At 69.5% G+C, this 56,322-nt stretch carries 51 protein-coding genes (2 of these 51 cut by a window edge); 26 read left to right on the top strand and 25 right to left on the bottom strand.

The window, feature by feature from the left end; translation table 11 throughout:
- From ACT53U_RS15985 to moaA, 8 genes are all read left to right on the top strand, one after another.
- Positions 1-1,158, top strand: the 3' portion of a protein-coding gene (locus ACT53U_RS15985; protein WP_476156744.1) for a hydrogenase 4 subunit F. 417 nt of this gene lie to the left of the window's left edge; 1,158 of the gene's 1,575 nt are visible here — the last part of the coding sequence; its start codon lies off the left edge, out of view; the stop codon is at positions 1,156-1,158.
- 25 nt (positions 1,159-1,183) lie between these two features.
- Positions 1,184-2,899 carry a hydrogenase large subunit gene (locus ACT53U_RS15980; RefSeq protein WP_476156742.1) on the top strand — a complete coding sequence of 572 codons (1,716 nt, stop codon included), beginning with the start codon at positions 1,184-1,186 and terminating at the stop codon, positions 2,897-2,899.
- 17 nt (positions 2,900-2,916) lie between these two features.
- Positions 2,917-3,468 carry a formate hydrogenlyase complex iron-sulfur subunit gene (locus tag ACT53U_RS15975; protein WP_476156740.1) on the top strand — a complete coding sequence of 184 codons (552 nt, stop codon included), beginning with the start codon at positions 2,917-2,919 and terminating at the stop codon, positions 3,466-3,468.
- A complete protein-coding gene (locus tag ACT53U_RS15970) occupies positions 3,465-4,262 on the top strand; it encodes an NADH-quinone oxidoreductase subunit B family protein (protein ID WP_476156738.1) in 798 nt (265 codons plus the stop codon). The genes ACT53U_RS15975 and ACT53U_RS15970 overlap by 4 nt, the downstream gene beginning before the upstream one ends.
- Positions 4,259-4,657: a formate hydrogenlyase maturation HycH family protein gene (locus ACT53U_RS15965; RefSeq protein WP_476156737.1), complete on the top strand. Its 399-nt coding sequence runs from the start codon at positions 4,259-4,261 to the stop codon at positions 4,655-4,657. The genes ACT53U_RS15970 and ACT53U_RS15965 overlap by 4 nt, the downstream gene beginning before the upstream one ends.
- A complete protein-coding gene (hycI, locus tag ACT53U_RS15960) occupies positions 4,654-5,112 on the top strand; it encodes a hydrogenase maturation peptidase HycI (RefSeq protein ID WP_476156735.1) in 459 nt (152 codons plus the stop codon). Before ACT53U_RS15965 ends, hycI begins: the two co-directional genes overlap by 4 nt.
- A 58-nt stretch (positions 5,113-5,170) precedes the next feature.
- Positions 5,171-6,070, top strand: a complete 900-nt coding sequence (locus ACT53U_RS15955; RefSeq protein ID WP_476156733.1) for a formate/nitrite transporter family protein — start codon at positions 5,171-5,173, stop codon at positions 6,068-6,070.
- A 65-nt stretch (positions 6,071-6,135) separates the two neighbouring features.
- Positions 6,136-7,158: a GTP 3',8-cyclase MoaA gene (gene moaA / locus ACT53U_RS15950; RefSeq protein ID WP_476156731.1), complete on the top strand. Its 1,023-nt coding sequence runs from the start codon at positions 6,136-6,138 to the stop codon at positions 7,156-7,158.
- Between the two features lie 79 nt (positions 7,159-7,237).
- Here moaA and fdhD read toward each other — a convergent pair whose 3' ends face one another.
- Positions 7,238-8,077, bottom strand: coding sequence for a formate dehydrogenase accessory sulfurtransferase FdhD (gene fdhD / locus ACT53U_RS15945; RefSeq protein ID WP_476156729.1), 840 nt, complete (start codon positions 8,075-8,077; stop codon positions 7,238-7,240).
- 541 nt (positions 8,078-8,618) lie between these two features.
- Here fdhD and ACT53U_RS15940 point away from each other — a divergent pair.
- Genes ACT53U_RS15940 through ACT53U_RS15930 form a run of 3 tightly spaced genes read left to right on the top strand, consistent with a single transcriptional unit; the run spans position 8,619 to position 13,260 of the window.
- Entirely contained in the window at positions 8,619-9,773 is a 1,155-nt protein-coding gene (locus tag ACT53U_RS15940) for a patatin-like phospholipase family protein (protein WP_476156728.1), read from the top strand.
- A gap of 33 nt (positions 9,774-9,806) precedes the next feature.
- Positions 9,807-11,678: a hypothetical protein gene (locus tag ACT53U_RS15935; RefSeq protein ID WP_476156727.1), complete on the top strand. Its 1,872-nt coding sequence runs from the start codon at positions 9,807-9,809 to the stop codon at positions 11,676-11,678.
- Between the two features lie 13 nt (positions 11,679-11,691).
- Positions 11,692-13,260, top strand: a complete 1,569-nt coding sequence (locus ACT53U_RS15930; RefSeq protein ID WP_476156725.1) for an MBL fold metallo-hydrolase — start codon at positions 11,692-11,694, stop codon at positions 13,258-13,260.
- 19 nt (positions 13,261-13,279) lie between these two features.
- Here ACT53U_RS15930 and ACT53U_RS15925 read toward each other — a convergent pair whose 3' ends face one another.
- The 5 genes from ACT53U_RS15925 to ACT53U_RS15905 all read right to left on the bottom strand — a co-directional run bounded on the left by ACT53U_RS15925 (position 13,280) and on the right by ACT53U_RS15905 (position 19,260).
- Positions 13,280-14,512, bottom strand: a complete 1,233-nt coding sequence (locus ACT53U_RS15925) for a hypothetical protein (protein ID WP_476156723.1) — start codon at positions 14,510-14,512, stop codon at positions 13,280-13,282.
- Positions 14,513-14,603: 91 nt separating this feature from the next.
- Complete coding sequence (locus ACT53U_RS15920; RefSeq protein ID WP_476156721.1) at positions 14,604-15,725, bottom strand: DegT/DnrJ/EryC1/StrS family aminotransferase; 1,122 nt, start codon at positions 15,723-15,725, stop codon at positions 14,604-14,606.
- Positions 15,726-15,788: 63 nt separating this feature from the next.
- Positions 15,789-16,928: an ATP-grasp domain-containing protein gene (locus ACT53U_RS15915; protein ID WP_476156719.1), complete on the bottom strand. Its 1,140-nt coding sequence runs from the start codon at positions 16,926-16,928 to the stop codon at positions 15,789-15,791.
- Positions 16,925-18,004: a Gfo/Idh/MocA family protein gene (locus ACT53U_RS15910; RefSeq protein WP_476156717.1), complete on the bottom strand. Its 1,080-nt coding sequence runs from the start codon at positions 18,002-18,004 to the stop codon at positions 16,925-16,927. Before ACT53U_RS15910 ends, ACT53U_RS15915 begins: the two co-directional genes overlap by 4 nt.
- A 155-nt stretch (positions 18,005-18,159) precedes the next feature.
- Complete coding sequence (locus tag ACT53U_RS15905) at positions 18,160-19,260, bottom strand: FkbM family methyltransferase (protein WP_476156715.1); 1,101 nt, start codon at positions 19,258-19,260, stop codon at positions 18,160-18,162.
- Between the two features lie 315 nt (positions 19,261-19,575).
- On the opposite strand from ACT53U_RS15905, the gene glpD reads away from it, so the two are divergent.
- From glpD to ACT53U_RS15860, 9 genes are all read left to right on the top strand, one after another.
- Positions 19,576-21,111, top strand: coding sequence for a glycerol-3-phosphate dehydrogenase (gene glpD, locus ACT53U_RS15900; RefSeq protein ID WP_476156713.1), 1,536 nt, complete (start codon positions 19,576-19,578; stop codon positions 21,109-21,111).
- A complete protein-coding gene (locus tag ACT53U_RS15895; RefSeq protein WP_476156712.1) occupies positions 21,108-22,208 on the top strand; it encodes an ABC transporter ATP-binding protein in 1,101 nt (366 codons plus the stop codon). Before glpD ends, ACT53U_RS15895 begins: the two co-directional genes overlap by 4 nt.
- Before the next feature lie 14 nt (positions 22,209-22,222).
- Positions 22,223-23,302 carry an ABC transporter ATP-binding protein gene (locus tag ACT53U_RS15890; RefSeq protein WP_476156710.1) on the top strand — a complete coding sequence of 360 codons (1,080 nt, stop codon included), beginning with the start codon at positions 22,223-22,225 and terminating at the stop codon, positions 23,300-23,302.
- A gap of 3 nt (positions 23,303-23,305) precedes the next feature.
- The gene (locus ACT53U_RS15885; protein ID WP_476156708.1) at positions 23,306-24,202 is read left to right on the top strand and encodes a carbohydrate ABC transporter permease; all 897 of its coding nucleotides are present in this window, start codon (positions 23,306-23,308) and stop codon (positions 24,200-24,202) included.
- A gap of 3 nt (positions 24,203-24,205) precedes the next feature.
- A complete protein-coding gene (locus ACT53U_RS15880; protein WP_476156706.1) occupies positions 24,206-25,000 on the top strand; it encodes a carbohydrate ABC transporter permease in 795 nt (264 codons plus the stop codon).
- Between the two features lie 10 nt (positions 25,001-25,010).
- Positions 25,011-25,337: a DUF2160 domain-containing protein gene (locus ACT53U_RS15875; RefSeq protein WP_476156704.1), complete on the top strand. Its 327-nt coding sequence runs from the start codon at positions 25,011-25,013 to the stop codon at positions 25,335-25,337.
- Positions 25,338-25,498: 161 nt separating this feature from the next.
- A complete protein-coding gene (locus ACT53U_RS15870; RefSeq protein ID WP_476156792.1) occupies positions 25,499-27,235 on the top strand; it encodes an ABC transporter substrate-binding protein in 1,737 nt (578 codons plus the stop codon).
- Positions 27,236-27,361: 126 nt separating this feature from the next.
- The gene (gene glpK, locus ACT53U_RS15865) at positions 27,362-28,855 is read left to right on the top strand and encodes a glycerol kinase GlpK (RefSeq protein ID WP_476156702.1); all 1,494 of its coding nucleotides are present in this window, start codon (positions 27,362-27,364) and stop codon (positions 28,853-28,855) included.
- Positions 28,856-28,946: 91 nt separating this feature from the next.
- Positions 28,947-29,753, top strand: a complete 807-nt coding sequence (locus ACT53U_RS15860) for a DeoR/GlpR family DNA-binding transcription regulator (protein WP_476134067.1) — start codon at positions 28,947-28,949, stop codon at positions 29,751-29,753.
- An 8-nt stretch (positions 29,754-29,761) separates the two neighbouring features.
- On the opposite strand, the gene ACT53U_RS15855 is transcribed toward ACT53U_RS15860, so the two are convergent.
- The 9 genes from ACT53U_RS15855 to ACT53U_RS15815 all read right to left on the bottom strand — a co-directional run bounded on the left by ACT53U_RS15855 (position 29,762) and on the right by ACT53U_RS15815 (position 40,806).
- On the bottom strand, positions 29,762-30,700 hold the full coding sequence (locus ACT53U_RS15855) for an AEC family transporter (protein ID WP_476156700.1): 939 nt from the start codon (positions 30,698-30,700) through the stop codon (positions 29,762-29,764).
- Positions 30,701-30,882: 182 nt separating this feature from the next.
- A complete protein-coding gene (locus ACT53U_RS15850) occupies positions 30,883-31,836 on the bottom strand; it encodes a D-2-hydroxyacid dehydrogenase (RefSeq protein WP_476156698.1) in 954 nt (317 codons plus the stop codon).
- 102 nt (positions 31,837-31,938) lie between these two features.
- Positions 31,939-33,948 (bottom strand): transketolase, encoded by a 2,010-nt coding sequence (gene tkt, locus ACT53U_RS15845; RefSeq protein ID WP_476156696.1) that lies wholly within the window; start codon positions 33,946-33,948, stop codon positions 31,939-31,941.
- Positions 33,949-34,056: 108 nt separating this feature from the next.
- The gene (locus tag ACT53U_RS15840) at positions 34,057-35,946 is read right to left on the bottom strand and encodes a TRAP transporter large permease (protein ID WP_476156694.1); all 1,890 of its coding nucleotides are present in this window, start codon (positions 35,944-35,946) and stop codon (positions 34,057-34,059) included.
- Positions 35,947-35,951: 5 nt separating this feature from the next.
- Positions 35,952-36,983, bottom strand: coding sequence for a TRAP transporter substrate-binding protein (locus ACT53U_RS15835; RefSeq protein WP_476156692.1), 1,032 nt, complete (start codon positions 36,981-36,983; stop codon positions 35,952-35,954).
- Positions 36,984-37,081: 98 nt separating this feature from the next.
- Positions 37,082-37,963, bottom strand: a complete 882-nt coding sequence (locus ACT53U_RS15830) for an NAD(P)-dependent oxidoreductase (protein ID WP_476156690.1) — start codon at positions 37,961-37,963, stop codon at positions 37,082-37,084.
- Positions 37,964-38,052: 89 nt separating this feature from the next.
- The gene (locus ACT53U_RS15825; RefSeq protein ID WP_476156688.1) at positions 38,053-39,054 is read right to left on the bottom strand and encodes a transketolase family protein; all 1,002 of its coding nucleotides are present in this window, start codon (positions 39,052-39,054) and stop codon (positions 38,053-38,055) included.
- Positions 39,051-39,899 (bottom strand): transketolase, encoded by an 849-nt coding sequence (locus tag ACT53U_RS15820; RefSeq protein WP_476156686.1) that lies wholly within the window; start codon positions 39,897-39,899, stop codon positions 39,051-39,053. Before ACT53U_RS15820 ends, ACT53U_RS15825 begins: the two co-directional genes overlap by 4 nt.
- Positions 39,900-40,056: 157 nt before the next feature.
- A complete protein-coding gene (locus ACT53U_RS15815; protein ID WP_476156684.1) occupies positions 40,057-40,806 on the bottom strand; it encodes an SDR family NAD(P)-dependent oxidoreductase in 750 nt (249 codons plus the stop codon).
- A 109-nt stretch (positions 40,807-40,915) separates the two neighbouring features.
- Between ACT53U_RS15815 and ACT53U_RS15810 the strand changes: the two genes are divergently transcribed.
- A complete protein-coding gene (locus ACT53U_RS15810) occupies positions 40,916-41,803 on the top strand; it encodes a LysR substrate-binding domain-containing protein (protein ID WP_476134054.1) in 888 nt (295 codons plus the stop codon).
- A 10-nt stretch (positions 41,804-41,813) separates the two neighbouring features.
- Here the strand turns inward: ACT53U_RS15810 and ACT53U_RS15805 are convergent, their stop codons facing one another.
- From ACT53U_RS15805 to ACT53U_RS15770, 8 genes are all read right to left on the bottom strand, one after another.
- Entirely contained in the window at positions 41,814-42,215 is a 402-nt protein-coding gene (locus tag ACT53U_RS15805) for a hypothetical protein (RefSeq protein ID WP_476156682.1), read from the bottom strand.
- A gap of 224 nt (positions 42,216-42,439) precedes the next feature.
- Positions 42,440-43,207, bottom strand: coding sequence for a hypothetical protein (locus ACT53U_RS15800; protein ID WP_476156680.1), 768 nt, complete (start codon positions 43,205-43,207; stop codon positions 42,440-42,442).
- Positions 43,204-43,977: a S1 family peptidase gene (locus ACT53U_RS15795; protein ID WP_476156679.1), complete on the bottom strand. Its 774-nt coding sequence runs from the start codon at positions 43,975-43,977 to the stop codon at positions 43,204-43,206. The genes ACT53U_RS15800 and ACT53U_RS15795 overlap by 4 nt, the downstream gene beginning before the upstream one ends.
- Positions 43,974-44,471 (bottom strand): glycine zipper domain-containing protein, encoded by a 498-nt coding sequence (locus tag ACT53U_RS15790; protein WP_476156678.1) that lies wholly within the window; start codon positions 44,469-44,471, stop codon positions 43,974-43,976. The genes ACT53U_RS15795 and ACT53U_RS15790 overlap by 4 nt, the downstream gene beginning before the upstream one ends.
- A gap of 28 nt (positions 44,472-44,499) precedes the next feature.
- A complete protein-coding gene (locus ACT53U_RS15785) occupies positions 44,500-48,135 on the bottom strand; it encodes a tubulin-like doman-containing protein (RefSeq protein WP_476156676.1) in 3,636 nt (1,211 codons plus the stop codon).
- A 34-nt stretch (positions 48,136-48,169) separates the two neighbouring features.
- The gene (locus ACT53U_RS15780) at positions 48,170-48,649 is read right to left on the bottom strand and encodes a hypothetical protein (RefSeq protein ID WP_476156674.1); all 480 of its coding nucleotides are present in this window, start codon (positions 48,647-48,649) and stop codon (positions 48,170-48,172) included.
- Positions 48,650-48,674: 25 nt separating this feature from the next.
- Positions 48,675-50,279, bottom strand: a complete 1,605-nt coding sequence (locus ACT53U_RS15775; protein ID WP_476156672.1) for a hypothetical protein — start codon at positions 50,277-50,279, stop codon at positions 48,675-48,677.
- The gene (locus ACT53U_RS15770) at positions 50,252-51,661 is read right to left on the bottom strand and encodes a hypothetical protein (protein ID WP_476156670.1); all 1,410 of its coding nucleotides are present in this window, start codon (positions 51,659-51,661) and stop codon (positions 50,252-50,254) included. Before ACT53U_RS15770 ends, ACT53U_RS15775 begins: the two co-directional genes overlap by 28 nt.
- 456 nt (positions 51,662-52,117) lie before the next feature.
- Between ACT53U_RS15770 and ACT53U_RS15765 the strand changes: the two genes are divergently transcribed.
- The 4 genes from ACT53U_RS15765 to ACT53U_RS15750 all read left to right on the top strand — a co-directional run bounded on the left by ACT53U_RS15765 (position 52,118) and on the right by ACT53U_RS15750 (position 55,452).
- Positions 52,118-52,675 carry a sigma-70 family RNA polymerase sigma factor gene (locus tag ACT53U_RS15765; RefSeq protein ID WP_476156668.1) on the top strand — a complete coding sequence of 186 codons (558 nt, stop codon included), beginning with the start codon at positions 52,118-52,120 and terminating at the stop codon, positions 52,673-52,675.
- Positions 52,672-53,361, top strand: a complete 690-nt coding sequence (locus ACT53U_RS15760; RefSeq protein WP_476156666.1) for a hypothetical protein — start codon at positions 52,672-52,674, stop codon at positions 53,359-53,361. The genes ACT53U_RS15765 and ACT53U_RS15760 overlap by 4 nt, the downstream gene beginning before the upstream one ends.
- A 36-nt stretch (positions 53,362-53,397) precedes the next feature.
- Entirely contained in the window at positions 53,398-54,954 is a 1,557-nt protein-coding gene (locus ACT53U_RS15755) for a S8 family serine peptidase (protein ID WP_476156664.1), read from the top strand.
- Positions 54,955-55,155: 201 nt separating this feature from the next.
- Complete coding sequence (locus ACT53U_RS15750) at positions 55,156-55,452, top strand: hypothetical protein (RefSeq protein WP_476156662.1); 297 nt, start codon at positions 55,156-55,158, stop codon at positions 55,450-55,452.
- 81 nt (positions 55,453-55,533) lie between these two features.
- Here ACT53U_RS15750 and ACT53U_RS15745 read toward each other — a convergent pair whose 3' ends face one another.
- Positions 55,534-55,851 (bottom strand): hypothetical protein, encoded by a 318-nt coding sequence (locus tag ACT53U_RS15745; RefSeq protein ID WP_476156660.1) that lies wholly within the window; start codon positions 55,849-55,851, stop codon positions 55,534-55,536.
- Between the two features lie 37 nt (positions 55,852-55,888).
- Between ACT53U_RS15745 and ACT53U_RS15740 the strand changes: the two genes are divergently transcribed.
- The gene (locus ACT53U_RS15740) at positions 55,889-56,257 is read left to right on the top strand and encodes a hypothetical protein (RefSeq protein WP_476156658.1); all 369 of its coding nucleotides are present in this window, start codon (positions 55,889-55,891) and stop codon (positions 56,255-56,257) included.
- Here ACT53U_RS15740 and ACT53U_RS15735 read toward each other — a convergent pair.
- A protein-coding gene (locus ACT53U_RS15735) for a hypothetical protein (protein ID WP_476156656.1) crosses the window boundary here: on the bottom strand, positions 56,180-56,322 show its final stretch. It continues 874 nt past the right edge of the window; only the last 143 of its 1,017 coding nucleotides appear in the window; its start codon lies off the right edge, out of view; its stop codon occupies positions 56,180-56,182. The two genes, ACT53U_RS15740 and ACT53U_RS15735, sit on opposite strands and share 78 nt — an antisense overlap.

The raw sequence follows: 56,322 nt of genomic DNA, 5'->3' as shown, positions 1-56,322 counted from the left end.
GCGGTGGAAGCGACGACGCTGGGCTCGGCCTTCCTCGTCGGTCTCTACGGCCGGCGCTCGAGCCTCGAGGCGGCGTGGAAATACGTCATCATCTGCACCGTCGGCGTGGCCTTCGGCCTCTACGGCACCGTGCTGACCTTCGCCGACGGCGCCGCCGCCTTCGGCGATCCCGAGAAGGCGGTGTTCTGGACCTCGCTCACGGCCGATGCCGCCCGGCTCGACCCGATGCTCGCCAAGATCGCCTTCGTCTTCGTGCTGATCGGTTTCGGCACCAAGGCCGGCCTCTTCCCGATGCACGGCTGGCTGCCGGACGCCCACTCGGAAGCCCCGAGCCCGGTCTCCGCGCTGCTCTCCGGCGTTCTCTTGAAGTGCGCGCTCTTCGTGGTGATCCGCTATCTCGCCGTCACCTCGCGCGCCGTCGGCCCCGAGTTCCCGCAGATGCTGCTGCTCGCCCTCGGCTTCCTGTCGGTCACCGTCGCCGTCTTCCTCTTCCTCGTCCAGAAGGACCTGAAGCGGAAGCTCGCCTACTCGAGCGTCGAGCACGTCGGCCTGATCGCCATCGGCCTCGGCTTCGGCGGCCCGCTCGGTGTCGGCGCGGCGCTGCTGCATGCGATCAACCACTCCTTCGCCAAGTCGCTGATCTTCTGCGCCTCGGGCAACGTGCTGATGAAGTACGGCACCCGCGACCTGACCCAGGTGAAGGGCCTGCTCCGCGTCGCCCCGGCGAGCGGTGTGATGATCCTCATCGCCGCCCTGGCGCTCGCCGGCTTCCCGCCCTTCGCGGTGTTCGTCTCCGAGTTCCTGGTGATCGGCGCGGGCTTCGCGGCGGGTCAGTGGCTGCCGGCGATCGTGCTCGGCCTGCTGCTCACCATCGCCGTCGCCGCCTTCGTCCAGATCATCTCCGGCTCGGTGCTCGGCAAGGCGCCGGAGACGGTTCCGGTCGGCGACGTCGGCTGGCGGGCGCTCGCCCCGATGTGGGCGCTGGTGGCGATCGTCGTGGCGCTCGGCGTCGCGGTGCCGCGGCCGGTCGGCCAGCTGGTGCGCGAAGCGACCGCCGTCGTCGTCGGTGGCGACCGCGGTGCCGTGATCGCGGCCCCCTGGCAGAAGTCCCTCGAACCGGTCGCTGCCCTCGCCCCCCGGGCCGAGCCGCGCATCTGACCCGCCGTCTTCAGGAGACGAGATCATGAACGTCATGCCCAAGCTCCCGGTCGGCGCCTCGCACATCGCCGCTCTCCGGGCCCAGTTGCCCCACGCCGTGCTCGACGAGAGCCGCCAGACCGCCGACCAGCTCACCGTCACGGTGAAGCTCGACAGCCTGCCGGAAGCCGTCGCCTATCTCTACTACGGCCGCGGTGGCTGGCTGTCGGTGGTCGTCGGCAACGACGAGCGCGCGCTCGACGGCACCTTCGGCCTCTACTACGTGCTGTCGATGGAGGAAGAGGACCCCTGCTACGTGGTGGTCCACGCCAAGGTGCCGGAAGGCAAGGAGGAGTTCCCCTCGGTCACGCCCAAGGTGCCCGCCTGTGTGTGGGGCGAGCGCGAGGTGCGCGACATGTACGGCCTGGTGCCGGTCGGTCTGCCCGACGCCCGCCGTCTGGTGCTGCCCGACGACTGGCCGGAGAACCTCCACCCGCTGCGCAAGGACGCGATGGACCATCGCTTCCGCCCGGCGCCGGTGAAGGACGACGAGACCTACTCCTTCGTCAACGACTCCGACCGCGAGACCACCGTCGTCCCGCTCGGACCGCTGCACATCACCTCCGACGAGCCGGGCCACTTCCGCCTCTTCGTCGACGGTGAGGACATCATCGATGCCGACTACCGGATGTTCTACGTCCACCGCGGCATGGAGAAGGTGGCCGAGACCCGCATGGGCTACGACGAGGTCACCTTCCTCGCCGATCGCGTCTGCGGCATCTGCGGCTATGCCCATTCGGTCGCCTACGCCAACTCGGTCGAGAACGCGCTCGGCATCGAGGTGCCGCTGCGCGGTCAGGCGATCCGCTCGATCCTGCTCGAGACCGAACGGCTGCACAGCCATCTGCTCAACCTCGGCCTCGCCTGCCACTTCGTCGGCTTCGACACCGGCTTCATGCAGTTCTTCCGCATCCGCGAGAAGTCGATGATGCTGGCCGAGATGCTGACCGGCAATCGCAAGACCTATGCGATCAACCTGATCGGCGGCGTCCGTCGCGACATCCTGGGCGAACAGAAGGCCCGCACCCTCGCCACGGTGCGCGAGCTGCGCGACGACGTCACCCGTCTCGTCGACATGCTGATCTCGACCGCCAACGTCGAAGGCCGCGTCAAGGGCGTCGGCATCCTCGACCCCAAGGTCGCCCGCGACTACTCGCCGGTCGGCCCGCTGGTCCGCGGTTCGGGTCACCGCCGCGACACCCGCGTGCTGCATCCCTTCCAGGGCTACAAGCTGACGGATCTCGGCATCAACACCGGCGACGGCTGCGACGTGCTCGCCCGCACGCTGGTGCGCGTGCAGGAGGTCTTCGACAGCATCGGCCTGATCGAGGCGCTGCTCACCGACACCCCGTCCGGCCCGATCCTCACCGAGGACTTCACCTACAAGCCGCACAAGTTCGCCCTCGGCTTCACCGAGGCGCCGCGCGGCGAGGACATCCACTGGTCGATGACCGGCGACAACCAGAAGCTCTGGCGCTGGCGCTGCCGTGCCTCGACCTACGCCAACTGGCCGGTGCTGCGCTACATGCTGCGCGGCAACACGGTGTCGGACGCACCGCTGATCGTCGCCTCGATCGACCCCTGCTACTCGTGCACCGACCGCGTCACCGTCGTCGACGTCAAGAAGGCCACCCAGAAGACCATCCCCTACAAGGAGATGGAACGCTACTGCCGTGACCGCACCGCATCGCCGCTGAAGTGAGATCGGGAGAGACGACCATGTTCAAGCTCATCAAGGAGATCTTCCGATCCGGCGAAGCGACGGTGAAGTACCCCTTCGCCCCGCTCGCCATGGAGAAGGACCTGCGCGGCAAGCCGGAGCACACGCCCGAGCAGTGCATCGCCTGCGCCGCCTGCACCATCGCCTGCCCGGCCAACGCCATCACGATGGCGACCGACGTCGAGGCGGCGACCCGCACCTGGTCGATCGACTACGGCCGCTGCGTCTTCTGCGGCCGTTGCGAGGAGGTCTGCCCGACCGACGCGATCCGGCTGACGCAGGAATTCGAACTGGCGGTGGCCAACCGCGCCGATCTCGTCATGAAGGCGGTGTTCAAACTCGCCCGCTGCGAGGTCTGCGACACGCCCTTCGCCGTCGCCAAGGAAGTCGCCTACGTCCAGGACATCGTCGCCCTCGGGGCGCCGACCGCCGACGAGGCGGCTCAGCGTCGCCGGTTGGCGGCCACGTGTCCCGCCTGCAAGCGCATCCACGACGTGACCCAGATCGCCGCCTTCGGCGTCGCCCGCCGCATCGAGGAGACCCGTCGATGACCCGCCTTCCCACCGTCGACCAGTTCACCCCCGCCTCCGGCATCGGCAGGATCGACACGCCGGCCGACATCGCCCGGATGAAGGGGGCGCTGCTGAAGGACATCCAGCGCTCGGCCTACGTCTACCGGGTCGATTGCGGCGGCTGCAACGGCTGCGAGATCGAGATTTTCGCCGCCATCACGCCGCTCTTCGATGCCGAACGCTTCGGCATCAAGGTGGTGTCCTCGCCGCGCCATGCCGACGTCCTGCTGTTCACCGGCGCGGTGACCCGCTCGATGCGGATGCCGGCGCTGCGCGCCTACGAGGCCGCCCCCGATCCGAAGATCGTCGTCTCGTATGGTGCCTGCGGCTGCTCGGGCGGCATCTTCCACGACCTCTACTCGGTCTGGGGCGGCACCGACAAGATCGTGCCGGTCGACGTCTACATCCCCGGCTGTCCGCCCTCGCCGGCGGCCACCATCTACGGCTTCGCCGTGGCGCTCGGTCTGCTCGGCCATAAGCTGAAGGCGAAGACCCACGTCGAGGGCGAGAACGAGCGCGTCGCGATCGCCCATCCGACCGTGCCCTACAATCTGCGCGTCCTGATCGAACGCGAGGCGCGCCGGATGGCGGGCTACCGCCAGGGCGGCGACCTCGCCGAGGTCTTCCTCGCCGCGATGGAGGCCCCGGAGGGTCGGCCCTTCGCCGACCGCCTCGACGGCCTGATGCGCACCACGTCCGATCCGCGCACGCGCGAGATCTTCGAAGCGCTCGGCGGCGTGATCACCGCCGCGATCGGGAGGCTGGCCAGATGAACGTCGTCTTCTACCGCCTCGGCGAGAAGTTCCTGGAGCGCCAGGAAGACGTTCCCGCCTCGTCGAAGAACGTCGTCTATCACGCACTGGCGATCGGCCATCACGTCGGCGTCTTCGACTGTTTCAAGCCGTTCCTGCGCTGCTCGGGCGATTTCTGGGAGCGCCTCCTGGCGCTCCTGCCGGAGGGCGAGGCGCGGCGCAAGCTCGAAGGCGTCGACCGCTTCGGCGAGATCATGGTCGACCGCACCCACACCGCCCTGATCGGCAAGGCCTTCGCCGAGGCGCGCCCGCGTCTCGACGAAGACATGGTCGAATGGTGCGACACGTTCCAGACTTCGCTCGCCGCCATCGAGATGGAACCGGCGATCTATCTGATGGGGAGGAAGGTGCCGTGACCGACATCGTGTTCACCGTCGGCAATTCGCTGATGGGCGACGACGGCGCCGGGCCGCTCCTGGCCGAACGGCTGGAGCGGGAACCGGCGTCCGGCTGGGAGGCGATCGACGGCGGCTCGGCCCCCGAGAACGTCATGCATGCGGTGCGGGCCGCAAATCCCGACCGGGTTCTGCTGGTCGACGCGGCCGAGATGGGGCTTCCGCCCGGTTCGATCCGCCGGATCGATCCGGGGATGGTCGCCGATCGCTTCCTGATCGACACCCATGCGATCCCGCTCGACTTTCTGATCGCCTCGCTCGGCGAGACGGTCGGCGAGGTGATCTTCGTCGGCATCCAGCCGGCGCGGGTCGCCTTCTACGAAGACATGACGCCGGCGGTCTTGGCGGCCGTCGACCACCTCCACCGCGGGTTGGCGGGCGGTCTCGATCCGGCATTGCTGCCGCCCGTCGTCTGAAGTGGACAGCCCCACCCGCGCACTCCATCACGGTACCAGGACCAACAGGAGACCGACAATGGCAGACAAGGCCACCCCGTCGGCGCCGGCCCTCTTCGGATCGGACGCCTATTCCCCCGCCGAAATCCAGGACAAGGTCGAGAAACTCGGCGTCAAGAAGGCCCACATGCCCTTCCTGCCCGAGCTCGTGCTGGCGATCGTCGCCGGTGGCTCGATCGGCCTCGGCGGCATGTTCTTCGCCATCGTGCTCGGCGATCCCACCCTCGGCTATGCCGCCCAGCGTCTGCTCGGAGGCGTGGTCTTCACCCTCGGCCTCGGCCTGGTGATGATCGCCGGCGCCGAACTCTTCACCGGCAACTGCCTGATCGTCATGGCCTGGGCCAACCGGCAGATCACGACGTCGGAAGTCCTCAAGAACTGGGCGACCGTCTGGTTCGGCAATCTGATCGGCGCGCTCGGCCTCGTGTTCCTGTTGTGGATGTGTCACTTCCCCGACCTCAACGGCGGCAACGTCGGACTGGGGATGCTGAAGCTCGCGGTGTCGAAGCTCACGCCCGACTTCGTGACGATCTTCTTCAAGGGCATCATGTGCAACATCCTGGTCTGCCTCGGCGTCTGGCTCGCCTATGCCGGCCGCTCGGTCGCCGACAAGATGGCCGGCATGGTGTTCCCGGTCGCCGCCTTCATCGCCGCCGGCTTCGAACACTGCATCGCCAACATGCTGTTCCTGCCGATGGCCTGGCTGATGACCGTCACCGGTCACGTCCCCGCCGGCTTCGACACCTCGGTGATCACCATCCCCGCGATCATCCACAATCTCGTCCCCGCCACGCTCGGCAACATCGTCGGCGGCGCCGGATTCGTCGGTGCGATCTACTGGCTGATCTACCGCAAGGGCCTCGGCGGCATCACGCCGCTGCCGCGCGACGACGGCCCCATCGCCCGCCCGGCGGAATGACCGAGTGCCCGGCGCGGAGGGCACCCCTCCCTCCGCGCCTCCCTCCCGCGGTCCGGAACGACGCCATGACCAGCCAGCCTCTCCACGACGCGAACCCCCGCCTCGTCGACGGCCACGATCGGCGCATCGACTATCTCCGCGTCTCGCTCACCGACCGCTGCAACTTCCGCTGCGGCTACTGCATGGGCGAGGACGCGACCTTCCTGCCGCGACGCGAGCTTCTCGCCCTCGAGGAGATCGATCGGCTGGCCTCGATCTTCGTCGCACTCGGTGTCCGCCGCCTGCGGCTGACCGGCGGTGAACCGCTGGCGCGCCGCGGCGTCGTCGGCCTGGTGCGCGGTCTGTCGCGCCATTTCACCGACGGCCGGCTCGACGAGATCACGCTCACCACCAACGGCTCTCTCCTCGCCCCCGTGGCCGAGGACCTGTTCTCGGCCGGCGTGCGGCGGGTCAACGTCTCGCTCGACACGCTCGACCCCGTCCGCTTCGCCGAGATCTGCCGCACCGGCCGGCTCTCCGACGTGCTCGACGGCCTCGACGCGGCCCGCCGCGTCGGCATGGGCGTGCGCCTCAACGCCGTCGTCATGGCCGGCGTCAACGATCACACCATCGAAGACCTGATGCTCTTCGCCCACGATCGCGGCATGAGCCTCGCGCTGATCGAGACCATGCCGATCGGCCACGGCGGCATCGAGCCGTCGAACCGCTACGTGCCGCTCGAGGCCGTGCGCCGCCGGCTCGAGCAACGCTGGACTCTCACCGACCTGCCCGACCGGACGCAGGGTCCGGCGCGATACGCCGAGGTCGTCGAGACCGGCGGACGCATCGGCTTCATCACCCCGATGAGCCACGGCTTCTGCGCCACCTGCAACCGCGTGCGCCTCTCCGCCGACGGCCGCCTCACGCTCTGCCTCGGCCGCTCCGGCGGCGTCGATCTGAAGACGCTGCTGCGGTCGAGCGAGAGCGACGACCCGGTTGCCGCGGCGATCGTCGCGGCGATCGCCCGGAAGCCCGGCGGCCACGCCTTCGATCCGACCCGCGCCGACTTCGGCCGCGTCGACCGGGCGATGTGGGAGACCGGCGGCTGATACCGCCGGAACGACGAACGCCGCGGAAACCGCGGCGCTCGATCCTTCGAAATCCCTGGAGAAACGCCGGCTGCCCGCGTCATGACGCGACGGCGATGTCCGTCTCGAACCCGACCCGCGACGGCGACGCATAGAGCGTGAAGCGCCGTTCGCGGGCGAAGCCGACCAGCCCGACATGCGCCTTTTCCGCCAGTTCGACCGCCAGCGACGTCGGTGCCGACACCGCCGCGACCAGCGCGATGCCGGCGGCGGCGGTCTTGTGGACGAGTTCGTAGGAGCAGCGGCTCGACATCAGGACGAAGCCGCGCGCCGTGTCGATGCCGGCGGCGAGCACGGCACCGATCGTCTTGTCGAGCGCATTGTGGCGGCCGACGTCCTCGCGCACGACGAGGATCCGCCCGTCGAGATCGCAGAAGGCGGCGGCATGGACCGCACCCACCTCGGCATTGAGCGCCTGATGAGGCGCGAAGTCGGCGATCGCCCGACGCAGCGCGGCCGGCGCGATCCGCGTGGTCGTGGCGACGCGGGCGACCGGGCGCAGCGCCTCGGAGAAGCGGTCGACGCCGCACAGGCCGCAGCCCGAGCGACCCGCGAGCGAACGCCGCCGTGCGTCGAGCGCCAACGCCCGGCTCTCGGGAACCTCGATCCGCACCTCGATGCCGCGGGCCTCGCGGCGGAGTTCGATCGCCCCGATCTCGTCGATCGTCTCGACCACGCCCTCGGTGAGGGCGAAACCGCGCGCAAAGTCCTCGAGATCGGCCGGCGTCGCCAGCATGACGGCGAAGGATCGGCCGGCGAACATCAGGGCGATCGGCAATTCGACGGCGATGCGCTCGTCGACGGAGCGGCTCTGCCCGCCGTCGTGCCGGCAGGCGACCACCGGCCGACAACCTGCGGTCTCGGCAGAAGACGTTGTCATGGCGATGGTCCATCGCAGTCGTTCAATGCCTTCAGAATTGCACACTACTCCATTTCTTACAAATGTTTTCCTGATATGATTTGTTTATCGACCGATAATTTGATCGTATCATTCGACGATATAGATGTAACATCGCGATGTTATTAATTTGCCTGAGCGTATAGTTGCTCTTCATATATTGAAGTATTGGCATTCTCCCGTGTTTGCGGCAGTAAACTCTGCCGTAAATCGATTTCCCTGCTATTCGACCCGCCTCCTTGCGTCGATCGTCGGCGTGAAGAGGATGCGACTTCGCGAGCCCGCCTGTCGTCCGGCCGGCGTCGTCGTGTCCGAGAAGTGCGTCGCATCGCGTCGTGCCATGGTCGATCCGTCGTCCCCACGAGCTCGGTGTGCACCCGTCGCGGTTTGCGAATCCTGCTTGCGCAAAGCGCGATGGTGTGCGCTAGATCGATACTCGCGATGGTTTAATCCCTCGCGCTCCGAGACCGGCGGATGCCGGCGGGAAGATGACCGGGGAACCAATCTCCGGCGGGGGGGCGACATGACCGACACGACGACGCACGACGATCCGAAGCAGCCCGAAGACGGCATCGGCCTCTGCCTGTCGGGCGGCGGCTATCGCGCCATGGTCTTCCATCTCGGGACGCTCATTCGGCTGAACGAAGCCGGGCTCTTGGGCAAGATCGCGCGGTTCTCCAGCGTCTCCGGCGGATCGATCACTGCCGCGCAGCTCGGCCTGAAGTGGAGCAGCCTCGACTTCGACGCCGCCGGGCGGGCGCGGAAGCTCGACACGGTCGTCGCCGACATCCGGCGGATGGCCTCGACGAGCGTCGACGCGGGCGCCATCATCGGCGGCATCTTCCTGCCGGGCCATGTCTCCGACCGCGTCGTGGCCGCCTATGCGAAGACGCTCTTCGGCGACGCGACGCTGCAGGACCTGCCCGACGACACCGGCGGCAAGGCGCCGCGTTTCGTCATCAACGCGACCAACGTCCAGACCGCCGCCCTGTGGCGGTTCTCCCGCCCCTACATGGGCGACTACCGCGTCGGTCTGGTGCCTCGGCCGACGACGAAGCTCGCCGTCGCGGTCGCCGCTTCCTCGGCCTTCCCGCCGGTCCTGTCGCCGCTGGAGATGACCGTCGCCCAGCCCTGGGACCCGACGGTCGCGGCCGACCTGACCGGGCCGGAGTTCCGCAACCGGATCGTCCTCTCCGACGGCGGCGTCTACGACAATCTCGGCCTCGAGACGGTCTACAAGCGGTATCGCACCGTGCTCGTCTCCGACGCCGGGCAGAAGATCGAACCGGAGGCCGACCCGAAGGACGACTGGGCGCGGCACTCGATCCGCATCATGAACATCATCGACGATCAGGTGCGCAACCGGCGCAAGATCGAACTGATCGATGCCTACGAGCGGGGCGATCACGACGGCGCCTATTGGGGCATCCGCACGCGTTTCGCCGACTACCACCTCGCCACCGATCCGCTCGGCTGCACCGGGCGCGATCCGACAGGGCTCGCCGCGATCCCGACGCGGCTCGCCGCCATGCCGACGGCCGAGCAGGACGCCCTGATCAACTGGGGCTATGCGGTCACCGACGCCGCGTTGCGGGCCCGGTTCGGGCCGGCGCTGCAGAAGCAGTACGGCGTGACGATCGCCGCTCCGAAGGGATTTCCCTGCCCGGGCGGCTACTGAACCACCCCGATCGCATCGAAGCGGAGGACGACCATGCCGCTGCCGAGATCGAGCCGCTCCGAACGATCCGCCCTGCCCTTCCGCCGTCTCAGGATCTACGCCTTCGACCCGTCGGCATCGCTCGATCTGCAGTTGGCCGTGGTCAACGAGGCGACGGTCCAGATCGACGGCGAAGCGCTGGAACCCGGGCCGATCGGCGAATATGTCGCCGTGGTCGACGTCGACCCCTCGTCCGGCGGCTTCTACGCGCCGGTCGATCTCGACGAGCCGGCGCTCCTCGTCCAGAACGGCACCGCGCCGTCGGAGGGTAATCCGAAGTTCCATCAGCAGATGGCCTACGCGGTGGCGATGACCACCATCCGCAACTTCGAACGCGCGCTCGGACGCAAGGTCCTGTGGGCGCCGCGCGTCGATCGCGACGAGAAACAGGCCTACGTCCAGAGGCTGCGGATTCATCCGCATGCGCTGCGCGAGGCCAACGCCTACTACAGTCCAGAGCGCAAGGCCCTGCTCTTCGGCTATTTCCGCGCATCACAGACCGACGCGGGGCGAAACCTGCCCGGCGGCCTCGTCTTCACCTGCCTCTCGCACGACGTGATCGCCCACGAGACCACCCACGCCATTCTCGACGGCATGCATCGTCGCTACATCGAGGCGAGCAACGTCGACATGCTGGCGTTCCACGAGGGCTTCGCCGACATCGTCGCGCTGTTCCAGCACTTCACGCTCGCCGACGCGCTGCGTCAGCAGATCGAGCAGACCCGCGGCGACCTCGGCAAGCGCTCGATGCTGAGTGGGCTCGCCCGGCAGTTCGGCGAGGCGATCGGCCACTACGGGGCCCTGCGCGAGGCCATCGACGACGTCGATGCCGACGGCATGCCCGACCCCACGAAGCTCGCCGAGACGCTCGAGCCGCACGATCGCGGCGCCATCCTGGTGGCGGCGGTGTTCGACGCCTTCGTCACCATCTATCGCGCCCGCATCGCCGACCTCCTGCGTCTGGTGACGGGCGACGGCACACGCTTCCCCGACGGTGATCTCCACCCCGATCTCGTCGGACGCCTCACCACCGAGGCGGTCAAGGCGGCCGGTCACGTGCTGCGCATCTGCATCCGGGCGCTCGACTATCTGCCGCCGGTCGACGTCACCTTCGGCGACTATCTGCGGGCGCTGATCACCGCCGACCACGATCTCGTCGCCGACGACGACCGCGGCTATCGCATCGCCTTCATCGAGGCGTTCCGGCGCCGCGGCATCTATCCCAAGGGGTGCCGGTCGCTGTCGATCGAGAACCTGTTGTGGTCGCCGCTGGAGATGCAGATCAAGTTCGGCCCTCTGTGGCGCCGGCCCTTCCACCACGAGGAATCGCGCGAGGCGCTGTTCCTCGACGCCCGGCGGCGGGCCGTCGAACTCAGGGACTGGATCCTCGCCAACCGCGACGTCTTCGGCGAGGACGCCGCGCGGAGCCTCGGCCTGCGCCTCGGCGCCGATGCACCGAAGACCATCCGGCGGCGGCGCGACACCGGCCTGCCGCACATCGAGGTCCATTCGGTCCGGCTGGCCGACCGGGTCGGGCCGGACGGCCAGCGCGAGCCGCAGGTCATCATCGAGATCACGCAGGAGCGCCGTGCCTATCGCACCGCCGAACTCCAGGCCGAGATGGACGACGTCGGCCGCCGGCACGGCGTTCGTCCCGACTTCACCTTCCGTGGCGGCGCGACGCTGATCCTCGACGCCCGCACCCACCGGATCCGCTACGCGATCGTCAAGGCGATCGACAGCGAGACGCGGCTCGCGACGGAGCGCGCCTTCCGCTTCGGCGGGGCGGCCGAGACCCTGGGCGCGACCTATTTCGGGGCGTCGCGCCAGCGCGAACCCTTTGCCTTCCTCCATCGCATGCTCTGACGGGAGGGATCCCATGGCGAAACGGCAGACGGCCGCCTCGACCCGCCGGCTCACGGTGCGGATGTACCGCGACATCCTCGGCGACTGTTTCCTGATCCGGGCGCCGAAGGACGACGGGATGGTCAACGTCCTGATCGACTGCGGCATCCTCCAGGGAATGAAGGACGCCGCCGCGCGGGCGAAGCGGATCATGCAGGACGTCGCCACGACCACGGGCAACCGCCTCGACGTCCTGATCGTCACCCACGAGCACTGGGACCATCTCTCCGGTTTCGATCAGGCGAAGGAGATCTTCGCCGACATCGCCGTATCGGAACTCTGGCTCGCCTGGACCGAGGACCCGCGCGACGAACTCGCCCGCAGGCTGGGGGAGGGTCGCAGTCGGGCGTTGAACATCGTCTGGAAGGGCCGGCGGGCGGCGATGGCGATGGCGGAGCCCCGACGCGAGGTCTCACCCGAGCTGGAGCCGCTCGAAGACGAACGGAGCGGTGGCGCGGGCTTCGCCGGGATCCTGGCCTTCGCCGGCCTCGCCGGCGGCGACCTCGGTGCGAACGCCGCCACCGCGGCACGCTCGAAGACCGCGGCCATCCTCGATCTCCTGCGCTCCAAGGCGGCGCGGGTGCGCTACTTCACGCCGGGCGTCGATCCCGTGCCCGTCGCCGGGCTTCCCGATCTCAGCGCCTACATCCTCGGCCCGCCGCGCGACGAGGCTCTCCTGAAACGCAGCGCACCGCACAAGGGGACGCAGGAGGTCTATCAACTGGCCGCCGGCGACGTCGACGACCTGTTCCACCTCGCCGCCCTCGACGTCGACGGAGACGGAACGACGGCGGCGGATGCCGAGCTCACGCTGCCCTTCGGCAAGCGACTGCTGCTGAAACGACCGCAGAACGACGGGCCGGCCGCGCCGGGGCGGGAGGATTCCGAAGCGCTCCGATTTCTCCGAGAGGCCTATCTCGATCCCGAGGACGCGTGGCGCAACATCGATCAGGACTGGCTTCTCGCCGGCGAGCAGCTGGCGCTCAAGCTCGACAACGACACCAACAACACCAGCCTCGCCATCGCCTTCGAGATCGGGACCGGCCGGGACGCGCGCGTCATGCTGTTTCCCGGCGATGCCCAGGTCGGCAACTGGCTGTCGTGGAGTTCGCTCGCCTGGGTCGGAAAGGATGCCGCCGGCAAGGAGAGCCGAAGGGGAATCGAAGATCTCTTCGCCCGCACCGTCCTCTACAAGGTCGGCCACCACGGCAGCCACAACGCGACGCTGCGGGAGCGCGGCCTCGAGCTGATGACCAGCCGCGATCTCGTGGCGATGGTGCCGGTGGTCGAATCCTTCGCCAACGACGCCGCCAAGAACTGGCACATGCCGTTCCCGTCGTTGTTGACGCGGCTCGAGGAGAAGACCGGGCGCCGCGTCATCCGCGCCGATCGGGACGTCGCGGACTTCGATGCCGTCGCCCGCGCGTTCGCCGACAAGCCGGGCGAGCTGTCGGCGCAGGAATGGAGCCGCTTCCGCAGCGCCGTCCGGGAGATCTCCGACCGCGGCGGCCCGATCGCCATCGAATTCGCGATCGACATGTGAGGGGAAGGCCCGCCGCCGTTCACGCCTCGGCCGGCCGGCCGTCGTAGGGGAATTCGCCGCGCACCAGTTCGCCGATCCGCCGGCGATAGTCCTCGCGGTCGTAGAGCGCGTCGATCGTCGCGCGCCAGGCGTCGCCGACGGCGCGGTAGCGCGCCTCGTCCTGCGAGAACGACCGGATCAGGCCGGGCAGGCGGGCGATCATGTCGTCGCCGTCGCGAAGCATGTTCTCGCGGGTGCCGAGGTCCTTCGAGGGGAAGAAGCGCTCCTCGAAGATCGCGAAGCTGAGGCCACCCTGCTGGATCGGCTGGGAGAAATAGCCGTCGAAGCCTTCGCCGAAGGTGATCGAGAACATGCAGCGCGTCGCCAGATCCATGAACGTGTCGAAGGAGATGCCGCGGATTTCGCGCAGTTCGAAGTCGGGCAGTTCGCGCGCCAGCGCCGCCAGAACCGCCGCCCTGTGCGGCGCCGGATCGGGCGAATGGATGATCAGCTTCTCCTTCTCGGCGAAGGGCGCCGGCGGATAGGGCGTGAGGTCGGTGAAGGCCGGCAGCAGCATGGTCGGCAGATCCCAGCGCTCGGCGACCTCACGGGTGAAATAGGCGTGATGGGCGACGCTCTGCGTCACCACCGGCGTCAGTGCCCGCAGCCGATCGACCGCCGCGCGCGGCGGCATCAGGTCGATGTTCTGGTTGAGGACGTGGATGCGGAAACGCGACAGCCCTTCGAGGAAATGCCGCTCGCGCACCTCGAGACCGTCGACGAGGTCGGAGGCGACGAATTCCGGAATCACCAGCAGCAGCTCATCGAGCGCCGCGCAGCGCATCAGCTGGGGGAAGCGGAAGACGGTCTCGGCGTTGGTGAAACGGGTGTTGCGGAAATGGGTGATCGGCGCCGCCTGGGGCCGCGTCACGACGACGACCTCGAAGCCGTGCGACCGCTTCTGGCGGCGCAGCTCGGCGGCGATCGAGAACAGCGAATGGATGCCGCCGTTCATCTCGTCGCGCTCGGGTACGACCACCGCGATCACCTTGCGAGCGGTGGCGAGTGCCGCCGGGAAGGCGGCGTCCTGGAGCAGGCGCGAGGCGACGGCGAGCTCGTAGGCGTGCGGGGTCGGCGGATCGGTGCGGTACCAGGCGCGGCCGGCGAGAAGCCGACGGGCGGTGGCGTCGCGCACCTGCCGGCGCCGCACCTTGTCGGCGACGAAGAGCGCCCTCAGCCCGGCGAGAAACCGCACGATCCGGTACTTCAGCATGCCGCCCCCTCGAACTGCGCCCTGTCGGCTCCGCGCCGCGCCGAACCATGCCATGGCCGGCGCCACGGCGGGAGTCCGCCCACGTTCGGGCTCAGCCGACCTCGCCGCGGAACACCTTTTCGATGTCGGCGACGTCCTCCGCCTCGACGCCCGAGTGGAACGGCAGGCAGAGCACCCGGCGCTTGACCGTCTCGACGTAGGCGACGTTGCGCGTCGTGACGATCGGCCGGCCGCGGTAGGGCTCGAAGTCGGTGCAGATCGGGTGGAAATACTTCCGGGCGTGGATGCCGATCCGCTTCAGCGCGTCGTAGAGATCGTCGCGGCTGCGACCGAAGACGGTCTCGTCGACGACGATCGGGAAGTACTGCTCGGAATGGACGACACCCGGTTGCTCGGGCGGGAGGCCGATGCCCGGCAGGTCGGCGAGGAAGCCGCGATAGGTCGCCCGGAGGCGGCGGCGCTCGGCTTGTTCGGCCTCGACCAGCGGCAGATTGAGCAGGCCGACGATCGCCTGCAGCTCGTTCATCTTGCCGTTGATGCCGACCGAGACGACCTCCTCCTCGTTCTTGATGCCGAAATTGCGCAGGAAATAGATCGTCTCGGCATCCTCGCGCCGATCGGTGGTGATCATCCCGCCTTCCAGCGTGTGGAAGAGCTTGGTGGCGTGGAAGGAGAAGACCGAGGCATCGCCGAAGGTGCCGATGCCGCGCCCGTTCACCGTCGTGCCGAAGACATGGGCCGAATCGTAGATCAGCCGCAGGCCGTGGCGGGTGGCGATCGCCTGCAGCGCGTCGAGATCGCAGACCGTGCCGTAGACGTGGACGGCGAGGATGGCCGACGTCTTGTCGGTGATCGCCTTCTCGACGGCGTCGGGCGAGAGTGTCAGCGTCTCGGGGTCGACGTCGGCGAAGACCGGCTCGAGCCCGTTCCAGGTGATGGCATGGGCGGTCGCCGCGAAGGTCAGCGGCGTGGTGATCACCTCGCTGCCGGGCGGCAGGTCGAACATCTTCAGCGCGGCGAGCAGCGCGATCGTGCCGTTGTTGAAGAGCTTGGCGGTCGGCACGGCGAGCCGGTCGGCCAGCGCCGCCTCGAGCCGCTGGTGGAAGGGGCCGCCGTTCGACAGGATGCGGCTCTTCCAGACCTCGTTCGCCATGCGCTGGAAGTCGCCTTCGTCGGGCATGATCGGTCGGGCGACGTAGAGGGGCCTCGGCATGGTGGCGGTTCCTGCATTCGCGGCCCTGCGGCCGGCGCGAAGGTGAACGATCGCATCCCGCCGTCAGAGCGGGCGATAGACGCGCCGCTCGAGAAACAGTCGATAGGCCTCGTCGCGGCTCGCCTCGTCGATCGGCTCGACGAAGAGCACGCCGATGCGGCCGGCATGGCCCGGCGCCAGCGGTTCGCCCAACCCCTGGAGCGCGAAGAAGGCGCGCACCGGCAGGAGGTGGTCGAAGCCGAGGCCGGAATAGATGCGGGCCTCGGGCGAGGTCACGGTATGGCGCACGACCGGGCGGCGCTCGGTCGCGGCGGCGGTCAGCGGCTCACCGAGGAAGTGCGACGCGTATTTCGCCGCGTGGCGGTAGCCGGTCGAATATTCGATCAGCAGCGCGTAGAGGTCGCCCGGGCAGCGCCGGGTGATCTCGACGATGGAGACGCGTTCGCCGTCCCACAGGAACTGCAGGTGGACGAGACCGTCGACCAGACCCAACGCCTCGGCGATGCGGTCGACCGCGGTCGCGAGCTGGGCGCGCGCCGCCTCGGGCATGTCGAAGACGACGTGGCTGGTGTCGACGGCGTAAGGATCGACCGACGAGCCTTCGATCACGAAAGTGCCTTCGACGGCGCGGCGGTTCGCGATGAAGACCGACCAGCTGTGCAGCTGTCCGGTGACGAAGGGCTCGATCAGCAGGCGGCCGGTCGGGCTCGCCGCCGTGGCGCGGTCGATCGCGTCGCGGCTCGCCTGCCGGTCGGCGGCGTCGAAGACCGTGATGCCACGACCGCTGAAGGCATCGACCGGCTTGCAGATGAAGCGCCCGGTGGCAGGCAGCTTCGCCGGATCGATCGCCCGCGGCGCCGGCAGGTCGAGATCGGCGCAGAGCGCGCGGAACGCGGCCTTGTCGGAGAGCGTGTGGTTGGCCTTCGCGCCGTCGAGCCTGCCGTCGCCGCCGGCGATCGCCACGCAGGTGGCGATCGAGACGTCGGTGCAGCCGGGCACCAGACGGTCGATGCCGAGGCGTTCCGCGTGGCCGGCGACCGCCGCGACGTCGGAATAGTCCTGTTCGATCCAGCGCTCGCCGGCCTCGCGGGCGATGGCGTCGCGGGCGCGGTTGCCCATCACCCAGACGTCGTGGCCGCGTTCGACGAGGTGGCGGAAGATCGGCAGGGCCGAGAAGCCGGTGTCGACGAGCAGGACCTTCATGACCGCACCGTCTCCGCCGCGCCGTCGTCGACCGAGGCGACCGCGACCGTCGCGCCGGTGGCGATCGAGCGGCGGATGGCGTTGACGACGCGCAGGTTGTTCCAGCCGTCGCGGGCGGTGACGCGCGGCGTCGCGCCGTCGGCGATCACCGCGACGAAATGGTCGAGTTGCGCCTCGAGCGGGTCGCGGCGGCGGAAGTCGATCCGGCCGTGCTCGAAGGGCTTCCACCACGAACTGCCCTCGGCCGAGGCGTAGCTGCGGGTGCGCATCGAGGGGAAGTCGAGCGATCCGCGGGTGCCGGCGAAGTGCCAGCAGTTCTCTTCGGGAAAATGGGGATAGGACGGGTTCTCGCCCGAGGTCATCTCCCAGCTCTTCGAGCTCGCGGCGGTGTCGGACAGCAGGAAGGTGCCGAGCGCGCCGTTCTCGAAGCCGAAGGTCATCGCCACAGTGTCCTCGACCTCGTAGCCGCGGGTGCGCTGCGAGGCCACCGCCGAGACCTTTTCGATCTCGCCGGCGAAATGCCGCATCAGGCCGATCTCGTGGATCAGGTTGATCAGGATCGGGCCGCCGCCGATCTTCGTCCGCCACGGGCCGTCGAGGAAATACTGGGCGGGCTTGTAGAACAGCGCCGAGCCGGTCAGCGCCACCATGTCGCCGAAGGCGTCGCTGTGGAGGAAACTGTCCGCCGCCGCCAGCAGCGGGCTGTAGGTGCGGTGATGGCCGACCAGGATCGGCACGCCCGCCGCCTCGGCGGCTTCCGTCAGCCGCCGCCCCTCGTCGAGCCGGTCGGTGATCGGCTTCTCGACCAGCGTCGGGATGCGCCGGTCGATGCAGGTCATCGCCTGGGCGAAGTGGAACTCGTTGGGCGAGGAGACGATGGCGCCGTCGATCGTCTCGGCGGCGAGGGCGGCCTCGACGCTTCCGTAGAGCGGCGTCTCGTGGGCGCGGGCGAAAGCGAGGTTCTCCTCGCTCGTCGGCGCGACCACGGCGGCGAGGCGGCATCGCGGATGGGCGCGGACCAGACGGGCATGCTGCGTGCCGATCAGTCCGGGCCCGGAGAGCAGGATGGAGATCATGTCGTCGTCGACCGAGCGTGTAGGCACCGACCCTCCGGCGGCCTGAGCCACCGGAGGCGGGCAATTCGAGAAGCCCACTTGCTACATCCCGGGGTGCCGCTTGTCGAGGTCGGGGGCCTGCGGGGCCCCGCGGCGCGCCGCCGCCGGCCGTCGCCTCAGGCCTTCTTCGGCACGAAATACATCACCGTCTCCGACCAGCCCTCGGTGTAGTGGCGCAGGTGGAGGTCGTAGTCGACGCCGAGCGACAGGACGTATTCCGGGATCTCCCAGAAATCCGAGGCGCGGTGATAGACGGCGATCGCCAGGATCGGCCGGTCGGCGGCGATGTGGCCGGCGGCGCCCTTCAACGCCGGGATCTCCCAGCCCTCGAGGTCCATCTTGACGAAGGAGACCGGCTCGTCGACGGCGGCGTCGAGCGTCGTCACGTCGATGAAGGACGAGCCTTCGTCCGAAACCGCGCTCGCCGATCCGGCGTCGGAGGAGAAGGCGAGACGCCCGGCGGTGTCGGAGACGCCGAGCGGCACGAAGCGGATGTCGCGCACGCCGGCGAGACGGGCCTGGGCGGCGGCATGGTTCTCGGCCGAGGGCTCGAACAGATGAACGCGGGCGTAGTCGGGATGGCGGCGGACGAACTCCTCCGTCGTGTCGCCGTCGAAGCCGCCGCAGTCGACGAAGACCGCCCCGGCGGCGGGCGCGGCGAATGGCTCGAAATACTGGTCGCGCAGCGCGACGCGGAAGCCCTCCATCAGGGCGATGTCGGCGGTCAGGCGATAGGCGACGAGCGTGTCGAAGATCCGGATCGATTCCGCGTCGGCGAGCCGGGCGCGGACGGCGCTCCAGCGCGCCGCGTGCGCGGCGAAGGCCTCGCGCGCCTCCGCCACGAAGGCGGGCAGCGGCAGGTCGGAGGCCGGATCGCGCGTGAGGTCGGCATAGGCGAGGATCCGCGCCTCGGGGATCGCCTCGAGCCGGCGGCGGGCCGAGAGCGGGCTGATCGAGGTCGAGGCGTTGATCACGGTCGCGCCGCGCGGGACGTCCTCGGTGCGCACCTCCGGCGTGCCGTTCCAGGTCGATCCGGGGGCGGCGAAGTCGTTGACGATGCCGGCGACGCGACGGCGCGCGATCAGCGCCGCGGCCTCCGGGTTGCGCCCCATGACGTAGAGCGGCCCGTCGCGCAGGGCGCTGTCGACGGCGTGCGGCGCGGCGCGGCCGGTGAAATCAGCGATCGTCTCTCGTACGAACCGCGCTGCATCGAACATCCGATCGGTCTCCTGTCGGCGAACGCGCGCGAAACCGTCTCGTGCCGCGTGTCGCGGCCGCTCGTCCCCTGGGGGCGGCGGCGCGGGGGGATATTGCTGCGGTCGCGGCGGGGGAGCAACAGGGGATCGACGCCGAGCCCCGCCCGTCCCCGCCATCCGCGGCGGTTTCGCGCCGCGCGGCCGATCACGGATAATTCGAAAAGGGCGTTTCTAATTTCGATTGACTTCGTTTCGCGCGGCAAATAGAAAATCTCACAACAAAAATTCCATGGCAACGACCATGGGAGGGGACGAAATTCACGGGGGAGGATCGGCATGGCCGAGGTCTACGACCTTGCCGTGATCGGCGGCGGCATCAACGGATGCGGCATCGCGCGCGACGCGGCGGGACGGGGTTTGTCCGTCCATCTCTGTGAAATGAACGATCTCGCCAGCGGGACCTCGTCCTGGTCGACGAAGCTCGTCCACGGCGGGCTGCGCTATCTCGAATACTACGAGTTCCGGCTGGTCCGCGAGGCGCTGTTCGAGCGCGAGATTCTGTGGCGCATGGCGCCGCACGTGATCGAGCCGCTGCGTTTCGTGCTGCCGCATCACCGCGGCCTGCGGCCAGCGTGGTTCCTGCGCCTCGGCCTCTTCATCTACGACCATCTCGGCGGCCGCAAGCTGCTGCCCGCCACCCGCACGCTCGACCTCGTCGCCGACGCGGCCGGCGGACCGCTGAAGCCGGGGCTCTTCACCAAGGGTTTCGAATATTCCGACTGTCGCGTCGACGACGCCCGGCTGGTGGTGCTCAACGCCCGCGACGCCGCCGCCCGCGGCGCGGTGATCGAGACCCGCAGCCGTGCGGTGCGCTCGACGCGCGGGACGGACGGCTGGACCATCGAACTCGAAGCGCGCGACGGCGAGAAGCGAAAGACGATCCGCGCCCGCGCCGTGGTCAACGCCGCCGGTCCCTGGGTCGCCGAGGTGCTCTCCGGCGCGCTGGGGTGCAAGCCGAAAGCGAAAGTGCGCCTCGTCCAGGGCTCGCACATCGTGGTGCGCCGGCTCTACGACCACGACCGCTGCTACATCTTCCAGAACGCCGACGGCCGCATCGTCTTCGCCATCCCCTACGAACGCGACTTCACGCTGATCGGCACCACCGACCTCGACTATCGCGGCGACCCGGCCGCGGTCCACGCGACCGAGGCGGAGATCGCCTATCTGCTGGCGGCGGCGGGCGAGTATTTCCGCGAGCCGATCCGCCGCGACGACGTGGTGTGGTCCTATTCCGGCGTCCGCCCGCTCTACGACGACGGCGCCAGCGAGGCGAAGGAAGCGACGCGCGACTATGTCTTCGATCTCGACGACACCGTCGCCGGCGCGCCGCTGCTGTCGATCTTCGGCGGCAAGATCACCACCTATCGCCGTCTCGCCGAAGCCGCGCTGAAGCGGCTCGAGCCGAAACTCGGACGCCTGGCGCCCGCCTGGACCGCCGGCGTGCCGCTGCCGGGCGGTGACTTCGGCGTCGACGGGCGCCCGGCGCTCGAGGCCGCCCTGCGCGTCGCTCATCCCTGGCTCGGCGAAGCCCTCGCCCGCCGGCTGGTCGCGACCTACGGCACCGAGGCGGCGCGCATACTCGCCGGCGTCGCCGACGAGGCCGGGCTCGGCCGACGCTTCGGCGCCGATCTGACGGAGCGCGAGGTCGACTGGCTGATCGAGAAGGAATGGGCGTGCACCGCCGAGGACATCCTGTGGCGGCGCACCAAGCTCGGTCTGAGGACCGGGCCGGAAGACGCGGCGGCGCTCGAAGCGTACGTCGCGAGCAAGCGGTCCGAAGAGGCCGCGGCGACGGGGAGGGTTGCGAAGTGAGCGTGCGTCTCAAGGGCGTGTCGAAGATCGTGGGACGGGAGACGCATCTCGCCGATGTGTCCCTCGCCTTCGAACGCGGCACGCTGAACGTGGTCCTGGGGCCGACGCTGTCGGGCAAGACCAGCCTGCTGCGCGTGCTCGCCGGCCTCGACGTGCCGACCGCCGGCCGGGTGTGGGTCGACGGCGTCGACGTCACCGGCGTCGACGTGCGCAAGCGCTCGGTGGCGATGGTCTACCAGCAGTTCATCAACTATCCGAACCTGACGGTCTTCGAGAACATCGCTTCGCCGCTGCGCGTGCGCGGCGCCGGCCGCGACGAGGTGGAGGCGAAGGTGCGCGCGGCCGCAGCGACCTTGCGCCTCGATCATCTCCTCGACCGTACGCCGCTCGAGCTCTCCGGCGGTCAGCAGCAGCGCTGCGCCATCGCCCGCGCCATCGTCAAGGGTGCCGACCTCGTCCTCCTCGACGAGCCGCTCGCCAATCTCGACTACAAGCTGCGCGAAGAGCTGCGCGAGGAACTGCCGCGGATCTTCGCCGAGAGCGGCGCCGTCTTCGTCTACGCGACGACCGAACCGAGCGAGGCCCTGCTACTCGGCGGCTCGACCGCGGCGATGTCGGAGGGGCGGCTGGTGCAGTTCGGCCCGACGCTCGATCTCTATCGCCGGCCGATCGATCTGCTGGCCGCCCGCACCTTCTCCGATCCGCCGCTCAACGTGATGACGGTGGAGAAGGAGGGCGACACGGTGCGGCTTCCGACCGGCGCTCCGGTCGCCGCCGTCGGCATGCTGGCGCATGCGCCCGACGGCACGCTGCAGATCGGCGTGCGCGCCCACGATCTCTCGCTCGCCGGCATTTCCGAGGAGCCGATCCGGCTGGTCGGCGCGGCGGAAGTGACCGAGATCACCGGATCGGAGAGCTATCTGCACTTCCATGCCGGCCCACTCCACTGGGTGGCGCTGCTGCCCGGCGTCCACGAGATCGCCCCCGGCGCGCCGGTGGCGGTCCGGATCGATCCGCGACGGCTCTTCGTGTTCGATGCGGAAGGACGACTCGTCGCCGCGCCGGACGCCGGTTCGTCGTCCGATCTAATCGATTGAGGCGGGAGCGAAACATGGCACGCATCGATTTCGTCGATCTCGCCCACGCCTATCGGCCGAACCCGATCCGGGAAGCCGACTACGCGCTGAAGGCGATGACCACCACCTGGCGGCAGGGCGGCGCCTATGCGCTGCTCGGGCCGTCCGGCTGCGGCAAGACCACGCTGCTCAACATCATCTCCGGCCTCGTCACGCCGTCGCACGGCGCGGTGCGCTTCGACGGCGTCGACGTGACGCGGCTGCCGACCGAGAAGCGCAACATCGCGCAGGTGTTCCAGTTCCCGGTGATCTACGACACCATGTCGGTCTACGACAATCTGGCCTTCCCGCTCCGCAACCGGAAGCTCCCCGAACGCGAGGTCGAGCCCCGTGTCCGCGAGATCGCGGCCCTCCTCGATCTCGACGGCGACCTCAAGCGCCGCGCCCGCGGCCTCGGCGCCGACGCCAAGCAGAAGATCTCGCTCGGCCGCGGTCTGGTGCGGCCCGACGTCGCCGCCATCCTCTTCGACGAGCCGCTGACGGTGATCGATCCGGCCTTGAAGTGGGAGCTGCGCTCCAAGCTCAAGGCGATCCACCGCAAGCTCGACATCACCATGATCTACGTGACGCACGACCAGACCGAGGCGCTGACCTTCGCCGACACGGTGGTCGTCATGTACGACGGCGGCATGGTCCAGTCGGGTCGTCCCGACGAGCTCTTCGACCGGCCGGAACACACGTTCGTCGGCCATTTCATCGGCTCGCCGGGCATGAACGTGCTCGCCGCCGAGGTCACCGGCCGAACGGCGCGCGTCGGGCCGGCGACGATCGATCTGGCGCACGGCTACGACCGTCTGCCTTCGGGGGCGCGGATCGAGATCGGGGTCAGGCCGGAACATGCGGTGATGACCGCGGGCGCGGGCCTTCCCGTCACCGTCGAGCGGATCGACGACCTCGGCCGCGTCCGTTACGCCCGCGTGCGGCTGGGCGAGGCCCGGCTCTCGGTGCTGGCGCCGCGCGACGTGGCGATCGACGGATCGGCTGCCCGCATCGCCGTCGATCCCGCCCGCATCCACGTCTATGCCGACAGCCGCCGCGTGGCGGGGGAGAACTGAGACATGGACAAGCCCATCCGGCATTCCGCCTGGTTCTTCGTCCTGCCGGCCTTCGCGCTGGTCGTCTTCAACGCCGTCGTGCCGATGATGACGGTGGTGAACTACTCGGTGCAGGACACGTTCGGCAACAACCAGTTCTTCTGGAACGGCATCGGCTGGTACCAGGAACTGCTCGACCCCGCGACCGATCTCGGCGGCCGCTTCTGGGACAGCCTCGGGCGCAACCTGCTGTTCTCGGCGATCATTCTGGCGATCGAGGTGCCGCTCGGCGTGGCGGTGGCCATGTGCCTGCCGCGCAAGGGGTGGACGGTGGCGCTGTGCCTCGTGCTGATGGCGCTGCCGCTGCTGGTTCCGTGGAACGTCGTCGGCACGATCTGGCAGATCTTCGCCCGCGAGGACATCGGTCTGCTCGGCTGGTTCGTCAACCACGTCCTCGGCATCGAGTACAACTACACCGCGGGTGTCCTGTCGGCCTGGATCACCATCGTGGTGATGGACGTCTGGCACTGGACCAGCCTGATCGCGCTGCTCGCCTATGCCGGGCTGAAGTCGATCCCCGACGCCTACTATCAGGCGGCCCGCATCGACGGCGCCTCGCGACTGGCGGTCTTCACCGCGATCCAGCTGCCCAAGCTACGCCGCGTCCTGGTGATCGGCGTGCTGCTGCGCTTCATGGACAGTTTCATGATCTACACCGAACCCTTCGTGGTGACCGGCGGCGGGCCGGGCAACTCGACGACCGTTCTCTCGATCGATCTCGTCAAGATCGCGCTCGGCCAGTTCGACCTCGGCAAGGCCGCCGCCATGTCCATCGTCTACAACCTGATCGTGCTGGTGGTCTGCTGGGTGTTCTACACCGTGATGACCCAGCTCGACGCCGACCGTCCGCAGGAGGGCTGAGCCATGCGCGGCCGCAACGTCCTTCTCGTCGCCTATCTGGTGTTCCTGATGTTGCCGATCTACTGGCTCGTCAACATGAGCTTCAAGTCCAACACCGAGATCACCAACGTCGGCCTGACGCTGTGGCCGCGCGACTTCACGGCGCAGAACTACGTCAACATCTTCACCGATCCGGCGTGGTACATGGGCTATGTCGACAGCCTGATCTACGTCGGGCTGAACACGATCATCTCGATCTCGGTGGCGCTGCCGGCGGCCTATGCCTTCTCGCGCTGGCGGTTCCTCGGCGACAAGCATCTGTTCTTCTGGTTCCTGACCAACCGGATGGCGCCACCGGCGGTCTTCGCCCTGCCCTTCTTCAATCTCTATTCGGCGATCGGCCTGTTCGACACCCATTGGGCCGTCGCGCTCGCCCATACGATCTTCAACGTGCCGCTGGCGATCTGGATCCTCGAGGGCTTCATGTCGGGCGTGCCGCGCGAGATCGACGAGACCGCCTTCATCGACGGCTACTCGTTCCCGCGGTTCTTCGTGAAGATCTTCGTGCCGCTGACCGCCTCGGGCATCGGTGTCGCCGCCTTCTTCTGCTTCATGTTCTCGTGGGTCGAGCTGCTGCTCGCCCGCACGCTGACCAACAACATGCCGATCTCCTCGATCATGACCCGCACGGCTTCGTCGTCGGGCATGGACTGGGGCCAGCTCGCCGCCGCCGGCGTGCTGACGCTGATCCCCGGTGCGCTGGTGATCTGGTTCGTCCGCAACTACATCGCCAAGGGCTTCGCCCTGGGTCGGGTCTGAGGAGGGCGCCATGTTCGACATCGCCTGGATGGCCTGGACGCCCGCGACCGTCCTCTTCTACGTCGCGATCCTCACGGCCCTCGTCACGCTCACCGTGCTGGCGATCCGCTTTCCCGAGGTCGAACGGGTCGGGATCCTGCGCATTCCGACGACGCGCGGCGACCGGCTGTTCGTGACGCTGCTCGGCACCGCCTTCATCCACCTCGTGTTCCTGGCGCTGTTCGGCGCCGACACGATCGCGACGCTGCCGATCCGCGACGGCATCGAGATCTCGCGGCTGTGGATCGGCTCGCTGATTTCCCTCGTCTACGGGGCGGCGGTGTTCCGCTTCGTATGACGTCGACGGCATTCGGGTGCGACCCCGCCGAGGGGCCGTGCCCGAGCAAGCAGACGGTCCGCCGCCGCCGAGGCCGCGGGCCGCTCGAAGAAACGAGCCGGGACGGTGCGCCCCCGGCATCGAAAACGATCGCGCACCATCGGGAGGAAGACATGAAACGGATGACCAAGCGCCTCGGACTGGCCGCTCTCGCCGCGGCCCTGATGACCACCAGTGCCATGGCCGGCATGGACGAGGCGAAGAAGTGGGTCGACAGCGAATTCCAACCCTCGACCCTGTCGAAGGAGGAGCAGCTGAAGGAACTCCAGTGGTTCGCCGATGCCGCCAAGCCCTTCGCCGGCATGGAGATCAACGTCGTCTCCGAGACGCTGACCACCCACGAATACGAATCGAAGGTTCTGGCCAAGGCCTTCACCGAGATCACCGGCATCAAGATCAAGCACGACATCATCCAGGAAGGTGACGTCGTCGAGAAGATCCAGACGCAGATGCAGTCGGGCAAGAACATCTACGACGGCTGGATCAACGACTCGGACTTCATCGGCACCCACGGCCGCTACAACCAGACCGTCAACCTCTCCGACTGGATGGCGGGCGAGGGCAAGGCGGTCACCGACCCGATGCTCGACCTGCCGGATTTCATCGGCACGTCCTTCACCACCTGGACCGACGGCAAGCTCTATCAGCTGCCCGACCAGCAGTTCGCCAACCTCTACTGGTTCCGCTACGACTGGTTCACCCGCCCCGACATCAAGGCGAAGTTCAAGGCCAAGTACGGCTACGAGCTCGGCGTGCCCGTCAACTGGTCGGCCTATGAGGACATCGCCGAGTTCTTCACCAACGACATCAAGGAGATCGACGGCGTCAAGGTCTATGGCCACATGGACTACGGCAAGAAGGACCCGTCGCTGGGCTGGCGCTTCACCGACGCCTGGCTGTCGATGGCCGGCAACGGCGACAAGGGCCTGCCCAACGGCCTGCCGGTCGACGAGTGGGGCATCCGCATGCAGGGCTGCAACCCGGTCGGCTCCTCGGTCGAGCGCGGCGGCGACACCAACGGCCCGGCGGCGGTCTATTCGATCACCAAGTACCTCGAATGGCTGAAGAAGTACGCCCCGCCGGCGGCCGCGGGCATGACCTTCGGCGAGGCCGGACCGGTGCCTGCCCAGGGCAACGTCGCCCAGCAGATCTTCTGGTACACCGCCTTCACCGCCGACATGGTGAAGCCGGGCATCCCGGTGATGAACAACGACGGCACGCCGAAGTGGCGCATGGCCCCCTCGCCGCACGGCTCCTACTGGAAGGAGGGCATGAAGCTCGGCTACCAGGACGTCGGCTCGGTGACGCTGCTGAAGTCGACCCCGGTCGAGCGTCGCAAGGCCGCCTGGCTCTATCTCCAGTTCATCAACTCCAAGGTCGTGTCGCTGAAGAAGAGCCACGTCGGTCTCACCTTCACGCGTGAATCGGACATCTGGGACAAGTCCTTCACCGAACGGGCGCCGAAGCTCGGTGGTCTGATCGAGTTCTACCGCTCGCCGGCGCGCAAGCAGTGGACCCCGACCGGCAACAACGTGCCGGACTATCCGAAGCTCGCCCAGCTGTGGTGGCAGAACATCGGCGACGCCGCCTCCGGCGCCAAGACGCCGCAGGCCGCCATGGACAGCCTCGCCGCCGCCCAGGACAGCGTCATGGAACGCCTCGAGAAGTCGGGCGTGCAGGGCGCCTGCGGTCCGAAGATGAACAAGAAGGAGTCGGCCGAGTACTGGTTCGCCAAGGCCGAGAAGGACGGCACCATCGCGCCCCAGCGCAAGCTGGCCAACGAGAAGCCGAAGGGCGAGACCATCGACTACGACACGCTGATCAAGTCCTGGCCGGCCAACCCGCCGAAGAAGAACTGATCGGCGTCGCCTCGGCGCGGGAGACGTGGTTTCCTCCATCTCCCGCGCCGATCGACCCGGCGCCCGAGGGGGTACGCCCCCTCGGAGCGCTCGACATCGACGCGCAAGAGCGACGGAACGCGACCAATGGGCCTTCATCTCCTCGCCATCGACCAGGGCACGACGTCCACCCGCACGATCGTCTTCCGCGCCGATCTGACCGTCGCGGCGGTCGCCCAGGAAGAATTCCCGCAGCACTATCCCGCCTCCGGCTGGGTCGAGCACGACCCGGAAGACCTCTGGCGCACCACCGTCTCGACCATGCGCGAGGCGATCGCGCGCGCCGGCATCGGCCCGGCCGAGATCGCCGGCATCGGCATCACCAACCAGCGCGAGACGACCGTGGTGTGGGAGCGCTCGACCGGTCGGGCGATCCATCCGGCCATCGTCTGGCAGGACCGCCGCACCGCCGACATCTGCGCGACCCTGCGCGATGACGGCGCCAACGAGGCGCTGGTCGCCGGGCGCACGGGGCTGCGCATCGATCCCTATTTCTCGGGCACCAAGATCGCCTGGATCCTCGACGCGGTGCCGGGCGCACGGGCGCGGGCGGAGGCCGGCGAACTCGCCTTCGGCACGGTCGACAGTTTCCTCCTCTGGCGCCTGACCGGCGGCGAGGTGCACGCGACCGACGCCACCAACGCCTCGCGTACCGCGCTCTTCGACATCCACCGCGGCGTCTGGGACGAGGAGCTGTGCCGACTGCTGCGCGTGCCGATGGCGATGCTGCCGGTGGTGAAGGATTCCTCCGCCGTCTTCGGCACCACCATGTCGGATCTCCTCGACGGTTCGGTCGCCATCCTCGGCATGGCCGGCGACCAGCAGGCGGCGACCGTCGGTCAGGCCTGTTTCCGCCCCGGCATGATGAAGTCGACCTACGGCACCGGCTGTTTCGCCCTGCTCAACACCGGCGACGTGGCGGTCGCCTCGAAGAACCGGCTGCTGACGACCATCGCCTATCAGCTCGGCGGCAGACGCACCTATGCGCTCGAGGGCTCGATCTTCGTCGCCGGCGCCGCGGTGCAGTGGCTGCGCGACGGGCTCGGCCTGATCGCCGAAGCCTCGGAGACCGGGGCGCTCGCCGCCACCGCCGATCCGGCGCAGGACGTCTATCTCGTCCCCGCCTTCGTCGGGCTGGGTGCGCCGTGGTGGAACGCCGAGGCGCGCGGCGCGATCTACGGCCTGACGCGCGGCACGACGCGGCGCGAACTCGCCCGTGCCGCTCTCGAGAGCGTCGGCTTCCAGACCCGCGACCTGATCGAGGCGATGCATCGCGACTGGGCGGGGTCGGCGAACACCATCCTGCGCGTCGACGGCGGCATGGCGGCCTCCGACTGGACCATGCAGTTCCTCGCCGACATCCTCGACGCCCCCGTCGACCGGCCGCGGGTGATGGAGACGACGGCACTGGGTGCGGCCTATCTCGCCGGCCTCGGCGCCGGCCTTCTGCCGGAACCCGACGTCTTCGCCGAATCCTGGGTGCTGGAGCGCCGCTTCACGCCGCACATGGACTGCGAGACGCGCGACCGGCGTTACGACGGCTGGCGGGCGGCAGTCGTGCGGACGATGCAGGCGGGTTGATGCGCGATCCGATCGACGAGATCGGATTCATCCGGTCTCGACAGCGTCGGAGCCGGGTGAAACAAGGCGGGCGACCATCACGGAGCGGGCGATGACACCGACGGAAGCGCTATCGCAACGACAGCTCGACATCGTCCAGATCGCCCGCGAGGTCGGCCGCGTCAGCGTCGACGACCTCGCCCGCCGTTTCGACGTCTCGCCGCAGACGATCCGCAAGGATCTCAACGACCTCTGCGACCGCCGCGTGCTGTCGCGCACCCACGGCGGCGCGGTGATCGCCTCCGGCGTCGCCAACCTCTCCTACGAAGCGCGGCGCTTCGTCGATCTCGACGAGAAGCGGGCGATCGGCGAGGCGGCGGCGGCGCTGGTGCCGGACGGCACCTCGCTCTTCATCAACATCGGCACGACGACGGAAGAGGTCGCCAACGCCCTCGTCGGCCACCAGAACATGCTGGTGATCACCAACAACCTCAACGTCGCAATGCAGCTCTGCCGGCTCGAGACCTTCGAGGTGATCGTCGCCGGCGGACCGATCCGGCGCGGCGACGGCGCCGTCGTCGGCGAGGCGGCGGTCGATCTGATCCGCCAGTTCAAGGTCGACACCGCGGTGATCGGCGCTTCGGCGATCGACGAGGACGGCTCGCTGCTCGACTTCGACTATCGCGAGGTGCGGGTGGCGCAGGCGATCATCGAGAACGCCCGCCGGGTGATCCTGGTCGCCGACAGTTCGAAGATCGGCCGCGTGGCGCCGGTCCGGCTCGCCCGTTTCGACCAGATCGACGTGCTGGTCACCGACTGCCTGACCTCGCAGCCGCTGCGCGACCTCTGCCGCGCCAAGGGCATCGAGGTGGTCGAGGCGATGCCCGAGAGCCGCGACGTCGAACGCGACGGGATGTGAGGCGCGCCTCAGCCGGGCACGCCGAGGACGGCGACGACCAGCGACAGGGTGACGAAGGAGAGCGCGGTGGCGCCGAGCAGCGCCGCGGCGGCGCGTTTCTCGTGGCCGTAGGTCTGCGACACCAGCGCATAGACCGACAGCATCGGCGAGGCGGCGAAGATCAGCATCGCCGTGCGGAAGTTCGCCGCCGGGGCCGGCAGGACGTGCAGCGCCGCCCAGACCGCGAAAGGGTGCAGCACCAGCTTGGCGACGACGATCGCCGGCAGGTCGCGGCCGACCGCCGAAGGCCGGAGGCCGGCCAGCGCACCGCCGATGGCGAAGAGCGCGGCGGCGGTCGAGGCGTCGGCGAGGAGGTCGATCGCCCGCATCAGCGGCGCCGGCGGCAGCCAGCCGGCGGCAGAGGCGGCGCAGCCGGCGAGAATGCCGAGGATCATCGGGTTGCGCGTCAGGCGGCGGGCGACGAAGAACAGGATGCGGTGGATCGGTTCGCCGGCGCGGGTGCCGCCTTCGGCGAGGCCGAGGGCGATCGGGATCATCACCAGGTTCTCGACGGCGAGCGTCAGCGACAGGGCGATCAGCGCGTCGTGGCCGACCACCATGACGGCGATCGGATAGCCGATGAAGCCACTGTTCGACGACGAACTGCCGAGCGCCATCATCGAGGCGTCGGCGACGTCGCGGCGGGCGAGCACGCGGGCGCCGAGGAAGACGACGGCGAAGGCGAAGAGCGATCCGGCGACATAGATGGAGAGATAGCGGCCGTCGATCAGCTCCATCAGCGGGCGTTGGGCCAGCGCGCGGAACAGCATCGCCGGCAGGGCGAGGCGGATGACGAAGACGCCGATGCCGCGGATGTTGGCGGCCGAGGTCACGCCCGTGATGGTGGCGGCCCAGCCGACCAGGATCAGCAGGAAGATCGGGAAGGTGATCGAGAGGATGGCTGTCATCGGTCGTCCGGGCGAGGTCACGCCGTCGGGCGGCCGTGTCGGGGGCGGGGCGGATCGGGGGTGGGTGAGCCAGCGACGAAGCGTCGCGGACACGGGCCCAAGAGCCTTCGACTTTCGTCTGAAATGTGGCGGCGGCGCGCCCTGCGCGCCGCTCTGCCCTGCCGATGCCGCAACCCCGACGATCAGCCGACCACGTTCGACGGCTTGCCCGCGACGAAGGCCTCGACGTTGTCGATCAGCTGGTCGGTCAGCGTCTGCTGCGCCTCGATCGAGGCCCAGGCGGTGTGTGGCGTCACCACGACCTTGGGGTGGGCGGCGAGACGCATGAAGCTGCCGCCGGCCGGCGGCGGTTCGGGCAGCGTCACGTCGAGGCCGGCGCCGGAGACGAGACCGGCGTCGAGCGCCTCGATGAGGTCCTCCTCGACGATCAGGCCGCCGCGGGCGGTGTTGACGATGATCGGCTTCTTCTGCATGCGGGCGAACTGCGCCTTGCCGATGAAGCCGCGGGTCTCGGCGGTCAGCGGGCAGTGGAGCGTGATGACGTCGGAGGTGGCGATCAGCTCGTCGAAGGAGACGTGCGCCGGGGTGACGACCGGGGGCTTGGGATCGTGGATCACCACGTCCATGCCGAAGGCGCGGGCGATCTCGGCGACGCGACCACCGAGCACGCCACCGCCGACGATGCCGAGACGACGACCGGCGAGGTCGACCGCCGGATAGTCGAAGTAGCAGAACTGCGCCGCCTCCTGCCAACGGCCGGCGAGGACCGAGGCGCGATAGGGCACGATCGAGCGGGCGACCGCCAGCATCAGCGCGAAGGTGTGCTCCGGCACGGTCGCCTTGGCATAGCCGCGGATGTTGGACACGACGATGCCGCGCGCCTTGGCGGCGGCGACGTCGACGCAGTCGTAGCCGGTGGCGGCCACCGCGATCAGCTTCAGCTTCGGCAGACGGGCGAGGAGGTCCTCGCGCAGGTTGACCTTGTTGACGAGGACGATGGTGGCGTCCTTGACGCGGTCATGGGTCTCCTCCGCCGTCGTGCGGGCGTACTCGATCCACTCGTGGGGGAAGTCGGGGCGACGGACGACGACGTCGGGGGCGATCGTGTCGCGGTCGAGAAAGACGATGCGGTGCATGGGGTTCTCCGTCGGCGCGCGGCGCGCGGATGCTTGGGACTTCGGGTCGAGGACGGGACGGTCGCGATCGCGACCGCCCCGCGGTACGGGCTGCGTCCCGGGTCAGAGGCGAGCCCGCACTTCCTCGACGATCCTTTCGGGCGTGATGCCGAAGTGGCGGAAGAGCGCGTCGGCCGGACCGGAGGCGCCGAAGGACGACATGCCGACGAAGCCGCCGTCCTCGCCGATCCAGCGCTCCCAACCGAACTTCATCGCCGCCTCGACCGCGACGCGGGCGGTGCCGCGACCGATCACCGCGGCACGATAGTCGGCCGGCTGCGCCTCGAAAAGCTCCCAAGAGGGCATCGAGACGACGGCGGTGCCGACGCCTTCGGCCTCGAGCACGGCGCGGGCGGCGACCGCGAGCGACACTTCCGAACCGGTGGCGAAGATCGTCGCCCGGCGCGGACCGCAGGCTGCGTCCTGCAAGACGTAGGCGCCGCGGGCCGAGCGGTTCTCGGCCGTCCCGTCGGTGCGCAGCGCCGGCACGGTCTGGCGGGCGAAGACCAGCGCCACCGGCCCAGTGCGATGCTCGAGCGCCCATTCCCAGCACTCGATGGTCTCGATTCCGTCGGCCGGCCGCATCACCGTCATGTTGGGCATGGCGCGCAGCGAGGCGATGATCTCGACCGGCTGATGGGTCGGGCCGTTCTTGCCGATGCCGATGCTGTCGTGGCTGAAGACGAATTTCACCGGCACGCCCATCAACGCCGCCATGCGCATCGCCGGGCGCTCGTAGTCGGAGAAGGGCAGGTAGGTGACGGCGAGGGGCACGACGCCGCCGTGCGCCGCCATGCCGTTGGCGGCCGAGCCCATGACGTGTTCGCGCACGCCGCAGTGGACGTAGCGGCCCTGGCGATCATCCGCGGTGAAGGCGGTGAGCTGGCGCTTGTGGTTGGTCGGCGCCTCGAGGTCGGCGCAGCCGACCAGCATCTCGGGCAGACGGTCGTAGAGCTGCGAGGCGACGTCGCTCGACGCCTGGATCGAGAAGTCCTCGCGGCCCTCGGCCGCCCAGCGCGCCTTGAGGTCGTGGAGCATCGCGCGCCAGCCCTCGGGGAGGCGGCCGGCGACGACGCGTTCGAACTCGGCGACGACGGCCGGCGCGGTGCGCTCGATGCGCGCCCGGTGCTGACGGCGCTTCTCGGCGCCGGCGAGACCGGCGGCGCGCCAGGCGGCGGCGATGTCGGCGGGCACGCCGAAGGCCTCGTCGGTCCAGCCGAAGCGGGCGGTCATGGCCTCGCGGTCGGCCGGGAAGAGCTTGCCGGAGTGGCCGCCGCGCTTGCCCTCGAGCCGGTCGATGCCGCGGGCGATCACGGTGCGGCAGGCGATCATCGAGGGACGCGGATCGGCCTTGGCCAGCGTGATGGCGGCATCGACCGCCTCGACGTCGTGGCCGTCGATCTCGACGACGTGCCAGCCGGCGACGCGGAAGCGGTCGGCGACGCTCTCGGAGATCGACAGCGTGGTCGAGCCGTCGTCGGTGATGGCGTTGTCGTCCCAGAAGAAGGTCAGGCGGCCGAGGCGCAGGTGGCCGGCGAGCTGGATCGCCTCCTGGCCGACGCCTTCCTGCAGGCAGCCGTCACCGACGAAGGCCCAGGTGCGATGGTCGACCAGATCCGACCCGAAGCGGGCGCGCAGCTGTTCCTCGGCGATGGCCATGCCGACGGCGTTGGCGATGCCCTGGCCGAGCGGGCCGGTGGTCACCTCGATGCCGGCGGCGGGCTCGTATTCGGGGTGGCCGGCGCAATGGGCGCCGAGCTCGCGGAAGGACTTCATCGCCTCGATGTCGATCTTCTCGTGACCGGTCAGGGCGAGCAGCGCGTAGAGCAGCGTCGAGCCGTGGCCGTTGGAGAGGACGAAGCGGTCGCGGTCGAACCAGGTCGGCTCGGCCGGATCGAAATGCATGTGGCGGGTCCACAGGACGGTGGCGATCTCGGCCATGCCGAGCGGCACGCCCTGATGGCCCTCGCCCGCCTTCAGGATGGCGTCGACCGCGAGGAAGCGGATCGCGTCTGCCATCCGTGCGGGGTCGACGGCGACGGCGGTTGCGGTGCGGGGATCGTGGCGGGTCATGGCATGCCTCTTCCGTGTTCGCTCCGGACGGCCGGGCGAAGGAGGACGGGTTCGAAAAGGAGAAAGGGTGCCCGGACCGCCCGGGAGAGGAGCGGTCCGGGCGAGGGATCAGCTCGGGAGGAAGCCGATCGAGATCCAGGGCACCGCGGCGACCACGGCGAGGCCGACGAGGAGGGCGAGCATGTAGCCGACGATCGGTTTCATGCCCTCGTCCGGGTTCACGCCGCCGATGGCGGTGGCGCAGTAGTAGCCGACACCGAAGGGCGGGGCGAAGAGACCGACGCCCATCGAGAGGATCACCACCATCGAATAGTGCACTTCGTGGATGCCCATCTGACGGGCGATCGGGAAGAGCAGCGGTCCGAAGAGGACGATCGAGGGAATGCCTTCCAAGACCGAGCCGAGGATGATGAAGGCGACGATCGACACCACCATGAAGGAGAAGGCGCCGCCCGGCAGGCTCGACATCGCGTGGGCGAGGTCGTGGGAGAAGCCCGACTGGGTCAGCGACCAGGCCATGGCGGTGGCCGCGCCGATGATCAGCAGGATCGCGCCGGAGAGGCTCGCCGTGTCGATCAGCATCGGCCCCAGCCGCCGCCACTCGAACTGGCGGTAGACGAAGATGCCGACGATCACCGAATAGACGACGCCGATGGTGGAGACCTCGGTGGCGGTCGCCACACCTTCCATCACCGCGGCGCGGATCAGGAACGGCAGGGCGATGGCCGGCACCGCGATGGCGCCCCAGCGCAGGAGGTCCTTCTTGGAAGGCTTCACCACGCCCGACAGGTCGTCGTTGCGATAGCGCCAGAACACCAGCACGCAGAGCGTGACGCCGAGCACGATGCCGGGCAGCATGCCGCCGGTGAAGAGGGCGGCGATCGACACACCGGTCACCGAGCCGATGGTGAGGAGCACCAGCGACGGCGGGATGGTCTCGGTCTGGGCGCCGGTGGCGGCGAGCAGGGCGACGAGATCGCCCGGCTTGGCGCCGCGCTTGATCATCTCCGGGAACAGCACGGGCGTGATGGCGGCCATGTCGGCGGCCTTCGAACCGGAGATGCCGGAGACGAGATACATCGCGCCGACCAGCACGTAGGAGAGACCGCCGCGGACGTGGCCGAGCAGACCCGCCAGGAACTGGATCATCGCCTTGGCCATGCCCGTCATCTCGATCAGCTGACCGAGGAAGACGAAGAGCGGCACGGCGAGCAGGATGAGGTGGCTCATGCCCTCGTCCATGCGACCGACCACGACGGCGAGCGGCGTCCCGGTGACGAAGGTCAGATAACCGATCGTCGCCAGACCGAAGGAAAAGCCGATCGGCACGCCGGCGAAGACGGACGCGGCGACGAGAGCGACGAAGAAGATCAGCAGATTGTAGTTGCCGATCGTCTTGAGCCAGGGCGAGGCCAACCACAGCACGCCGACCATCGCACCGACGATGACGGCGGCGGTGAGGAAGCGGCCGATCGAGGCGACCTTGAGCAGGCGAAGGACCGCGAGCACGCCCATCAGCACGTAGCCGATCGGCAGCGCCGCCGCCTTCCAGGTGTTGGGGATGTCGAGCGCCGGCAGCGTCACGAACATCTCGTCCTCGGCATATTCGATGCCGGGGTGGACCACCGCCGCCAGGAAGACCAGCGGCGCGGCGATGGCGAGGACCTCGAGGAAGGCGCGGGTCTCGATCTTCGAGCGCGAGACCAGCGCCGTCATGCGCATGTGCTCGCCGCGATAGAGCGCGATCGCCGAGCCGAACATCGCCAGCCAGATGAAGAGCACGGAAGCGAGTTCGTCGGTCCACACCATCGGCGAGTGGAAGACGTAGCGCATGGTGACGCCGAACAGCAGGACGCCGATCTCGGCGATCACCAGGAGCGCGGCCGGAATCTCGATCGCCCGCGCCAGGATCGTCTCGGCCGTGATCACGGCCCGCCGCCATCCGAGCGCGGGTTGCCCCGCGCTCGCTGCGGCCACGTCGGTGGCTCCGTGGGACATGGCGTTCACCCGAGCTTGCCGACGGCGGCTTCGAGCAGACCCCAGGCCTCGGCGCCGTACTTTTCCTTCCAGTCCTTGTAGAAGGTCGTCTTGGCCAGCGCCTCACGGAACGGACCGCGGTCGACGTCGACGAACTCGATGCCCTTGGCGGTCAGATCCTTGCGCAGGCTCTCCGACAGCGCGGCGATGTCGGCGCGCTGCTTGGCACCGGCGGCGTCGAGCTCGCGCACCACGATCGCCTTGAGGTCGTCCGGCAGGCCACCCCAGGCACGACGGTTGAACAGCTGGTAGTAGCCGTCCCAGACGTGGCCGGTCATCGAGCAGGACTTCTGCACCTCGTAGAGGCGGGTCGAGGCGATGATGGCGAGCGGATTCTCCTGGCCCTCGACCACCTTGGTCTGGAGCGCGGAGTAGAGCTCGTTGAAGTTGATCGGCGTGGCGCCGGCCTCGAGCGTCTTGAACACCGAGGTCAGCATCGGCGCCGGCGGGACGCGGATCTTGAAGCCCTTCAGATCGTCGGGCGTCTTGATCAGACGGGTCGACGAGGTGATGTGGCGGAAGCCGTTGTCCCAGGCCTTGGCCGGGGCGAAGAGGCCGACCTTGGCGATCTGCTCGGCGATGTACTTGCCGAGCGCGCCGTCCATCGCCTTCCAGACGTGGTCGTAGTCGGGGAAGGCGAAGCCGGTGTTGACGATACCGGCCGCCGGCACCAGCGTCGCCATGATCGAGGTGGCGAGATTGAAGATCTCGACGCCGCCGTTGCGCACCTGGGCGAGCAGGTCGGTGTCGGAGCCCAGCTGGTTGGCCGGGAACAGCTTCATGTCGATGCGACCGCCGGAGGCCTCGCGGATCTTGTCGATCGCTTCCTGCGCGCGGGTGTTGATCGGATGCGTCGGATCCTGACCGGTGGCGTACTTCCAGGAGAATTCCGCCGCGTCGCCCCGACGCGAGATGATGGTGATCATCGGCAGGGCGGCGCCGGCGGCCAACAGGCTACGGCGGGTCAGTCCGGACTTGGTCTTGGCTTCGTTGTTCATCTTCTCACTCCCTGACGGCCGATATACGGCTCTTTCCGTGGATTGGAATTCCCATTCGCGCCGAGCACCCTCCCGCCCGGAGCGGATCGTCGTCTCGTTCAGAGGCCGCGGCCCCGCAGCGCGCGATAGGCGCGAATGACCTGGCTGTCGTCGGCGGCGCCCATACCGCGGCCGGAGACCGACAGGAACATCTGGTGGGCGACCGCCGCCATCGGCAGCGCCGCCTTGGCATCCCGACCGGCTTCGAGCACGATGCCGAGATCCTTGACGAAGATGTCGACCGCGCTGGTGATGCGCGGTTCGTCTTCGAGCATGCGCGGCCCACGGTCGCGCAGCATCCAGCTCGACGCCGCGGAACCCGCGACGATGTCGAGCATCTGTTCCATGTCGAGGCCGATCGCCTCGGCGAGCGACAGCGCTTCCGCCGCCACCGCCAGATGGGCGCCGCACAGCAGCTGGTTGACCGCCTTGGCGGTCGCACCCTGCCCGGCCTCACGGCCGACGCGCACGACCTTGGAACCCATCGCCTCGAGGACGGGCTTCACCGCCTCGAAATCGGTGTCGGGCGCCGCCGCCATGATGGTGAGGCTGCCGGCGGTGGCACCGACCACGCCGCCGGAGACGGGCGCATCGACGAAACCGTGACCGGCCTCGACCACGCGACGGCCCAGCGCCGCGGCGGCGGCCGGCGGGCAGGTCGCCATCAGCACGACGCGGCCACCGGGGGCGAGGTGGCGGAGCGCGTCGCCGGCAAAGAGGATGCTCTCGGCCTGGGCGGCGTTGACCACCATCAGCACGGCGACGTCGGCGCCGGCGAAGGCACCTTCGAGCGTCGGGGCATCACGGCCGCCGGCGGCCGCCAGCGCGGCCCGCGCCTCGACCCTGAGGTCGAAGCCACGGACCTCGTGGCCGGCCTTGGCCAGATTGGTCGCCATGGGCAGGCCCATCGAGCCGAGCCCCACGAATGCGATCGAAGACATGTCGTCCCTCCCTCGGCACGGCGGTCCCGCCGGCCGGTCGACGCTCGGGGGAGCGCGGCGACCGCGCCCCCGTTTCGCATTCGCGGTTCTTACTTCAGCCAGCCCTTGACGCTCGTCGTGATCGCGTCGACGGAGATGCCGTAGCGGTCGTGCAGCGTCGGCAGGGCGCCGGCGGCGAGGAACTCGTCCGGCAGGCCGATGTGGCGGAAAGCGGTCGGGCGGACGTCGGCGAGCACCATCTCGCGAGCGATCGCCTCGCCGAGGCCACCGATCACCGTGTGGTTCTCCATCACCACCACGAGGCGGCCCGGACGGGCGATCTCGCGCAGGATGGTCGCGGTGTCGAGCGGCTTGATCGTCGGGACGTGCAGGATGCCCGCCTCGATCCGGTCGGCCTTGAGGGCCTCCGCCGCCTCGTGCGCCCGCATGGTCATCAGACCGGAGGACACGAAGAGGACGTCGGCGCCGTCACGCAGCAGCTTCGCCTTGCCGAGTTCGAACCTGTAGTCGTACTCGTCGAGCACCAGCGGCACCTGACCGCGCAGCAGGCGCATGTAGACCGGGCCGCGATGATCGGCGATCACCGGCACGATCTGCTCGATCTCGTGGGCGTCGCAGGGGTCGATCACCGTCATGTTGGGCATGGCGCGGAACAGCGCCAGGTCCTCGGCCGCCTGATGGCTCGGGCCGTAGCCCGACGTCAGGCCCGGCAGGGCGCAGACGATCTTCACGTTGCGGTCTTCTTCCGCGATCGTCTGGTGGATGAAGTCGTAGGCCCGGCGCGAGGCGAAGACCGCGTAGGTCGTGGCGAAGGGCGTGAAGCCCTCGGCCGCGAAGCCGCCGGCGGCACCGAACAGCAGCTGCTCGGCCATGCCCATCTGGTAGAAGCGCTCCGGGAAGGCCTGCTTGAAGATGTGCAGGTCGGTGTACTTGCCGAGGTCGGCGGTCATGCCGACGATGTCGGGACGGTTGCGCGCGACCTCGACGAGGGCGTGACCGAAGGGCGCCGGACGGGTGCGCTGGTCGGCACCGGCGATCGAGGCGATCATCGCCGAGGTGGTGAGGCGCGGCTTGGCGGGGGCGGTGTTCATGCGGTCCTCCCGGCGTCGAGCGCTTCGAGCGCCAGCTTCCATTCGTGGGCATCGACGCGGATGAAGTGGTTCTTCTCGCGGGCTTCGAGGAAGGGAACGCCCTTGCCCATCAGCGTGTCGGCGACGATCATCCGCGGCTTCTTCTCGGGCGAATTCATCGCATCGTCGAAGGCGGCCTTCACGGCCTCGATGTCGTTGCCGTCGACGCGACGCACCCACCAGCCGAAGGCCTCGAGCTTGGGCACCAGCGGCTCGAACAGGGTCTCCTCCTTGGAGGGACCGTCGGCCTGCATCTCGTTGATGTCGACGACCGCGATCAGGTTGTCGAGCTCGAACTTGGCGGCCTGCATGATGGCCTCCCAGACCGAGCCTTCACCCAGTTCGCCGTCGGAGAACAGCGTGAAGACGCGCGACGCCGAGCCCTTGGCCTTGAGGCCGAGGCAGTGGCCGACGGCGATCGACAGGCCGAGACCGAGCGAACCGCCCGACATCTCCATGCCCGGGGTGTGCGAGGCCATGCCGGACATCGGCAGGCGGCTCTCGTCGAAGCCGTAGGTCTCGAGTTCGGCCTCGGGGATGATGCCGGCCTCGAGCAGCGCGGCGTAGAGGGCGATGGCGTAGTGGCCGTTCGACAGCAGGAAGCGGTCGCGGCCCTCCCAGGCCGGATCTTCCGGCCGGTACTTCATCGCATGGAAATAGGCGACCGCCAGCACGTCGGCGATGTCGAGGGCCTGGGCGATGTAGCCCTGGCCCTGAACCTCGCCCATGCGCACCGCATTGCGGCGCACGTGATAGGCGCGATCGGCCAGCGTCTTGTTGGGAAGAGCATGTGCCGTGTCGGACATGGATCTGCGTGCCTCCTTTCGCCTCGGCCGGCGCGACCCTGTCGCGGAACGGCACGAGGCGGGGAAGAGTGGGGATGATGACGATCGCCGCGTGCGGACCCGAGACCGTTCGGGCGGGGTCCGGCGGAGCGATCGTCGCCGTGTCGGGACGATCCGATCAGTGGATCAGCATGCCGCCGTTGACGTCGATGACGTTGCCGGTGAGGTAGCCGGACAGGTCCGAGGCCAGGAACAGGTAGATGTTGGCCACGTCCTGCGGCACGCCGAGGCGGTTCAGCGGGATGCCCGCGAGGATTTCGACGCGCTTCTCGTCGGAGATCTTGCCGGCGTTGATGTCGGTCTGGATCAGGCCGGGCGTCACGCAGTTGACGCGGATGCCGTCGGGGCCGAGCTCGCGGGCCATCGCCTTGGCGAGGCCGAGCACGCCGGCCTTGGCGGCCGAGTAGTGGGCGCCGCCGAGGATGCCGCCGCCGCGCTGCGCCGAGACCGACGACATGCAGGCGATGGCGCCCTGCTTGCGTTCCTTCATGTGCGGGATCACCGCCTGCGACAGGAACAGCACGCCCTTGAGGTTGACGTTCTGGATGCGGTCCCAGTCGGTCTCGGTGATGTCCCACACCTTCACCGGCTGCGTGATGCCGGCGTTGTTGATCAGGATGTCGATCTTGCCCATGACCTTCAGGGCCTCGGCGATCGCCGCGTCGCAGGACGCCTTGTCGGCGACGTTGCAGCCGATGCCGACGTGACCCGGGCCGAGGCGGGCGGCGGCGGCCTTCGCGCCATCCGTGTCGAGGTCGAGAATGACGACTTTCGCTCCCTGGTCGGCGAAAGTCCTGGCAGTGGCGAAACCGATGCCACGTTCGCCCGCGGCACCCGAAATGACGGCAACTTTGTCTTTGAGAAGCATGTTTTCACACCCTGACCGAGTTATTGGTTGGGCGGAGTGTGGTCGTGAGCCCGGAAAATGAAAAACACAAAGATTGCATCTATGGGTGAACTGGGTTCATGTATCCCACATGAAACCACTCCCGCTCTCCGGCCTCCAGGCCTTCGAAGCCGCTGCCCGCTCGGGCAGTTTCCGCGCCGCCGCCGAAGAGCTCGGCATCTCGGCCAGCGCCGTCAGCCATGCGGTGCGCAAGCTCGAGGATCTGCTCGGGGCGATCCTGTTCGAACGCGAGGGCCGCAGCGTGCGGCTCAATCCGGTGGGGACGATCCTCGCCTCCCACGTCGGCCGCGGCTTCGACGACCTGCGGCAGGGCATGGAGATGGTCGGCACACGCTCGACCAACCTGCTCAGGCTGCACTGCGCGCCCTCGATGGCGGCGCAATGGCTGACGCCGCGCCTCACGCGGCTCAGGCGTGACCTGCCCGACCTCGAGGTGCGGCTTTCCGCCTCGGCGGAGTACCACCGCTTCCAGACCGACGAGATCGACGCCGACATCTCCTACGGCCCGCCGCGGGTCGAGAGCATGGCGAGCATTCCGCTCGGGCTGGAGCGGGTCTGCCCGCTGTGTTCGCCCGAACTCGCCGCCACGATCACCAAGCCGTCGGACCTGCTCGACCACATCCTGATCGAGAGCGAGCGCAAGCGGGTGCGCTGGGACCGCTGGTTCGCCGCCAACGGCCTCGCCCCGCCGCGGCCGCGCGGCTATCGCTTCGACCGTTCGTTCATGGCGATCGCCGCGGCGGTCAACGGCATCGGTGTGGCGCTGGAATCGCTGCGCTTCGTCGAGGCCGAACTCGAGAGCGGCCGCCTCGTCGCCCCCTTGCGCGGCATCTCCAACGACATCGAATACACCGGCCACTATCTGGTCTTCCCGTCGACGTCGAAGCCGAAGCGCGCGGTCAGGATGTTCGCCGCCTGGCTGATGAGTGAGCTCGGCCTGCCGCCACCCAATCTGTGAGGCAGAGGCTTCAGCGGGCGAGGAAGGTGACGGTGGTCTCGCGGTCGACGGCACGGATCTCCAGTGAGCCGTCGGCGAGGTCGCCGAGCGAGAGGGGCGGACCGTCGACGATCATCGGTCGGCCGCCGGCGACGCGCACGCGGATCGGCCCGTCGCCGGCGACGGTGAAGGCACGCCCCTTGCCGACGGCGTCGGCGAGGCGAACCGGTGTCCATTCGCCGCGGCGCGCGACGACCTCGATCCTGCGCTCGGCCGTCGAAGGACCGAAGAGGCCACTGTTCCAGACGAGCGCGACGACGACGAGCAGCACCACGACGGAGACCACCATCACCACGGCGGCGGCGTGCCGCGTCGTCCGGGGCGCCGGACGCTTCTTCGTCACGATCTCGCCCGGCGTCTCCTTCTCGACCACGGACGTCCTCTCGACCCGACCCACCATCTCCGAAGGTGGATCGATGCGGCGGGGCTTCCCCGACTCGGCCACCGCCTCGGCCCGCGGAACCGGACGTTCGAACTCGGTCCCGCATTCCGGGCAGTAGCGGAACAGCCGCACGACGACCGGCCGCTTCTCGGCGCAGAGAGAACAGGGTTGGGCGGCATCTCGCATGGTCTTCGATGTCCTCGTCGGCGCGGCGGTCAGGTCCGGCCGCAGGCGATGGTGCCGACCGGCGTCGGCGGCGAGCAGGCGGTGCGGCGGCGCGACCGGTCGAGCGCTGCGCCGGTGAGGCGGCCGAGATCGACCGCGTTCGGCAGGTCGCGCCAGCGCGTCTCCCGCTCGTCGGCGAGGAAGGTGCCGACGGCGGCGCGCAGGTCGTCGTCGGACGCCGCCTCGGTTTCGAGGTAGCGCAGGGCGACGAGATCGCCGCAGGCCGGTCGATAGTCGGCGGCGCAGAACGGCGGGCGGACGACCGGCGCCGGCCGCGGCGCGAGCGAGGCGACGGTCGGACGCGGCGGATCGGCACAGACCATCGTCGGCGGCGGCGGACTGTCGCGCTGGATCTCGCGGAAGTTGACGATCTCGGGTTCGACCGCGGTCCAGTCGCCGTTCGGGCGACGGCACCAGCGACCGGTGCCCTTCATGATGAAGCGAACGCCGCTCGCCTGGACCCTGTCGTTGGCGTTGTTGACCTGAAAGGCGAAGCTCCGACAACGCACGTCCGCGGTCCCACTCTCGACCTCGCGACAGGCATGGATGCCGATCATGTGGGTCCGGACGTTGACCGCGACCACGGACTGAGCGCAGTCGGGGCGCTCCAAAACGAGGGAGAACTCTTGCTGGATCCGGGCATAGGGCAGATCGGGGATGCACCACGGTGTCTCCAGCGCGACGCTGGTCCCGTCGGCGGCGACGGCGGATTGCGCCGCGAGCAGCGCGAGGGCGGCGAGAACGGTGGTCGATCTCATCGCGAGCACCCCACGCGCAGGACGAAGCCGCGGGCGGCCTCGCCGCGCGGGTCGCGACCGGACGGCGGCGCGGCGCGACGGCCGTCCGCCGCCGGGGCGTCGGTTCGACGATCGATGGACGGAGCGACGTCGGGGCGGACGTCCATGTAGAGCAGGAAGCGCCGCAACACGTCGGACGGCACGGCGAGCACCGAGGCCTCGGATCCGGTCCATTTGGCGACGATCATGCCGAGCACCGCGCCGGCCTCGTCGACCACGGGACCGCCGGAGAAGCCCTTGGGCGCGGCGCCGTCGAGGTCGAGCAGCGGCACGGCGACGCGTTCGACTCGGATGCCGAGCACCTCGGTCGCCCGTGCATTCGGATCATCGCCGATCACACCGTGCTTCTCGGCATGGCCCCACAGGACCGCCGGGTGATCGGCGACGGCATCGGCGAAGACCGGTCGCGGCAGATCGCGCAAGGACGGGACGTCGAGCAGCGCCACGTCGTGGCGGGTGTCGAGGCCGAGCAGCGACGCCGTCCCGCCGCGACCGCGGTGGCGCGCCCACACGGTCGGGCAGCCGGCGACCACGTGGGCCGCCGTCAGCACCTTGCCGGCACCGACGTGAAAGCCCGAGCCGCTCGGCACCATGCCGCGTGGCCAGACTTCGCGGAGTGCCGACGTATAGGAGGCGCGCGGATCGAAGGTCTCGGCGCCGGCGGCGGGGAGCGCCGCCGACGCCAGGACCACGACGATCATCGCCGCGCGAGACGGGCTGGACCGGGTCAATAGAGGCCGTCCGCACTGACGCAGTTGGTGTGCTCGCCCCTGAGCGGCTGGCCCATCTCGTGCTTGAAATAGAGCTCATTGAAGTCGGTGCAGCTCTTGCCGTTCTGGGTGTAGGTGCGCGTCGCGACGAACTCGCCGCGGTTGCCGGTCGCCGGATTGGTCCAGGCGCGGCGGACGTGGCCGGTCTTGTTGCGGGCCTGTTCGGCGAAGGCGGCTCGCATCGCCGCATCGCGGGCGGCGCGGTCGCGCTCGTCCATCTGGCGACCGATCTCGCCGCCGATCAGGGCGCCGCCGAGACCGCCGATGGCAGCGCCGACGAGGGCGCCGTCGCGACCGCCGATCGCCGAACCGATGACCGCACCGGCAGCGGCACCGCCGAGCCCGCCCATCAGGGCGCCGGTCTGCTGCTTGGGTCCGGTGGTGGTGCAGCCGGTCAGCGCCAGCGACGAGGTGACGAGAAGAACGCCGGCGAGGCGCGAAGACTTGGAAGGCATGGGACTGTCCTTTCGATGGGAACGACGATCAACGGGAAGGCGGCGGAGGCGGGGGCGGAGGCGGCGGAGCGACCACGAAGAGGCCGGCCAGCACCGTCGTGCCGGCGGCCACCCAGGCCGCCCCACCCTCGGGGCAGACGAGGGTTCCGCGGGCGAGCGCGCCTGAGGCGGCCATCCGCGCCAGAGCCTCGCCGTCGAACGGGCCGGTCGGCGCATTGGCGGCATCGACCACCCACCAGCGCGCGGCGGCGACGGGCGGTGGCGGAGGCGCGAAGGCCGGCGCGGCGGTGGACACGGGTTCGCCGCGCAGCAGCCGTTCGATCACCTCGGGGCGGAAGCCCGCGACCCTGATCCGCCGCTTGTCGGCGGCGCGCAGGGCGATGTCCTCGCCGGGATCGCGGTTGACCTCGCTGCCGTCGACGTCCTCGACGCTGCCGGGGATGGTCTCGGTCCACTGGCCGAGGGCATCGGGGGCGAGCAGGCGGGCGATGGCGTCGTCGGCCGTCAGGTCGGTCTCGAAGCGGGGATGGCGCTTGGCGCTCCTGTCGAGGAAATAGGTCTCGAGTTCCTGGCAGACGTGGTGGGCGAGGCCGCCGAGCCGGGATTCGCGCTTGTCGATCTCGACCCGGCGCGGAGCATAGGCGCGGTCCGCCGTCCACTTGGCGAGCGCGGCGAGCGCCAGCATCTGCGACGAGGTCAGGCCGTCCTCGAACTGGCCGACCTGCTCGCGCAGCTTCGCTTCCTGCGACAGCATGAAGTTGGAGCGGCGGATCTTGCGTTCGCTGCCGGCGCGATGCCAGTCGTTGGGACGGATCTGGATGCGGTAGTTGCCGTCTTCGGCGCGCACCAGCAGGCCGGCGATCACCGCCTTGACGAAGAGCGCGAGCTGGGCGCGCTGGCGCTCGATCTCCTCGACCTTGGGGACCACCGGCGCCGGGAACTGCTCGTAGTCCTTGTGGTTGTGGAGCGGGATGGCATCGGGGCGATGCATCTCCTCCTCGTAGGCGCGGCGCCACTCGCCGCGCAGCGGGTCGATCAGGTCGAGCGGGATGCCGCTCAGCTCGCAGTAGCAGACGATCTTGCCGCGGACCGAGGTCTCCTCGTAGCCGACGGTCTTGACGCCGACGCGGGCCGGCAGGCTGGCGGCGATCTGCGGACCGAACTCGCGCTGGAACTCGGCCTTGTCGTTGACGGCGATGATCAGCTTGTACTGTTCCTCGCCGAGCTTGAGTTCGTCGCGGTCGAAGCGGGCGTCGATCCACGGCATGGCGCGCTGGATCATCTTGCGGAAGAGCTCGCGGCGATCCTCCTCGGGGATGGCCCTGAGCGCGTCGGTGCAGGAGGTGATCTTCGGCAGGTGGCGGGCGAGGCGACGGTTCGATTCCTCGATCACCATGTTGATGATCCGCGCCTGTTCCTTGTCCTCGAGCAGACGGCGGAACAGGCCGCGCGACCCGCCCTCGCCCTTGAAGGCCTCGCGACCCCACAGCAGCAGGTCGTCGGAGGCGACGGCGATCTCGATCTTGCGGTCGGCGATGGTGAAGTAGGTGCCGCCGTCGGGCCGGCGGATGACGTCGTCGACGCGGTCGATCTGCAGCTGGACGTTGGCGAGCAGGCGCTGGACGGTGGCGCGGCCGCGCAGGAACTCGCCGACGAGGCCGGTGCCCTTGCGCTCGTTGGTGGTCGCGTCGGTGCCCTTGGGCGCGCCGAGACGCTCGCAGACCTCGTGCAGCAGGATCTGCGCCTCGCCGCAGGCTATCGCCCGGAGCCTGAGCCGCAGGATGTCGCCGACGTCGTACTGGGCCTGACCGAGGATGGTCTCGGCCATCGAGCGGTTGGAGCCCAGCGACAGGAACCGCGGCTGCGCCGCCTCCTGCAGCCGCTTCAGGCTCGGAATGTAGTTCTGATTGGCGATCTCGTTGGCGAGATTGGCGTATTTCTTCTCCGCCTCGGCCAGACGGGCGATCGCGCCGCCCGATCCGTCCTCGACGGCGCGGACGATGTCCTCGATCAGCGCGATGGTGTAGTCGAGGCCGCCGCGCTCGTGGTCGTCGACGTAGCGATAGAGCAGCGCCGGCAGGCCCTCGTCGCCTTCGCCGACGAGGCGGGCGGTCAGCTTCTCGCGGTTGAGCTTGATCTCCTCGCCGCGCGGGCCGTAGGCGACCTGCTGGCCGGGGCGGCCGTCGACGTCGACGCGGCGCTGTTCGAACACCCGCTCGACCTCGCGCGGCCAGGCGGCGTGATCGGCGAACTCGAGCCGGATGCGGTCGATGTCGCGACCGACGTCGATCACCAGCGTGCCGTCGATGCGGCCGTTGTCGTCGCGCATCAGCAGATGGTCGACGAGGGCGAATTCGGCGATCGCCATTTCGGTCTGACCGACGCCGATCTCCGGGATGTCCTGGAAGGCGGTCGAGGCGAGGTGGAGGTTGTTGCGCAGGAAGGCGTCGCGCTCCTCGGCCTGGACGGCGTTCTGCCGGGCGTTCTGCAGAACGCCGAAGAAGGCGGCGATCATGTCGCGCGTCACCTCCTTCACCGACTTGTCGTATTCGAGCGCGGTGGTGGTGTTCAGCGTCGACTGGCCGACGCTCGAATAGCCCTTGTAGAAGGAGAAGGCGGTGTCGCCCTGGGCCGCCCAGATGCGCGGCGCGTAGGGCCGCATCTTGAACTGCTGCTGGTTGACGCCGATCGAACGCTTGCGCCGCGCGAAATCGGAGTTGCCGAAGTCCTCGAACATGATGTCGGCCACCATGTCGAACACCACGTCCTTGTCGCCGGTGAGATCGCCGGCGACGTTCTTGGTATCGATCAGATAGACGTCCTTGAACGGCCGCTCGACGCCCTCGGGGCGATCGCGGTCGGTCCAGCGGCCGACGTAGGGGGCACGGCGGTCGCCGCGCATGCACATCTCGAGCTCGGACAGCGCGGCATAGCCGTTGGCGAAGACGCGACCGCGATTGGCGCCCTGGAAGCCGCCGGGCAGCAGCAGGAAGAGGTCGACGTCGGACTGCGGCGCCAGCCGCAGGCTGGAGGCGAGATAGCCCATGTCGATGAAGCCGCCCGAACCGGTGCCGCCGGCGACCGAGGCGAGCACGACGATGCGCAGCGTGTTGGGCTGGATGGTCAGGCCGAGACGCTGGAGCTGGTCCTCGCGGTTGACGTTCTGGAGGATGCGCTGGCCGCCGTCGACCATCGAGTCGCGCAGGCGGGTGAATTCCTGGAAGAACAGCAGGCGCGAGATGGCGCGGACCTGGCCGGCGCCGTGCTCGGCGTTGATGCGCGACAGGTCGGTCGCCGGCATCCATTCGGCGATGTTGGCCTGATGGCGGGCCTCGTCGCGGTAGTAGACGAGGTCGACCTTGTTCTGGATCGCCTCCTTCGGGCTGAAGGCGACGAGCTCGGACAGCGGGTCCTGGCGCTGCGACTTGTTGCTCTCGACCGCGGTGTTGGTGTCGGTGTCGAAATAGAGGAAGGCGGCCGGCGGGAAGTCGGCGAGCGACGACAGGCGGGAACCGTTCCAGTCGGCCTGGAGGATCCGCCGCCGCAGCCTGAGCGCGATCTCCATGCCGGTGCCGCCGACCGCGACGAAGAGCGTCGGCCGGACCTCGACCGTGCGATCGGCGCCGCGCGGCCCGAGTTCGATGTTCGGTACGTTGGTATTCATCGTTCCGCCCCCTTTCGCCGAGGCCCGAGTGAGGTCACCGCCGCGTCTTCAGGGCGCGGGCGAAGAGGTAGATCGTCGCCACCAGGAACAGCGCCGCGACCGCGCCGGCCGGGCCGTAGAAGACGACGAGCGACCACCAGCGGCCGAGCGTGCCGACCAGCACCATCAGCGTGGCGAAGACGATGAAGAACCACGCCATCCAGCCGGCGGCGTTGGCGGCCGAGGGCGTCGCGCGGCGGGCGACGAGATGGCGGGCGATCAGCGATTTCGGGATCAGCGCCACCAGCGCCACCAGGATGGTCAGGCAGGCGATCACCGCGATGTCGAATCCGTTGAAGGGCAGGCGGTCCCAGCCCATGCCGCGGTCGGCGGGAACGCCGGTCGAACCGCCGACCGACGGGGTGGTCACCGCCTTGAGCGGCGTGGTGCCGTTCGACGGCGGCAGCACGGGCGCGAGCGGCGCCGGCACCGGCGGCGTGGTCTTCTGGGCGAGGAGGATCGGCGTCTGCGTCATGTCGGCGTCTCCGGAACCGGCGGGTTCATGTCAACCGGGTGGCCCGCGCGCTCTTCTCGCCGAACAGACCGCCCTTGACGGTCCAGGTCCGGCCGGAGGCGGCGGTGTAGGTGGTGCGTTCGAAGGGGCGCAGGTTCAGCTTCACGCGCTGTCCGTCGAGGTCGACGATCTGCGGCCGCCGGCGGGCGAAGTGCGCGACGGTCAGAATCGATGCGATCAACGCGACGATCGCGGCCAGGAGCTGAAGGATGGTCTCCTTCGGATAGGCGTTGGCGGCGAAGTGCAGCGGCAGAACGCCGTCGGACCGCGGGATGCGGTTGCCGGCGAGGAAGATCTGGGGCACCGCGAGATCGTCGGCGGAGGGACCGCCGACCGCGGCCGCGTCGCCGAGGAAGACCCGGCGCAGGCGTTGCACCGCCTCCGGCTCGCGCTCGACGTCGATGTCGGCGACCTCGAGCCGCAGGCTGCCGCTCGAGACGAAGGCCTCGGACACGAGCTTGCTGCCGTCGTCGGGACGCACGGCGGAGAAGTCGAGCGAGACGGTGATCTCCCGCGCCTCGCCCGGGGCGATCGCCTCCACCACCGCCGGCACGACCGAGGCGCGCAGTTCGGCCCTGGCCGCGGATTCGTCGGGCTGCCAGGCGAGCCTCAGCGCCGCGCGGCGCACGACATAGGGGTAGATCGTGTTCTGCAGCGAGGCGCGCAGCACGAGCGGCGCGGCGCGGCCGACCTCGGCGCCGCCGACGAAGACGTTGCCGTCGCGATCGAGGCCGACGTCGATCTTCTCGTCGACCTGTTGCGGCTCGACCACCAGGCGCAGGGCCTCGCGCTCGAGCGGCCGGACGCGGAAGACGCGACCGAACTCGGCGATCAGTTGCGGGCGCTCGACGACGTGGTGCAGGAGTTTCAGGCCGACGTCGCCGAAGGCGATGCCGTAGATCATGAAGCCGGTGTCGCGGCCGAAATGCGGGCGGGTGGCGCTCTGAGCCGCCATCTCGACCGGCAGGGCGACGACGCCGGTGGCACCGAGCTCTTCCCAACCGCCGCTCAGGCGCTTCATGAAGGCGGCGGAAGAGGCGAAGACCTCGCGCGCCGCCATGGTGCCGATCGGCGCGTTCTTGTTGTTGGTGACGATCCAGACGATGCCCTGCGGTTGATCGCCGAGTTCGATGATGCGGGCCCGCAGCAGGGCTTCCTCGAGGAAGGCGTTGGCGAGCCCGCCGGTGTCGTTCTGCGGGATCGCGACGGCGGCGAGGGCACGGCGGACGCCGTCCTCAGACCAGAGCGCCAACGTCGAGGTCTCGACGCAGCCGTCGACGGGGAAGAGGAGGCGCGGCGAACAGCCGTCGGCCCGCTTCTCGGCCTCGCGATGACTGTTGAAGCTCGCCACGGCCATCGGCCAGGCATCCTGACGGGTCAGAGCGACGAAACGCTCGATCCGTCGCTGGAACGCGCCGCCGGTGTTGTTGATGTAGCCGTCCATCCAGCCGCTCGCCTGGACGAGGTAGACCTGCCCCGCCGCGGCGACCGCCGGCGCGGGCGACAGGACGACCGAGACGAGGGCGAGAACCGCACCGGCCAGGAGGCCCGCAAGGGCCCCGATCAGACGCGACAGGCGACGATGATGCATCGTGTGTCCTGACTGCTGGCGAGGAAGAGGTGGTCGGCGAAGAGGAAGGCGCGGGCGTCGTGGCGGTTGGACCAGGGCAGGATGCCGCTCCTCAGCGCGTAGAGGCCGTGGCCGGCGAGCGAGAGCAGGCGGAACTCGAAGCCGCGCGGCAGGTGGACGTTGCCGCCGGCCATGACGTCGTCGGGGTCGATGCCGGCGGGCAGATCGCCGACGGCGACCAGCGAGGCGTCGCTCCACTCCAGAAGCGGCACCGCGAAACGGCCGTCGAAGGCCTGCACCACGACGCGGACGCCGTCGTGCGCCGTCGGCCGCTGGCAGAAGTCCGCCCCCTGGAGGGTGAAGGAGCCGCCGCTCACCTGATAGCCGGAGACCGGCGCGTATTCCTGCACGCCGGTCGAGATCTTGGCCCAGGCCCACCCCGCCTCGGTGGCGCCGAACTGCCAGGAGCGCCCCTGGACGTCGACGTGGAGGTCCAGGTGGGCGGCGGCGCGAAAACCCGGTCGCCAGGCATGCCAGGAGGCGGCACCGGCGGTGGCGTGGAGAAAGCCGTTCGCACCGACCCAGACGACCGCCTCGTCGGCGAGGACGTGCGGCCGGCCGAGCGTCTCGTCGGTGCCCTCGCCGGCGACGGGGCGGAAGCGCCATTCGCCCTTCTCGCCTTCGCCGCGCAGGGCGAGCCGCATCATGCCGTCGCTGCAGACCGGCCAGACCACGTCCTCGCCGATGCGCGTCGGGGCACCGCAGGCGCCGTCGCAGGGCGCGACGTCGCGGCGGCACTGGTCCTTGGCGAAGGAGGCGACGACGAAGACGGGGCGGCCGTCCGCGACCGTGGCGAAGCCGCGTTCGCCGGCGACCACGCCGTGCCGGTCGCCGGGCAGGAGACGGCCGAGCGAAAAGGGATAGGGGCGGCCGACGATCTCGCCGTCGGTCGGACCGGCGAAGAGGTCGTCGGTCGCGAACCACTCGATGCGACCCTCTTCGTTCAGGGCATGCAGCACCGCGGTCCGACCGCAGGCGAAGAAGTCTCGATGCGCCTTGGCGAAACGGACGATGCGCCGCTCGACGTCGTGCAGGGCGTCGAGCATCGGACGGCGGGGCGCGACGAAGGGCGAGCCGAAGGGCGACGGGGTCGGGCGGGGCGGCAGTTCCCGGCGATCGTAGGGCGAGAAGCGGAACCCCGGCGGGAAGGGACCGCCGTCGGCGGCGGTGCCGCTCAAGGCGAACCAGCACAGGCGCGGATCTTCCGGTGCGAGCTTCTCGGTGCCGAAGAACAGCGCGTCGACACGCTTCGGGCCGAAGGAGAACTCGAGGCTTCCCGCCCCGACCCAGCCGGCGGCGGCAGCGGGAATGCTCCAGTTGCTGTGCGTCGCGTCGATGCCCACGATCCCGAAACCCCATGACGGGGCCGTTTCAAGAGGCATGGCACGAGCGTTCGCGGAAACCGGCGTTTCGCCGGCCGCGTCGCGCGCATCCCCCTGATACAACCCCCTTCAACCCACGCTAGAGTCGCATTTCTCTCGATCAGCAACTTTAACGAAATATTGATCAAATGGCTCGTCGCGAGTCAAGCGTCGGCGGCGACCTCCGCATGCGACATTCGCCGCACTACTCGTATTGCGTGTATTCCGGGTGTGATCCGGTCGGTCACCGCCGGCGCGCCCGCCGGGGCCGAAAATCGGAGTCGCGGCGCGGGGCGGCTGCGCTTATCGTCGGGGATGGGCGCGCGACGACGGCCGGCGGCGGGGGCTTCGCCGATCGGTCGACTTTTCGCGAAAGAGGATTGAACCGAACGGCGGGCCGGCGCGACCCATGGTCGAACGGCCCGTGTTGGACCGGACATGACGACGAGCGACGAGGACCTTCTGCGAAGAATCGCCGCGGGCGACCAACTGGCGATGCGAGTCCTGTTCTCGCGCCATCAGACGGCCGTCTTCCGTTTCGTGCTGCGGCTCGTCCGCGACGAGACGGTGGCCGAAGACGCGGTGTCGGAGACCTTTCTCGACGTCTGGCGTCAGGCCGGAGCCTTCGAGGGACGCTCCCGGGTCTCGACCTGGCTCCTGTCGATCGCCCGCTTCAAGGCGCTCTCCGGTCTCCGGCGTCGCCGCGAGGCGGGGCTCGACGAGGAGAAGGCGGCCGAGATCGAGGACGAGGCCGACACGCCCGAGGTCGTCTCCCAGAAGCGGGACAAGGGCGCCGCCATCCGCCTCTGCATGGAGCGGCTGACGGGCGAACACCGCGAGGTCCTCGACCTCGTCTACTACCACGAGGCCTCCGTCGAGGAGGTCGCGAAGATCGTGGGCATCCCGGAAGGCACGGTGAAGACCCGTCTCTTCCACGCCCGCAAGAAACTCGCCGAGCTGCTCGCTGCAGCCGGCATCGATCGAGGTTGGCCATGACCCAGACGGCTCACGACAAGGGACGCGGCGAGATCGAGGATCTCCTGCCCTGGTACGCCAACGGACGGCTCTCGGCCGCCGATCGCGGTCGCGTCGAGGCCGCGCTGGCCGACGACGCCGAACTCGCCCGCCGGCTCGACCTCGTCCGCGAGGAGATGGCCGAGGCGATCACCCTCAACGAGGCGATCCGGCCGCGTTCGACCGCCGCCTTCGACAAGCTGATGACGGCGATCGCCGCCGAGCCGCGCCCGGTGCTGCCGCTGGCGGCGGTGAAGTCGGGCCTCGTCGAACGGATCGGCGAGCGGATCGCCGACCTCCTCGCCGGGCTCGCGCCGCGCCGGCTCGCCTACGCGGCGGCCGCCGTGGTGGCCGTTCTCGCCGTCCAGTCGGCGGTGGTCGGCGGCCTCCTCGGCACGCGCTCGGCGAGCGGCGGATACGAGACGGCGTCGCAGGGCACGGTCGCGGTGACGGCCAAGGGGCCGACGCTGCTCGTCGCCTTCGCCCCCGAGGCGCGGATCGACGAGATCGGCGCCCTCCTCAAGCGCCACGGCGCGAGCCTCGCCGAGGGGCCGAAGGCCAACGGCTTCTGGCGTCTGGCGCTCGCCGAGGGCGGCGACCCGGCCGCGGTCGCTGCGGCGCTGAAGGCGGAAGGCCGCCTCGTCACCTTCGTCCAGGTCGCGCCGTGACGCGCGGCCGGCAACCCGTCGAGTGGAGATCGAACGATGCGCGATGTCTCGGGTCATCCGACGAACCATCCCGGCGTCCGGCGCCGGCGAGGCATCGCCCTCGCCGGCGTCGTCGCGATCGCGGCCCTGCTGGCGGCGACGCCGAACGCCCTCGGCCAGTCCGCCGGACCGTCGAACACGGGTCCCTCCAGCAATGCCGGCAGCCGCTCGGCCGACGGGGGGCAACTGCCCAACGGCGCGGTCATCCTCCACGGCCTGCCGCACAACGAGCGCTGGGAGGAGGACTACGTCCAGCGCCGGACGCGGCGGGTGATCGTCATCGAAGACGACGAGGACGATCCGCCGATCGTGCGGCGGCCGCGACCGCGGGTCGAGGCGCCGCGCCGGGCGGCGACGCGCGGGCCGATCGTCACCCTGCCACCGGCGGGCGAGACCCGCTACGTGCCGGGCGAGGTGCTGATCGAGGCGAAGAGCACGGTCGACGTCGCCCGTCTCGCGGCGCGGCGTGGTCTGCGCCTCGTCGAGAGCCGGCCGATCCGCCTGACCGGCACGACACTCCACCGCCTCGCCGCACTCGACGGCCGCGGCACGCGCGAGAGCCTCGAGCGGCTGAAGAGCGAAGGCACCATCGCCTCGGCCCAGCCGAACTGGATCTACACGCTGCAACAGACGGCCGCCGCGCCGAGCGAAGCGGTCGCCACCGCGCCGGCACCGGCACCGGCCCTGACCACCGCGGCGACGGGCGAGGCCTCGACGGCTCCGCTGCCCGGTCAGTATGCCGCCGCCAAGCTGCAGCTGGACGCCGCCCATGCCAAGGCGCAGGGGCGTGGCGTGCTGGTGGCGGTGATCGACACCGGCGCCGACGCCGGCCATCCCGAGCTCGCCGGGGCGATCGAGGGGAGCTTCGATGCGCTTCCCGGCGTCGATCCGACGCCGGGCGCCCACGGCACTGCCATGGCGGGGGCGATCGCCGCCCGTGTGCGGCTGTCGAGCGCGGCACCGGCGGCGCGGCTGCTGACGGCGCGGGCCTTCGGACCGCCGGGCGCGCGCGGCGTCGCCGAGGGCGTCACCTTCAACGTCGTCACCTGCCTCGACTGGTCGGTCGAGCAGCACGCACGCGTCCTGTCGATGAGTTTCGCCGGGCCGGCCGACACGTTCCTGGCGCGGATGATCCAGCTCGCCCGTTCGCGCGGCGTGGTCGCGGTGGCCGCCTCCGGCAATGCCGGGCCGCAGTCGGCGCCGCTCCATCCGGCGGCGACGCCGGGCGTGGTGGCGGTCACCGCCTCGGATGCCGACGACCACATCCTGCCGCAGGCCGTCCGGGGCAACCACGTCGCCGTCACGGCGCCGGGCGTCGACGTGCTGGTGCCGGCCCCGCACGGCGGCTACGACCTGACGACCGGCACCTCGGTGGCCGCCGCCGAGGTCTCGGGCGTCGTCGCGCTGCTGCTCGAGGCGCGGCCCGACCTCGCCCCCGACGCGGTCGGCCGCATCCTGACGGAGACCGCGATCGATCTCGGCGCGCCGGGACGCGATCCGGTCTTCGGCGCCGGTCTGGTCGACGCCGCCGCCGCGGTCGCCCGCGCCCGCTGACGCATTTCTCGCGCCGATCCACGATCCGCCCGCCGCCCCCGCGGCGGGCGTCGTCGTTCCACGGCGGATTTCCGCCGTTTCTCGGCCGCCGTGCGAAAAGACGAAAAAATCGACGTCGGACATGAACCCGATCTCCGCCCGGCGCGACCCATGGACAAGAAGGCCATGACGGTGCCTTCCCCGGACCCCGAGGAGAGAGCCATGTTCCAGTCGAAGAAGATCCTGACCGCCGCCCTCGTCGCCACCACGATCGCCGTCGCCGGCGTCGCTTCGGTCGGCACCGCCCAGGCCTTCCCGCCGCCCCACCCGCATCACCACCACGGCGGCCCCGCCTGGGGCTGGGGCGTCGGTGGTCTGGCCACCGGTCTGGTGATCGGCTCCGCGCTCGCCCAGCGCCCCGTCGCCTACGAGGAACCCGTCCGCCGCTGCATGATCGTCGAGCGCGTCAACCGCTGGGGCGACGTGGTCGGAACCCGCCGGGTCTGCCGCTACGAGTGACCCGATCCTCCCCCCCTGCTCGCGATGGCGAGGTCCGCTCCCCCCGGCGGACCTCGTCGTCGTTCGTGGGGGTCCGGTCGGTCAGTCGAGCTTCAGCACTTCCGGCTCGGCCGACGGTTCGACCGTGCCACCGGGGATCGGGCGACGGCGGGCGGGGACCGCCACGACGTATTTCGCACCGTCGGAGCAGACCACGAGATTGGGCGTCAGGCCCTTGGCCCTCAGCTCGGGATAGCCCTCGACCGGATCGCTCGCCGTCACCTTCGGGCAGGTCCAGCCCTTGGCGACGACCAGTTCGCCGTGGCGGGCGAGGACGAATTCGCGCGGCGGCACGACGTCGGCCATGGCAGACCCCGCGGTCGCGGCGAGGACGAGAAGGGTCGGGACGATCGTGCGCATGGAAGCCTCCGCATCGGGTGTCGTGTTAGCCTAGGTCATGGACCTCGGCCTCGCAAACCTCACCGCCGTTCAGGGCGGCGCACTCCTCGCCTCGATCACGATCGAAGCCGCCGTCGCCGGCCTCGCCGCACGGGCGACCGGATGGGCCGCACCCGGCCGGGCGGCGCTCGTCGCCGTGGTCGCGACGCTTCTCACCCACCCCTTCGCCTGGAACGCCGTCCTCGCCTTCGCCGAACCGGAGACCTGGGGGCGGGTCGTGCTCACCGTCGAGATCGCCGTCGTCGCGGTCGAAGGCGTGGCGCAGGCGATCGGATCGCGCTGCAGCCTGTCACGCGGTCTCGCCCTCTCGGCGCTCGCCAACGGCGCTTCCGCCGGCTTCGGCCTCGTCGTCGACGCTTTCCGCTGAGACGGACCCGAGCATCAGCATCATCACCGGGATCTCCAGCCAGGCGTGGATCAGTGCCGCGAGCC

Source organism: Pinisolibacter sp. DMC19 (assembly GCF_056313985.1).
Note: the sequence above shows the minus strand (reverse complement) of the source record. Positions and strands in the feature narration are given on the sequence as shown.

Excerpts from the sequence above, each read along its gene's own strand:
- ACT53U_RS15835 (WP_476156692.1), bottom strand. The coding sequence starts at position 36,983 with ATGAACAACGAAGCCAAGACCAAGTCCGGACTGACCCGCCGTAGCCTG.
- ACT53U_RS15740 (WP_476156658.1), top strand. The coding sequence starts at position 55,889 with ATGGACCTCGGCCTCGCAAACCTCACCGCCGTTCAGGGCGGCGCACTC.
- ACT53U_RS15780 (WP_476156674.1), bottom strand. The coding sequence starts at position 48,649 with ATGACGCAGACGCCGATCCTCCTCGCCCAGAAGACCACGCCGCCGGTG.
- ACT53U_RS15930 (WP_476156725.1), top strand. The coding sequence starts at position 11,692 with ATGGCGAAACGGCAGACGGCCGCCTCGACCCGCCGGCTCACGGTGCGG.
- glpD (WP_476156713.1), top strand. The coding sequence starts at position 19,576 with ATGGCCGAGGTCTACGACCTTGCCGTGATCGGCGGCGGCATCAACGGA.
- ACT53U_RS15890 (WP_476156710.1), top strand. The coding sequence starts at position 22,223 with ATGGCACGCATCGATTTCGTCGATCTCGCCCACGCCTATCGGCCGAAC.
- ACT53U_RS15760 (WP_476156666.1), top strand. The coding sequence starts at position 52,672 with ATGACCCAGACGGCTCACGACAAGGGACGCGGCGAGATCGAGGATCTC.
- glpK (WP_476156702.1), top strand. The coding sequence starts at position 27,362 with ATGGGCCTTCATCTCCTCGCCATCGACCAGGGCACGACGTCCACCCGC.
- ACT53U_RS15755 (WP_476156664.1), top strand. The coding sequence starts at position 53,398 with ATGCGCGATGTCTCGGGTCATCCGACGAACCATCCCGGCGTCCGGCGC.
- ACT53U_RS15970 (WP_476156738.1), top strand. The coding sequence starts at position 3,465 with ATGACCCGCCTTCCCACCGTCGACCAGTTCACCCCCGCCTCCGGCATC.
- ACT53U_RS15800 (WP_476156680.1), bottom strand. The coding sequence starts at position 43,207 with ATGAGATCGACCACCGTTCTCGCCGCCCTCGCGCTGCTCGCGGCGCAA.
- ACT53U_RS15840 (WP_476156694.1), bottom strand. The coding sequence starts at position 35,946 with ATGTCCCACGGAGCCACCGACGTGGCCGCAGCGAGCGCGGGGCAACCC.
- ACT53U_RS15830 (WP_476156690.1), bottom strand. The coding sequence starts at position 37,963 with ATGTCTTCGATCGCATTCGTGGGGCTCGGCTCGATGGGCCTGCCCATG.
- ACT53U_RS15870 (WP_476156792.1), top strand. The coding sequence starts at position 25,499 with ATGACCAAGCGCCTCGGACTGGCCGCTCTCGCCGCGGCCCTGATGACC.
- ACT53U_RS15815 (WP_476156684.1), bottom strand. The coding sequence starts at position 40,806 with ATGCTTCTCAAAGACAAAGTTGCCGTCATTTCGGGTGCCGCGGGCGAA.
- ACT53U_RS15790 (WP_476156678.1), bottom strand. The coding sequence starts at position 44,471 with ATGCCTTCCAAGTCTTCGCGCCTCGCCGGCGTTCTTCTCGTCACCTCG.
- ACT53U_RS15915 (WP_476156719.1), bottom strand. The coding sequence starts at position 16,928 with ATGAAGGTCCTGCTCGTCGACACCGGCTTCTCGGCCCTGCCGATCTTC.
- ACT53U_RS15810 (WP_476134054.1), top strand. The coding sequence starts at position 40,916 with ATGAAACCACTCCCGCTCTCCGGCCTCCAGGCCTTCGAAGCCGCTGCC.
- ACT53U_RS15925 (WP_476156723.1), bottom strand. The coding sequence starts at position 14,512 with ATGCTGAAGTACCGGATCGTGCGGTTTCTCGCCGGGCTGAGGGCGCTC.
- ACT53U_RS15850 (WP_476156698.1), bottom strand. The coding sequence starts at position 31,836 with ATGCACCGCATCGTCTTTCTCGACCGCGACACGATCGCCCCCGACGTC.
- ACT53U_RS15745 (WP_476156660.1), bottom strand. The coding sequence starts at position 55,851 with ATGCGCACGATCGTCCCGACCCTTCTCGTCCTCGCCGCGACCGCGGGG.
- ACT53U_RS15820 (WP_476156686.1), bottom strand. The coding sequence starts at position 39,899 with ATGTCCGACACGGCACATGCTCTTCCCAACAAGACGCTGGCCGATCGC.
- ACT53U_RS15955 (WP_476156733.1), top strand. The coding sequence starts at position 5,171 with ATGGCAGACAAGGCCACCCCGTCGGCGCCGGCCCTCTTCGGATCGGAC.
- ACT53U_RS15975 (WP_476156740.1), top strand. The coding sequence starts at position 2,917 with ATGTTCAAGCTCATCAAGGAGATCTTCCGATCCGGCGAAGCGACGGTG.
- fdhD (WP_476156729.1), bottom strand. The coding sequence starts at position 8,077 with ATGACAACGTCTTCTGCCGAGACCGCAGGTTGTCGGCCGGTGGTCGCC.
- ACT53U_RS15750 (WP_476156662.1), top strand. The coding sequence starts at position 55,156 with ATGTTCCAGTCGAAGAAGATCCTGACCGCCGCCCTCGTCGCCACCACG.
- ACT53U_RS15775 (WP_476156672.1), bottom strand. The coding sequence starts at position 50,279 with ATGCATCATCGTCGCCTGTCGCGTCTGATCGGGGCCCTTGCGGGCCTC.
- ACT53U_RS15910 (WP_476156717.1), bottom strand. The coding sequence starts at position 18,004 with ATGATCTCCATCCTGCTCTCCGGGCCCGGACTGATCGGCACGCAGCAT.
- ACT53U_RS15765 (WP_476156668.1), top strand. The coding sequence starts at position 52,118 with ATGACGACGAGCGACGAGGACCTTCTGCGAAGAATCGCCGCGGGCGAC.
- ACT53U_RS15905 (WP_476156715.1), bottom strand. The coding sequence starts at position 19,260 with ATGTTCGATGCAGCGCGGTTCGTACGAGAGACGATCGCTGATTTCACC.
- ACT53U_RS15980 (WP_476156742.1), top strand. The coding sequence starts at position 1,184 with ATGAACGTCATGCCCAAGCTCCCGGTCGGCGCCTCGCACATCGCCGCT.
- ACT53U_RS15855 (WP_476156700.1), bottom strand. The coding sequence starts at position 30,700 with ATGACAGCCATCCTCTCGATCACCTTCCCGATCTTCCTGCTGATCCTG.
- moaA (WP_476156731.1), top strand. The coding sequence starts at position 6,136 with ATGACCAGCCAGCCTCTCCACGACGCGAACCCCCGCCTCGTCGACGGC.
- ACT53U_RS15860 (WP_476134067.1), top strand. The coding sequence starts at position 28,947 with ATGACACCGACGGAAGCGCTATCGCAACGACAGCTCGACATCGTCCAG.
- tkt (WP_476156696.1), bottom strand. The coding sequence starts at position 33,948 with ATGACCCGCCACGATCCCCGCACCGCAACCGCCGTCGCCGTCGACCCC.
- ACT53U_RS15935 (WP_476156727.1), top strand. The coding sequence starts at position 9,807 with ATGCCGCTGCCGAGATCGAGCCGCTCCGAACGATCCGCCCTGCCCTTC.
- ACT53U_RS15920 (WP_476156721.1), bottom strand. The coding sequence starts at position 15,725 with ATGCCGAGGCCCCTCTACGTCGCCCGACCGATCATGCCCGACGAAGGC.
- ACT53U_RS15825 (WP_476156688.1), bottom strand. The coding sequence starts at position 39,054 with ATGAACACCGCCCCCGCCAAGCCGCGCCTCACCACCTCGGCGATGATC.
- ACT53U_RS15940 (WP_476156728.1), top strand. The coding sequence starts at position 8,619 with ATGACCGACACGACGACGCACGACGATCCGAAGCAGCCCGAAGACGGC.
- ACT53U_RS15785 (WP_476156676.1), bottom strand. The coding sequence starts at position 48,135 with ATGAATACCAACGTACCGAACATCGAACTCGGGCCGCGCGGCGCCGAT.
- ACT53U_RS15965 (WP_476156737.1), top strand. The coding sequence starts at position 4,259 with ATGAACGTCGTCTTCTACCGCCTCGGCGAGAAGTTCCTGGAGCGCCAG.
- ACT53U_RS15880 (WP_476156706.1), top strand. The coding sequence starts at position 24,206 with ATGCGCGGCCGCAACGTCCTTCTCGTCGCCTATCTGGTGTTCCTGATG.
- ACT53U_RS15875 (WP_476156704.1), top strand. The coding sequence starts at position 25,011 with ATGTTCGACATCGCCTGGATGGCCTGGACGCCCGCGACCGTCCTCTTC.
- ACT53U_RS15885 (WP_476156708.1), top strand. The coding sequence starts at position 23,306 with ATGGACAAGCCCATCCGGCATTCCGCCTGGTTCTTCGTCCTGCCGGCC.